At 62.3% G+C, this 56,724-nt stretch carries 51 protein-coding genes (1 of these 51 only partly in view); 16 read left to right on the forward strand and 35 right to left on the reverse strand.

Features of this window, described 5'->3' with window-relative positions; translation table 11 throughout:
• Positions 1–811 precede the first annotated feature (811 nt).
• The 3 genes from nadE to AC3A5O_RS24825 form a co-directional block, all read right to left on the reverse strand.
• Entirely contained in the window at positions 812–1,639 is an 828-nt protein-coding gene (gene nadE, locus AC3A5O_RS24815; RefSeq protein ID WP_487753855.1) for an NAD(+) synthase, read from the reverse strand.
• 4 nt (positions 1,640–1,643) lie between these two features.
• Positions 1,644–2,870: a nicotinate phosphoribosyltransferase gene (pncB, locus tag AC3A5O_RS24820; RefSeq protein WP_122567288.1), complete on the reverse strand. Its 1,227-nt coding sequence runs from the start codon at positions 2,868–2,870 to the stop codon at positions 1,644–1,646.
• A 274-nt stretch (positions 2,871–3,144) separates the two neighbouring features.
• Positions 3,145–4,053 carry a LysR family transcriptional regulator gene (locus AC3A5O_RS24825; RefSeq protein WP_305469483.1) on the reverse strand — a complete coding sequence of 303 codons (909 nt, stop codon included), beginning with the start codon at positions 4,051–4,053 and terminating at the stop codon, positions 3,145–3,147.
• Positions 4,054–4,233: 180 nt separating this feature from the next.
• Between AC3A5O_RS24825 and amaB the strand changes: the two genes are divergently transcribed.
• From amaB to AC3A5O_RS24865, 8 genes are all read left to right on the forward strand, one after another.
• Positions 4,234–5,724 (forward strand): L-piperidine-6-carboxylate dehydrogenase, encoded by a 1,491-nt coding sequence (amaB, locus tag AC3A5O_RS24830; protein ID WP_305482489.1) that lies wholly within the window; start codon positions 4,234–4,236, stop codon positions 5,722–5,724.
• Between the two features lie 152 nt (positions 5,725–5,876).
• Complete coding sequence (amaA, locus tag AC3A5O_RS24835) at positions 5,877–7,160, forward strand: L-pipecolate oxidase (RefSeq protein WP_487753856.1); 1,284 nt, start codon at positions 5,877–5,879, stop codon at positions 7,158–7,160.
• 370 nt (positions 7,161–7,530) lie between these two features.
• A complete protein-coding gene (locus tag AC3A5O_RS24840) occupies positions 7,531–8,664 on the forward strand; it encodes a branched-chain amino acid ABC transporter substrate-binding protein (RefSeq protein WP_122567284.1) in 1,134 nt (377 codons plus the stop codon).
• 223 nt (positions 8,665–8,887) lie between these two features.
• Positions 8,888–9,802, forward strand: coding sequence for an ABC transporter permease subunit (locus tag AC3A5O_RS24845; RefSeq protein ID WP_046064350.1), 915 nt, complete (start codon positions 8,888–8,890; stop codon positions 9,800–9,802).
• 3 nt (positions 9,803–9,805) lie between these two features.
• Entirely contained in the window at positions 9,806–11,089 is a 1,284-nt protein-coding gene (gene livM / locus AC3A5O_RS24850; protein ID WP_122567283.1) for a high-affinity branched-chain amino acid ABC transporter permease LivM, read from the forward strand.
• The gene (locus AC3A5O_RS24855; RefSeq protein WP_122567282.1) at positions 11,086–11,958 is read left to right on the forward strand and encodes an ABC transporter ATP-binding protein; all 873 of its coding nucleotides are present in this window, start codon (positions 11,086–11,088) and stop codon (positions 11,956–11,958) included. The genes livM and AC3A5O_RS24855 overlap by 4 nt, the downstream gene beginning before the upstream one ends.
• Complete coding sequence (locus tag AC3A5O_RS24860; protein WP_122567281.1) at positions 11,955–12,671, forward strand: ABC transporter ATP-binding protein; 717 nt, start codon at positions 11,955–11,957, stop codon at positions 12,669–12,671. Before AC3A5O_RS24855 ends, AC3A5O_RS24860 begins: the two co-directional genes overlap by 4 nt.
• A gap of 850 nt (positions 12,672–13,521) precedes the next feature.
• On the forward strand, positions 13,522–14,286 hold the full coding sequence (locus AC3A5O_RS24865) for an SDR family oxidoreductase (protein ID WP_095963256.1): 765 nt from the start codon (positions 13,522–13,524) through the stop codon (positions 14,284–14,286).
• Between the two features lie 159 nt (positions 14,287–14,445).
• Here the strand turns inward: AC3A5O_RS24865 and AC3A5O_RS24870 are convergent, their stop codons facing one another.
• From AC3A5O_RS24870 to AC3A5O_RS24900, 7 genes are all read right to left on the reverse strand, one after another.
• Positions 14,446–15,579 (reverse strand): AGE family epimerase/isomerase, encoded by a 1,134-nt coding sequence (locus AC3A5O_RS24870; RefSeq protein ID WP_305491616.1) that lies wholly within the window; start codon positions 15,577–15,579, stop codon positions 14,446–14,448.
• Positions 15,580–15,854: 275 nt separating this feature from the next.
• Positions 15,855–16,427: a HupE/UreJ family protein gene (locus AC3A5O_RS24875; protein WP_305482492.1), complete on the reverse strand. Its 573-nt coding sequence runs from the start codon at positions 16,425–16,427 to the stop codon at positions 15,855–15,857.
• A 31-nt stretch (positions 16,428–16,458) separates the two neighbouring features.
• Entirely contained in the window at positions 16,459–17,073 is a 615-nt protein-coding gene (gene ureG, locus AC3A5O_RS24880; RefSeq protein ID WP_060739393.1) for an urease accessory protein UreG, read from the reverse strand.
• Between the two features lie 9 nt (positions 17,074–17,082).
• Positions 17,083–17,772, reverse strand: coding sequence for an urease accessory protein UreF (locus AC3A5O_RS24885; protein ID WP_305491617.1), 690 nt, complete (start codon positions 17,770–17,772; stop codon positions 17,083–17,085).
• Positions 17,769–18,269 carry an urease accessory protein UreE gene (gene ureE, locus AC3A5O_RS24890; protein ID WP_060739391.1) on the reverse strand — a complete coding sequence of 167 codons (501 nt, stop codon included), beginning with the start codon at positions 18,267–18,269 and terminating at the stop codon, positions 17,769–17,771. Before ureE ends, AC3A5O_RS24885 begins: the two co-directional genes overlap by 4 nt.
• 274 nt (positions 18,270–18,543) lie before the next feature.
• Positions 18,544–19,176 carry a TetR family transcriptional regulator gene (locus AC3A5O_RS24895; RefSeq protein WP_122567276.1) on the reverse strand — a complete coding sequence of 211 codons (633 nt, stop codon included), beginning with the start codon at positions 19,174–19,176 and terminating at the stop codon, positions 18,544–18,546.
• Positions 19,177–19,334: 158 nt separating this feature from the next.
• Positions 19,335–19,790 carry a hypothetical protein gene (locus AC3A5O_RS24900; RefSeq protein WP_487753857.1) on the reverse strand — a complete coding sequence of 152 codons (456 nt, stop codon included), beginning with the start codon at positions 19,788–19,790 and terminating at the stop codon, positions 19,335–19,337.
• A gap of 377 nt (positions 19,791–20,167) precedes the next feature.
• On the opposite strand from AC3A5O_RS24900, the gene AC3A5O_RS24905 reads away from it, so the two are divergent.
• Positions 20,168–22,243: an AsmA family protein gene (locus AC3A5O_RS24905; RefSeq protein ID WP_487753858.1), complete on the forward strand. Its 2,076-nt coding sequence runs from the start codon at positions 20,168–20,170 to the stop codon at positions 22,241–22,243.
• Between the two features lie 117 nt (positions 22,244–22,360).
• On the opposite strand, the gene AC3A5O_RS24910 is transcribed toward AC3A5O_RS24905, so the two are convergent.
• Entirely contained in the window at positions 22,361–22,891 is a 531-nt protein-coding gene (locus AC3A5O_RS24910; RefSeq protein WP_060739387.1) for a ferritin-like domain-containing protein, read from the reverse strand.
• Between the two features lie 57 nt (positions 22,892–22,948).
• Positions 22,949–23,890: a LysR substrate-binding domain-containing protein gene (locus tag AC3A5O_RS24915; RefSeq protein ID WP_122567273.1), complete on the reverse strand. Its 942-nt coding sequence runs from the start codon at positions 23,888–23,890 to the stop codon at positions 22,949–22,951.
• A 136-nt stretch (positions 23,891–24,026) separates the two neighbouring features.
• On the opposite strand from AC3A5O_RS24915, the gene AC3A5O_RS24920 reads away from it, so the two are divergent.
• The 4 genes from AC3A5O_RS24920 (at position 24,027) to AC3A5O_RS24935 (ending at position 27,398) form a co-directional block, all read left to right on the forward strand.
• Positions 24,027–24,665: an FMN-dependent NADH-azoreductase gene (locus tag AC3A5O_RS24920; RefSeq protein ID WP_122567272.1), complete on the forward strand. Its 639-nt coding sequence runs from the start codon at positions 24,027–24,029 to the stop codon at positions 24,663–24,665.
• A gap of 119 nt (positions 24,666–24,784) precedes the next feature.
• Positions 24,785–25,675, forward strand: coding sequence for a lipase family alpha/beta hydrolase (locus AC3A5O_RS24925; RefSeq protein WP_487753859.1), 891 nt, complete (start codon positions 24,785–24,787; stop codon positions 25,673–25,675).
• A gap of 208 nt (positions 25,676–25,883) precedes the next feature.
• Entirely contained in the window at positions 25,884–26,165 is a 282-nt protein-coding gene (locus tag AC3A5O_RS24930; protein ID WP_305491621.1) for a PsiF family protein, read from the forward strand.
• A gap of 219 nt (positions 26,166–26,384) precedes the next feature.
• Positions 26,385–27,398 carry an AI-2E family transporter gene (locus AC3A5O_RS24935; protein ID WP_092171427.1) on the forward strand — a complete coding sequence of 338 codons (1,014 nt, stop codon included), beginning with the start codon at positions 26,385–26,387 and terminating at the stop codon, positions 27,396–27,398.
• Positions 27,399–27,531: 133 nt separating this feature from the next.
• Here AC3A5O_RS24935 and AC3A5O_RS24940 read toward each other — a convergent pair whose 3' ends face one another.
• On the reverse strand, positions 27,532–28,806 hold the full coding sequence (locus AC3A5O_RS24940) for an Hsp70 family protein (RefSeq protein ID WP_305469502.1): 1,275 nt from the start codon (positions 28,804–28,806) through the stop codon (positions 27,532–27,534).
• Positions 28,807–29,100: 294 nt separating this feature from the next.
• Here AC3A5O_RS24940 and AC3A5O_RS24945 point away from each other — a divergent pair, with 294 nt between their 5' ends.
• The 3 genes from AC3A5O_RS24945 to AC3A5O_RS24955 all read left to right on the forward strand — a co-directional run bounded on the left by AC3A5O_RS24945 (position 29,101) and on the right by AC3A5O_RS24955 (position 35,665).
• A complete protein-coding gene (locus AC3A5O_RS24945; RefSeq protein WP_122567268.1) occupies positions 29,101–30,039 on the forward strand; it encodes a DnaJ C-terminal domain-containing protein in 939 nt (312 codons plus the stop codon).
• 178 nt (positions 30,040–30,217) lie between these two features.
• Complete coding sequence (locus tag AC3A5O_RS24950; RefSeq protein WP_305469505.1) at positions 30,218–30,517, forward strand: chaperone modulator CbpM; 300 nt, start codon at positions 30,218–30,220, stop codon at positions 30,515–30,517.
• Between the two features lie 123 nt (positions 30,518–30,640).
• On the forward strand, positions 30,641–35,665 hold the full coding sequence (locus tag AC3A5O_RS24955) for an NEL-type E3 ubiquitin ligase domain-containing protein (RefSeq protein ID WP_487753860.1): 5,025 nt from the start codon (positions 30,641–30,643) through the stop codon (positions 35,663–35,665).
• 159 nt (positions 35,666–35,824) lie between these two features.
• On the opposite strand, the gene ureC is transcribed toward AC3A5O_RS24955, so the two are convergent.
• The 22 genes from ureC to cbiE form a co-directional block, all read right to left on the reverse strand.
• Positions 35,825–37,525 carry an urease subunit alpha gene (ureC, locus tag AC3A5O_RS24960; RefSeq protein ID WP_354338494.1) on the reverse strand — a complete coding sequence of 567 codons (1,701 nt, stop codon included), beginning with the start codon at positions 37,523–37,525 and terminating at the stop codon, positions 35,825–35,827.
• Positions 37,526–37,666: 141 nt separating this feature from the next.
• Entirely contained in the window at positions 37,667–37,972 is a 306-nt protein-coding gene (locus AC3A5O_RS24965; RefSeq protein WP_014336352.1) for an urease subunit beta, read from the reverse strand.
• Positions 37,969–38,502 (reverse strand): GNAT family N-acetyltransferase, encoded by a 534-nt coding sequence (locus tag AC3A5O_RS24970; protein WP_060739380.1) that lies wholly within the window; start codon positions 38,500–38,502, stop codon positions 37,969–37,971. The genes AC3A5O_RS24965 and AC3A5O_RS24970 overlap by 4 nt, the downstream gene beginning before the upstream one ends.
• Positions 38,503–38,509: 7 nt before the next feature.
• Positions 38,510–39,043 carry a GNAT family N-acetyltransferase gene (locus AC3A5O_RS24975; protein ID WP_305491625.1) on the reverse strand — a complete coding sequence of 178 codons (534 nt, stop codon included), beginning with the start codon at positions 39,041–39,043 and terminating at the stop codon, positions 38,510–38,512.
• 9 nt (positions 39,044–39,052) lie between these two features.
• On the reverse strand, positions 39,053–39,355 hold the full coding sequence (locus tag AC3A5O_RS24980) for an urease subunit gamma (protein WP_016967035.1): 303 nt from the start codon (positions 39,353–39,355) through the stop codon (positions 39,053–39,055).
• Between the two features lie 198 nt (positions 39,356–39,553).
• The gene (locus tag AC3A5O_RS24985) at positions 39,554–40,405 is read right to left on the reverse strand and encodes an urease accessory protein UreD (protein ID WP_460080477.1); all 852 of its coding nucleotides are present in this window, start codon (positions 40,403–40,405) and stop codon (positions 39,554–39,556) included.
• A gap of 30 nt (positions 40,406–40,435) precedes the next feature.
• The gene (urtE, locus tag AC3A5O_RS24990) at positions 40,436–41,134 is read right to left on the reverse strand and encodes an urea ABC transporter ATP-binding subunit UrtE (RefSeq protein WP_122567261.1); all 699 of its coding nucleotides are present in this window, start codon (positions 41,132–41,134) and stop codon (positions 40,436–40,438) included.
• 131 nt (positions 41,135–41,265) lie between these two features.
• Positions 41,266–42,126: an urea ABC transporter ATP-binding protein UrtD gene (gene urtD / locus AC3A5O_RS24995; RefSeq protein WP_487753861.1), complete on the reverse strand. Its 861-nt coding sequence runs from the start codon at positions 42,124–42,126 to the stop codon at positions 41,266–41,268.
• Positions 42,123–43,202, reverse strand: coding sequence for an urea ABC transporter permease subunit UrtC (gene urtC, locus AC3A5O_RS25000; RefSeq protein WP_305491627.1), 1,080 nt, complete (start codon positions 43,200–43,202; stop codon positions 42,123–42,125). The genes urtD and urtC overlap by 4 nt, the downstream gene beginning before the upstream one ends.
• A complete protein-coding gene (gene urtB / locus AC3A5O_RS25005; protein ID WP_487753862.1) occupies positions 43,202–44,704 on the reverse strand; it encodes an urea ABC transporter permease subunit UrtB in 1,503 nt (500 codons plus the stop codon). Before urtB ends, urtC begins: the two co-directional genes overlap by 1 nt.
• Positions 44,705–44,864: 160 nt before the next feature.
• Positions 44,865–46,130 carry an urea ABC transporter substrate-binding protein gene (urtA, locus tag AC3A5O_RS25010; protein ID WP_487753863.1) on the reverse strand — a complete coding sequence of 422 codons (1,266 nt, stop codon included), beginning with the start codon at positions 46,128–46,130 and terminating at the stop codon, positions 44,865–44,867.
• Between the two features lie 330 nt (positions 46,131–46,460).
• The gene (locus AC3A5O_RS25015) at positions 46,461–47,471 is read right to left on the reverse strand and encodes a FecCD family ABC transporter permease (protein WP_305469519.1); all 1,011 of its coding nucleotides are present in this window, start codon (positions 47,469–47,471) and stop codon (positions 46,461–46,463) included.
• Positions 47,468–48,415 carry an ABC transporter substrate-binding protein gene (locus AC3A5O_RS25020; RefSeq protein WP_305469521.1) on the reverse strand — a complete coding sequence of 316 codons (948 nt, stop codon included), beginning with the start codon at positions 48,413–48,415 and terminating at the stop codon, positions 47,468–47,470. Before AC3A5O_RS25020 ends, AC3A5O_RS25015 begins: the two co-directional genes overlap by 4 nt.
• Entirely contained in the window at positions 48,412–49,200 is a 789-nt protein-coding gene (locus AC3A5O_RS25025) for an ABC transporter ATP-binding protein (protein ID WP_122567255.1), read from the reverse strand. The genes AC3A5O_RS25020 and AC3A5O_RS25025 overlap by 4 nt, the downstream gene beginning before the upstream one ends.
• Before the next feature lie 200 nt (positions 49,201–49,400).
• Positions 49,401–50,780, reverse strand: coding sequence for a PepSY-associated TM helix domain-containing protein (locus AC3A5O_RS25030; protein WP_487753864.1), 1,380 nt, complete (start codon positions 50,778–50,780; stop codon positions 49,401–49,403).
• Positions 50,781–50,943: 163 nt separating this feature from the next.
• Entirely contained in the window at positions 50,944–53,070 is a 2,127-nt protein-coding gene (locus AC3A5O_RS25035) for a TonB-dependent copper receptor (RefSeq protein WP_487753865.1), read from the reverse strand.
• A gap of 84 nt (positions 53,071–53,154) precedes the next feature.
• A complete protein-coding gene (locus AC3A5O_RS25040) occupies positions 53,155–53,541 on the reverse strand; it encodes a DUF2946 domain-containing protein (RefSeq protein ID WP_305471143.1) in 387 nt (128 codons plus the stop codon).
• A 57-nt stretch (positions 53,542–53,598) separates the two neighbouring features.
• The gene (locus AC3A5O_RS25045) at positions 53,599–54,078 is read right to left on the reverse strand and encodes a copper chaperone PCu(A)C (protein ID WP_122567251.1); all 480 of its coding nucleotides are present in this window, start codon (positions 54,076–54,078) and stop codon (positions 53,599–53,601) included.
• Between the two features lie 46 nt (positions 54,079–54,124).
• Positions 54,125–54,523 (reverse strand): DUF2946 domain-containing protein, encoded by a 399-nt coding sequence (locus AC3A5O_RS25050; RefSeq protein WP_487753866.1) that lies wholly within the window; start codon positions 54,521–54,523, stop codon positions 54,125–54,127.
• A 329-nt stretch (positions 54,524–54,852) separates the two neighbouring features.
• Complete coding sequence (locus AC3A5O_RS25055) at positions 54,853–55,590, reverse strand: cobalt-precorrin-6A reductase (protein WP_487753867.1); 738 nt, start codon at positions 55,588–55,590, stop codon at positions 54,853–54,855.
• Positions 55,587–56,684, reverse strand: a complete 1,098-nt coding sequence (locus AC3A5O_RS25060; protein WP_487753868.1) for a cobalt-precorrin-5B (C(1))-methyltransferase — start codon at positions 56,682–56,684, stop codon at positions 55,587–55,589. Before AC3A5O_RS25060 ends, AC3A5O_RS25055 begins: the two co-directional genes overlap by 4 nt.
• Positions 56,677–56,724, reverse strand: the 3' portion of a protein-coding gene (cbiE, locus tag AC3A5O_RS25065; protein WP_460080449.1) for a precorrin-6y C5,15-methyltransferase (decarboxylating) subunit CbiE. The gene runs 1,164 nt beyond the window's last position; only the last 48 of its 1,212 coding nucleotides appear in the window; the start codon falls outside the window, past its right edge; it ends in the stop codon at positions 56,677–56,679. Before cbiE ends, AC3A5O_RS25060 begins: the two co-directional genes overlap by 8 nt.

The following is a 56,724-nucleotide window of genomic DNA, read 5'->3' on the forward strand; positions in this document are numbered from 1 at the left end:
GGCCGCCGCGAAGGGCCATCCATGGCCCAGCGCGGCTATCCCGGCATCCATGCCGGGATGCCCACTGCGCAATACCTTCGTTCAGCCATCGTGGTTAACGGGGCGCCCGAGATCAACGTCCACCGCGAGGCGGCCTGAGAGCCGACCTGGCTCTTGGTGGGACCGCGTTTTTTCCTGTGGGATGAGTGTGGGAGCGAGCTTGCTTGCGATGGCGGTGGTTCAGTCACAGGGATGTTGGGTTTGCTGGCCTCATCGCGAGCAAGCTCGCTCCCACAGGTGATCTTGGGTGCTCATAAGTCTTGTGTTCACCACAGGCCCATTGTGGGAGCGAGCTTGCTCGCGATAGCGGTGGTTCAGCTAAATAGATGCTGGGATATGTCCCGCTCTTGCTCTTGCTCTTGCTCTTGCTCTTGCTCTTGCTCTTGCTCTTGCTCTTGCTCTTGCTCTTGCTCTTGCTCTTGCTCTTGCTTTGGCTCTTGATCTTGATCTGGGCGCCCCGTTAAACCACGCTGGCCGAACGCAGGCATTGCGCAGTGGGCATCCCGGCATGGATGCCGGGATAGCCGCGCTGGGCCATGGATGGCCCTTCGCGGCGGGCCCACGGAGCAATGCCGGAGTGAGGGCACACCGAGCCTAGGCGAGGTGCCGAGTGGTGGGGCAAAGCGCTTTTGGTTACTTTTGGCGCTCTTCCAAAAGTGACCCGCTGTAAGAGCGGAACCGCCAGCCGCCGTTACAAAAAAAACGGATATACACACCAACCCACGCCTCTCGGCTATCGCGAGCTTACCGCTTACCGCTTACCGCTTACCGCTTACGGCGCATACGGCATCACCCGCTTGTGCTCAGTCTTACGATAGGTCTCACAAATGATCCTGGCCGCCTCTTCGCGAACCGGTTGGCCGTGCAGGAAAGCATCGATCTCGGCATAGGTCACACCGTGGGAAGCTTCGTCCGGCTTGCCTGGCGACAGGTCTTCAAGATCGGCGGTGGGGACTTTTTCCACCAGCGATTCCGGTGCGCCAAAGTCACGGGCGATGGCCCGGACCTGGTTTTTCACCAGGCCGCTCAACGGCGCCAGGTCGCAGGCGCCGTCACCGAACTTGGTGAAAAAACCCATGACCGCTTCGGCCGCATGGTCGGTGCCGATCACCAGGCCCTGCTCGGCCCCAGCGATGGTGTATTGCGCCAGCATGCGCATCCGCGCCTTGGTATTGCCCAGCACGAAATCCCGCGAGACCACCGCCTTGCCTTCGAACGCCGCGACTTGCTCGGCCAAGGCCTTGACCGCCGGGCCAATATTGACGGTATGGCGCTCGTCCGGGTCGATGAAGTCCAAGCAGGCCTGTGCTTCATGCTCGTCGAACTGGGTTTCGTACGGCAGGCGCACAGCGATGAACCTATAGGCCGCGTTACCGGTTTTCTCCCGCAGTTCGCGCACGGCACGCTGGGCCAGCAGCCCGGCGGTCAGCGAGTCGACGCCACCGCTGATGCCCAGCACGAGGGACTTGAGCCCGGAATTGACCAGGCAATCCTGGATAAAGCTCACTCGCCGGGCGATTTCGGCCTTGAGGGCGGCGTCATCGGCGAACGGTGGCTGGACCTTGAGCTGTTCAGCAATCTCACGCTGTACGGCTTGCATGAATTCACTCCTTGCTTGATGTGTCAGAAAGGGCGGCAGGTACTTGGAAAACGTGTCGCATGTAGGCGACGAAATTCGGGTCCTTGCAGTGGGTCTTGCCGGGCTCGTCTGAAATCTTGGCCACGGGTTGCCCGTCACAGCTGATCATTTTAAGCACGATGCTCATGGGCTCGACACCCGGGATGTCGCAGGTCAGGTTGGTGCCAATACCGAAGCTGACATTAATGCGACCACGCAACGCCCGAAAAATCTCCAGGCATTTGGGCAATGTCAGGCTATCGGAGAACACCAGGGTCTTGCTCATCGGGTCGATGCCGAGCTTGTGGTAGTGGGCAATGGCCTTTTCGGCCCAGATCACCGGGTCACCGGAGTCATGGCGCAAACCGTCGAACAGCTTGGCGAAGAACAGATCGAAATCCTTGAGGAAGGCGTCCATGGTGATGCAGTCGGTGAGGGCGATCCCCAGCAGGCCCCGGTACTCGCGCACCCAGCAATCGAGGGCGGCGATCTGGCTGTCGATCAGTCGCGGACCCAGTTGCTGGTGGGCCATGATCCACTCGTGGGCCATGGTGCCCAGGGGTTTCATGTCCAGTTCCCGAGACAGGTGCACATTGCTGGTGCCGACGAAACGCCCGGGGAAATCATGCTTGAGCACGTTGACCACTTCTTCCTGGACGCGGAAGGAAAACCGCCGACGGGTGCCGAAATCCGCGACTTGCAATTCGGACAGCTCATCGGCGCTGGCGTTGGCGCTCAGCCAGTCGAACTTGCGATACAACTGCTCGCGGGCCTGCTCCAGGACGATTTCGCGGTAGCGATAGCGGTTGCGCACTTCGCTGACGATGGCCAGCAGCGGCACCTCGAACAGAATCACATGCAGCCACGGCCCGCGCAGGCGGATGAACAGCTCACCGTTGTCGATACCGGTGTGCACGTAGCGCAGGTTGAAGCGAAACAGCCCCAGGAACCGCAGGAAGTCCGGCTTGAGGAAGCTGATGCGCTCCAGGAAACCCAACTGGTCGGCGCTCAGGTTCAGTTCCGCCAGGCGCTCGATCTGGAAGCGGATCTCCGCCAGGTACGGACGCAGGTCTTCGCTGTTGCGGCAACGAAACTCCCACTCGACTTCGACGTTGGGGTAGTTGTGCAGCACCGCCTGCATCATCGTCAGTTTGTAGAAGTCGGTGTCGAGCAGGTTCTGCACGATACGATCGGCAAATACGCTCTCGCTCATAGGGTTCTCCAGACAGGCCGCGGCAGTGGGCAGTGAGGTTCGGCGGTTTTTAGTGAACGGCTAGTGGCGCATATCATTCATGATGATTGCCAGTTTTTTTTGGTCACCGGGTCTTTTTCGGCAAAGAGAGCTATCTGTGGCGAGGGGATTTAGCGAAACGTCGCACCGCCCCGCTGTGGGAGCAAGGCTTGCCCGCGATACAGGCGACTCGGTTTCCGGGAAACCGTGGCGGATTCTTCGCGGGCAAGCCTTGCTCCCACAGGTTCGCGTCGGGTTATGCCGGTATATCCGGGCTGTCGATCTGCTCCAGCATCCACTCCACAAAAAGCCGCACCTTGGGCACTTCCGCCGAATGTTCCGGGTAGGCCAGGTAATAGGCGCTGGTGCTAGGCATCGCGTGGGGCCAGGGGATGACCAGTTTGCCGTCGGCCAGTTCTTCTTCCACCAGAAACCGTGGCAGCAAGGCGACGCCGCAGCCGACCTGGGCGGCCCGGATGCACATGTAGAAGGTTTCGAAACGCGGCCCGTGGTAGCTGTGTTCGGTGTGGTAGCCCTGGCTGTCGAACCAGTCGTGCCAGGCCTGGGGCCGCGAAGCGTTTTGCAGCAGCACCAGCTCGGCCAATTGGGTCGGGTCGGTGAAGGGTTGCTCAGGCAGGCTGCCGGGGGCGCAGACTGGCACCAGCTCTTCGTCGAACAATCTCAGGGATTCGGTGCCAGGGCGTGAACCCTGGCCGAAGTAGAACGCCAAGTCGCTGCGCCCCTGCTGCAAGTCGTCGGCTTCCTGCTCGCTGCACAGGTCCAGATGAATTTTCGGATGGCGCAGGCGCCAACCCTTCAGGCGGGGCACCAGCCAGCGGGCGCCGAACGTTGGAGGCGTGGAGACACGCAGCACTTCGGTATCGCCGCCGTAGGAACGCAGGTAGTGGGTGGACATCTCCACCTGGGTGAGGATTTTTCGCACTTCCCCCAAGTACAACTCTCCGGCCGGTGTCAGCTGCAAGCGACGGCGCACGCGCCGGAACAGCAGGTGCTGCAACAACTCCTCAAGCTGGGCGACTTGTTTACTGACGGCGCTCTGGGTCAGATGGAGCTCTTCGGCGGCACGGGTAAAGCTCAGGTGGCGGGTCACGGCTTCGAAGCACTGGAGTGCGGTGATCGACGGCAAATAGCGCTTATTGAGCATGACGAGGGCCTTTTTCTTGTTGCTCTATAAATCGAGACAGGGGCAGCATGAATAAACGGAATGATATCTCGCTTAATGGTCGTTTGTTGGCAAGACTCGAGCCAGCTAAAACTAGAGGCCTGAGTAGACGGTAATTGTCCGTCTGCCAATCCTTCATCGCTCGTTTAGAGGAGTTACCCCATGGTTGCTGCATTGCTTGATCGTCTGGGCGTCAATCCGGCCCTGTACCAGGGCGGCACACAGCCGGTGCATTCGCCTATCGATGGCAGTCGCATCGGTGCCGTGAACTGGGAAGGCGCCGCTGAAGTCGAGCAGCAGGTCAGCCGTGCCGAACACGCCTTTGACCTGTGGCGCCAAGTACCGGCCCCGCGTCGCGGCGAGCTGGTGCGTCAATTCGGCGACCTGCTGCGTGAATACAAGGCCGATCTTGGCGAGCTGGTGTCGTGGGAAGCTGGCAAGATCACCCAGGAAGGCCTGGGTGAAGTGCAAGAGATGATCGACATCTGCGACTTCGCCGTCGGCCTGTCCCGCCAGCTGTACGGCCTGACCATCGCCTCCGAGCGCCCGGGCCACCACATGCGTGAGTCCTGGCATCCGTTGGGCGTGGTCGGGGTGATCAGTGCCTTCAACTTCCCCGTCGCGGTCTGGGCCTGGAACACCACGCTGGCCCTGGTCTGCGGCAACTCGGTGATCTGGAAGCCCTCGGAAAAGACCCCGCTCACCGCCCTGGCGTGCCAGGCGCTGTTCGAACGCGTGCTGAAGAACTTCAGCGACGCACCGCCGTACCTGAGCCAGGTGATCATCGGCGGTCGCGATGCCGGTGAAGCCCTGGTGGATGACCCGCGCGTGGCCTTGATCAGCGCCACCGGCAGCACTCGCATGGGCCGTGAGGTGGCACCGAAAGTCGCCGCGCGTTTCGCCCGCAGCATTCTCGAACTGGGCGGTAACAACGCCATGATCCTGGCGCCGAGCGCCGACCTGGACATGGCCGTGCGCGCCATCCTGTTCAGCGCCGTCGGCACCGCCGGTCAGCGTTGCACCACTCTGCGCCGGCTGATCGCCCATGAGTCGGTGAAGGAAGAAATCGTCACCCGCCTCAAGGCCGCTTATTCGAAAGTGCGCATCGGCCATCCGTTGGAAGGCAACCTGGTCGGGCCACTGATCGACAAGCACAGCTTCGACGGTATGCAGGACGCGCTGGAGCAGGCCTTGAGCGAAGGCGGTAAGGTGTTTGGCGGTAAACGTCAGTTGGAAGACCAGTTCCCGAATGCCTATTACGTCTCGCCAGCCATCGTCGAGATGCCCGAGCAGAGTGATGTGGTGCGCCACGAAACCTTCGCACCGATCCTGTACGTGGTTGGCTACAAGGACTTTGCCGAGGCCTTGCACTTGAACAATGCCGTGCCCCAGGGCCTGTCGTCCTGCATCTTCACCACCGATGTGCGTGAAGCCGAGCAGTTCATGTCGGCGGTGGGCAGCGACTGCGGCATCGCCAACGTCAACATCGGCCCGAGCGGCGCGGAAATCGGCGGCGCATTCGGTGGAGAAAAAGAAACCGGCGGCGGTCGCGAATCCGGCTCCGACGCCTGGCGCGGCTACATGCGGCGCCAGACCAACACCGTGAACTACTCACTGGAGTTGCCGTTGGCCCAGGGGATTACCTTCGACTGAGGTCGAGCCAACGAAAATCCCCTGTGGGAGCGAGCTTGCTCGCGATGGCGGCGGCACATTCAATAAGATGTGACTGACAGACCGCTATCGCGAGCAAGCTCGCTCCCACACTGAATAGTGTGATGGTTGGGTTTCTTTTTCGGAGTCTGGCAATGCCGTTACGCGAAGAATGTCTGTGGGAAAAACTGACGCCGCAAAGGCCTGAAAACACTGCCCTCACCGGCGAAATCACGGTCGATGTCTGTGTGATCGGTGCAGGGTTCACCGGGCTGTCGGCGGCGGTGCACTTGCTTGAGCAAGGTAAGCGCGTGGCTGTGCTGGAAGCCCATCGGGCCGGGCAGGGTGGATCGGGGCGCAACGTCGGCCTGGTGAACGCCGGGCTGTGGATCCCGCCGGATGACATCGAGGCCGGATTCGGCGAGGCGGTGGGCAGCCAGCTCAACCGCATGCTGGGCGCCGCACCGGCCCTGGTGTTCAGCCTCATCGATAAATACAACATTGATTGCCAGTTGCGCCGCGAAGGCACCTTGCACATGGCCCATAACGCCCGGGGCGAGGCCGACCTACGCAGTCGCGAAGCACAATGGAAACGCCGTGGCGCCCCGGTGGAGTTGCTCACCGGCCAGGCCTGTGCCGAGGCCACCGGCACGGCGAAAATCGCCGCGGCATTGCTCGACCGCCGTGCCGGCACGCTCAATCCGATGGCCTACACCAGCGGGCTGGCCAAGGCCGCCACGGACCTGGGCGGCCAGTTGTTCGACCACTCGCCGGTGACGCGCCTGGAACGCCAAGGCCAGCGCTGGTCGGTGCAGACCGCCCAGGGTTCGGTGCTGACCGAGCAGGTGGTGATTGCCTCCAATGCCTACACCGAGGGTGACTGGACCGAACTGCGGCGCAATTTTTTCCCCGGTTATTACTATCAGGTCGCTTCCGTCCCGCTGACCGACGAGGCCGCCCAACGCATTCTGCCGGGCGGGCAGGGTTCGTGGGATACCCGCCAGGTGTTGAGCAGCATCCGCCGGGACAAGGACGGCCGTTTGCTGCTGGGCAGCCTGGGCAACGGCAACCGCAAGCCGACCTGGTTTCTCAAGGCTTGGGCCGACCGGGTGCAGCAACACTATTTTCCTTATCTCAAACCGGTGGAGTGGGAGTGCACCTGGACCGGTTGCATCGCCTTCACCCCCGATCATTTGATGCGCCTGTTCGAACCCGCTCCGGGGCTGGTGGCCGTGACCGGCTACAACGGCCGGGGCGTGACCACCGGCACGGTGGTGGGCAAGGCGTTCGCCGATTACCTGTGTCACGGCAATGCCCAGGCCCTGCCGATCCCGTTCGCGCCCATGCAGTCGTTGGCCGGGGTGGGATTGCGCAGCTGCCTGTATGAGGCGGGCTTTTCGCTGTATCACGCGGGCCAGTGCCTGCGGATCGTCATTTGAGTGTTGAAAATTGTTGCTGGAAGCCGCGTTTTCCGGCGTAGCGTCTAGCCTGTTATGGTGCGGGTTGTAGCAGTCGCGCACCGACAGTGTGCAGTTCGGTGACGTGGGTTGTTACACAGTGGTTGCACGTCGTTTCGTGCGATGGTTGCAATGATGGCTCATGGAGGGTTTCACCTATTTAGATAAAAGGTTGCACCTCACGCGGTTTAGACGGTTGCACGCCCCATGAAAAAGGGCCCGAAACAGTCGAAATAACAATAAAGCAGCGACTTTTTTCAGAATAAAAAACCGATGGCACGGCCCTTGCTCTGAGCTTCTCAGTGAAATGAAGTCGCAGTGCCAACTAAAAAAAACCTTGGAGCACCACCTCATGTCCCAGACGTTTTACAAGAAAGGTTTCCTGGCCCTCGCAGTGGCAGCTGCACTGGGTGTTTCTGCGTTTGCTCAAGCTGATGTGAAAATTGGTGTGGCGGGGCCGATGACCGGCGCCAACGCGGCATTTGGCGAGCAGTACATGAAAGGGGCGCAGGCAGCGGCCGATGCGGTCAACGCGGCGGGTGGCGTGAACGGCGAGAAGATCGTACTGGTCAAGGGCGATGACGCCTGCGAACCGAAACAGGCTGTTACCGTGGCCAAGGACCTGACCAACCAGAAAGTGGCGGGCGTGGTCGGTCACTTCTGCTCCTCGTCGACCATTCCGGCCTCCGAGATCTACGACGAAGCAGGCATCATCGCAATCACCCCGGGTTCGACCAACCCGGCTGTTACCGAGCGCGGCCTGAGCGCCATGTTCCGCATGTGCGGGCGTGATGACCAGCAGGGCATCGTCGCCGGCGACTACATTGTCGACGTGCTCAAGGGCAAGAAAGTCGTTGTGCTGCATGACAAGGACACCTACGGCCAGGGCCTGGCGGATGCGACCAAGGCTCAACTGGCCAAGCGCGGCGTGACGCCAGTGCTGTATGAAGGCCTGACCCGTGGTGAAAAAGACTTCAGCACCATCGTCACCAAGATCCGCGGCGCCGGCGCCGACGTCGTCTACTTCGGCGGTCTGCATCCGGAAGCCGGTCCCCTGGTTCGTCAACTGCGTGAGCAAGGCCTCAAAGACGTCAAGTTCATGTCCGACGACGGTATCGTGACCGACGAGCTGGTCACCACCGCTGGCGGCCCGCAATTTGTCGATGGCGTGCTGATGACCTTCGGTGCCGACCCACGCCTGCTGCCAGACAGCAAGGCTGTAGTGGATGCATTCCGTGCCAAGGGCACTGAGCCGGAAGGCTACACCCTGTACGCCTACGCTTCGGTTCAGACCCTCGCGGCGGCCTTTAATGGCGCCAAGAAAAACGATGGCGAAGCTGCGGCCAAGTGGCTCAAGGCTAACCCAGTCAAGACCGTGATGGGCGAGAAGACCTGGGACGCCAAGGGCGACCTGAAAGTCTCCGACTACGTGGTTTACCAGTGGGACAAGGACGGCAAATACCACCAGCTGGAAAAACAGAAGTAAACACGATCGGCTAGATCCCCCGATTCCATGTGGGGCGTGCCTGCTCGCGATGGCGGACTGACAGGCGACATCTTCGTTGAATGTCCGTCCGCTCTCGCTGGCAGGCCAGCGTCCACAAGGGTTGTAGTGTTCTGACTGACATTGCTCCGACGTAAATCTGTATTTTCCTTAGAAGAACCGCACACTCAAGGGTGTGCAGGTTCTCACTGCGTGAGATTGCGTTATGGATGGTATTTTCCTGCAGCAACTGGTCAACGGCCTGACCCTCGGGTCGGTCTATGGCCTGATCGCCATCGGCTACACAATGGTCTATGGCATCATCGGCATGATCAACTTCGCCCATGGCGAGGTTTACATGATCTCTGCGTACCTCGCGGCGATCAGTCTGGCTCTGCTGGCATACTTCGGTATTGAATCCTTTCCCCTGCTGATGCTCGGTACGCTGATCTTCACCATCGTCGTCACGGCGGTGTATGGCTGGGTCATCGAACGTGTCGCCTACAAACCCCTGCGTAACTCTACCCGCCTGGCACCGCTGATCAGCGCCATCGGTATTTCGCTGATCCTGCAAAACTATGCACAGATCGCCCAGGGTGCGAAGCAACAAGGCGTCCCAACCCTGCTGACGGGGGCTTGGCGCGTCGAAGTCGGCACAGGATTCGTGCAACTGACTTACACCAAGGTTTTCATTCTGATCGCAGCGTTTGCGGGGATGGCCCTGCTGACCTACATCATCAAGTACACCAAGCTGGGCCGCATGTGCCGCGCGACCCAGCAAGACCGCAAGATGGCCTCGATCCTGGGGATCAATACCGACCGCGTGATTTCCTACGTATTCATCATCGGTGCCGCGATGGCGGCCCTGGCCGGCGTGCTGATCACCATGAACTACGGCACGTTCGACTTCTATGCCGGATTCATCATTGGCATCAAGGCATTCACCGCAGCGGTCCTCGGCGGGATCGGCTCATTGCCGGGGGCGATGCTCGGCGGGATCATTCTCGGGATCTCCGAGTCGCTGTTCTCGGGCCTGGTCAACTCGGACTACAAAGACGTCTTCAGCTTCTCGCTGCTCGTTCTCGTTCTGGTCTTTCGGCCCCAAGGCCTGCTCGGCCGTCCTCTTGTGTCGAAGGTGTAAGCGATGTCTTCAACCACTAAAAAAACCATTGATCTCAAAAGAAGCCTGGTTGACGCGATTCTTGCCGGTCTGGTCGCCCTGATTGTGTTCGGCCCGATTGTCGGCGTAGTCCTGGACGGCTACGGCTTCAACATGGAAACGACTCGGGTGGCTTGGATTGTCGCCATCGTCATGGCTGGCCGCTTTGCCCTGGGCCTGTTCCTGCAAACGCCCAAGGGCCTGGAAATTCTTGAAGGCTTCGAAAGCACTGGCTCCGGGGTTCATGTACTGCCACCTGACTACAAGACCCGATTGCGCTGGATCATCCCGCTGGTGATTGTCATCGCCGTGGTGTTCCCGTTTTTCTCCAACTCGTACCTGCTGGGCGTAGTCATCCTTGGGCTGATCTACGTACTGCTCGGCTTGGGGTTGAACATCGTGGTGGGCCTGGCGGGTCTGCTTGACCTCGGTTATGTGGCGTTCTACGCCATCGGTGCCTATGGACTGGCTCTCGGGTATCAATACTTGGGGCTGGGTTTCTGGACAGTGCTGCCATTGGCCGCGATCACGGCGGGGCTGGCCGGCTGCATCCTCGGTTTCCCGGTATTGCGCCTGCACGGTGACTACCTGGCAATCGTGACCCTGGGCTTTGGTGAAATCATCCGGCTGGTCCTCAATAACTGGCTGTCCCTGACCGGCGGCCCGAATGGCATGCCGGCACCACTGCCAACCTTCTTCGGCCTGGAGCTCGGTAAAAGAGCGAAGGACGGCGGCATACCTTTCCATGAGTTTTTCGGCATCGCCTACAACCCGGACGTGAAGTATTACTTCATCTACGCGGTGTTGTTCCTCGTCGTGCTGGCCGTGCTGTACATCAAGCATCGCTTGACCCGCATGCCGGTCGGTCGTGCCTGGGAAGCCCTGCGTGAAGATGAAATCGCCTGCCGCTCAATGGGCCTGAACCACGTTCTGGTCAAACTCTCGGCATTCACCATCGGCGCCTCGACGGCCGGCTTGGCCGGGGTGTTCTTCGCCACTTACCAAGGCTTCGTCAACCCGACATCGTTCACCTTCTTCGAATCGGCCCTGATCCTCGCCATTGTGGTGCTGGGTGGCATGGGCTCGACCATTGGCGTGGTGATTGCGGCCTTCGTGCTGACCGTGGCCCCGGAACTGCTGCGCGGCTTCGCGGAGTATCGGGTGCTGCTGTTCGGCATACTGATGGTGTTGATGATGATCTGGCGCCCTCGCGGGCTGATCCGCATCAGCCGCACAGGTGTGACGCCGCGTAAAGGAGTAGCGCCATGAGCGAAGTCGTACTCTCCGTCGAAAACCTGATGATGCAATTTGGTGGGATCAAGGCCCTCAACGACGTCAGCCTGCAAGTCAAACGCAACTCGATCTTCGCCCTGATCGGCCCCAACGGTGCGGGCAAGACTACGGTGTTCAACTGCCTGACCGGGTTCTACAAGGCCACGGGTGGCAAGATCGAACTCAATGTGCGCGGCGAGCGGACCAACGTCATCAAGCTGCTGGGCGAAGCATTTCGCCCGACGGACTTCGTGTCGCCGAAATCCTTCGCCAGCCGGATGTACTACAAGATGTTCGGTGGCACCCATCTGGTGAACCGCGCTGGCCTGGCGCGTACTTTCCAGAACATTCGCCTGTTCAAGGAAATGTCGGTGTTGGAAAACCTGCTAGTGGCTCAGCATATGTGGGTCAATCGCAGTTTGGTGGCGGGCATCCTCAACACCAAGGGCTACCGCAAGGCTGAAAGCGATGCCCTGGACCATGCCTTCTACTGGCTGGAAGTGGTGGACTTGGTGGATTGTGCCAACCGCCTCGCCGGGGAGCTTTCCTACGGCCAGCAACGGCGTCTGGAAATTGCCCGGGCCATGTGCACCCGACCGCAGATCATCTGTCTCGACGAACCGGCCGCCGGCCTCAACCCTCAGGAAACCGAAGCGCTGAGCGCGATGATCCGGCTGCTGCGCGACGAGCACGATCTGACCGTAGTGCTGATCGAACACGACATGGGCATGGTAATGAGCATTTCCGACCACATCGTGGTGCTGGACCACGGCACCGTGATCGCCGAGGGCGGTCCTGAGGCGATTCGCAACGATCCGAAAGTGATTGCGGCCTACCTGGGTGCCGACGAAGAGGAGCTGGTATGAGTGGACCTATCCTCGAGCTCAAGGAATTGGACGTGTTCTACGGGCCGATCCAGGCCTTGAAAAAAGTCTCGCTGCACATTGGTGAAGGGGAAACCGTGAGCCTGATCGGCTCCAACGGTGCCGGCAAGTCCACGCTGCTGATGTCGATTTTCGGCCAGCCGCGAGCGGCGGGTGGGCAGATCATTTACCAGGGCGTGGACATCACCCACAAGTCGTCCCATTACATTGCGTCCCACGGTATTGCGCAGTCGCCGGAAGGGCGGCGGGTGTTCCCTGACATGACCGTCGAGGAAAACCTGCTGATGGGCACCATTCCCATCGGTGACAAGTACGCCAGCGAAGACATGCAACGCATGTTCGAGCTGTTCCCACGGCTCAAGGAGCGGCGCAACCAGCGGGCCATGACCATGTCCGGCGGCGAGCAGCAAATGCTCGCCATCGCCCGGGCATTGATGAGCCGGCCGAAGTTGTTGCTGCTCGATGAACCGAGCCTGGGACTGGCGCCGATCGTGGTGAAACAGATCTTCGCCACCTTGCGTGAACTGGCCTCCACCGGGATGACCATTTTCCTGGTGGAACAGAACGCCAACCACGCCCTCAAGCTGTCGGACCGGGCCTATGTGATGGTCAACGGCGAAATCCGCCTGACCGGCACCGGCAAGGAACTGCTCGCCAACGAGGAGGTACGCAACGCGTACCTGGGCGGGCATTGAAGCGACTGCGGCAATGAAAAAACCGGCGAGGAATCGCCGGTTTTTTTATCTCTCCAAACCACCACTTTCCCCCTTGTGGGAGCGAGCTTGCTCGCGATAGCGGCGGTTCAGTCAACATCAATGTCGGCTGATCCACCGCTATCGCGAGCAAGCTCGCTCCCACAGGGATTTGTACCGTTTTCAGAATTGTGGACAACAATCCTGAGCCCCTGCGAAACCGCGACATAAAGTCGCCGCAAACAGTTGTTTTGTCACGGTTTTGACTTGTCCCCGTTTGCTGTGGAACTGGCTGTGGGTAACGTGGGAGTAGCTGGCTGAAAGCCTTTGAATACGTGGCTTGCAGGGTTGTGATCGTTTTTTGATCAGGCATTTTTGGTCAAGCGGGAGCGGCTGTTGTCAACACTTTTATGAGCACGGGAATGGGCTCGAAAGACGGTGGGCAAGCCTGTGGATAAGTCTGTGACTAAACTCTGGAAAGACTGCGCTGAGCGCCGTCGTTACTGGCTTGGAGCCATCGCCCATCGCGCACTGGCTTATAGCAGATAACTCGCGCTGCACAACCTCGCTTGCAGGGTCAAGCGAAAAAATTTTCCAAATACCCCGCAAAGCCTTATGCACAGCGGCTTGTGGGGTTTGCACTTGCCCCCGATTACTGTGGACGTGCCTGTGGATAAGGTGCGCGCAACCGGCTGCGGGCCTTGTTGGGCAAGGCCTGGCGGGAATTGGTTGTTTTATGAGCAGCTGTGGGCCAAAAGCTCATGCGCAAGCCTTGCCCCTGGTGTGCCAGGCCGGGCATGCTGTGGACCGATTTCCATTCAATGGCTTTTGAAGTTCAAACAAGGAGAACACGATGTCTGACACCCTGTTTATCACCGGCGCAACGTCTGGTTTTGGTGAGGCCTGTGCCCGTCGTTTTGCCGAGGCCGGTTGGAAACTGGTGCTGACCGGTCGTCGTGAAGAACGCCTCAATGCTCTCTGCGCGGAGTTGTCAAAGCAGACCGAGGTCCATGGCCTGGTCCTTGACGTGCGTGATCGCAAGGCCATGGAAGAGGCCATCGCCAACCTGCCGCCGTCCTTCGCCAAGTTGCGCGGGCTGATCAACAACGCCGGCCTGGCCCTGGGCGTCGACCCGGCACCCAAGTGCGACCTCGATGACTGGGACACCATGGTCGACACCAATGTGAAAGGGCTGCTCTACAGCACCCGCCTGCTGTTGCCACGCCTGATCGCCCATGGCCGTGGGGCCGGAATCGTCAACCTGGGTTCCATCGCTGGCAACTACCCGTATCCGGGCAGCCATGTGTATGGCGCGAGCAAGGCGTTCGTCAAACAGTTCTCCCTGAACCTGCGTTGCGACCTGCAAGGCACGGGCGTGCGGGTGAGCAACATCGAGCCGGGCCTGTGCGAGAGCGAGTTCTCCCTGGTGCGCTTCGGTGGCGATCAGGAGCGCTACAACGCGACCTACGCCGGGGCCGAGCCGATCCAGCCACAGGACATCGCCGATACGATTTTCTGGGTGCTCAACACGCCGGCACACATCAACATCAACAGCCTGGAGCTGATGCCGGTGAGCCAGACCTGGGCTGGTTTCGCCATTGAGCGCAACAAAACATAAGACCGCGCTATCGTTCATCGCGGGCAAGCCTTGCTCCCACAGGTTTTGATTCATTTCTGGGAAGTAGGGCTGTTCCCACAGGCTTGATCTATCCCTGGGGGAGCAGGGCTGCTCAAATCCCTGTGGGAGCAAGGCTTGCCCGCGATAGCGGTTTGCCAATCAGCCTAGATAATCGGCCAGCCCGCGATAGCAGGTCAGCAGGTGATACGGCGTGGTGGACGGCATGTCCCGGCGGCTTACCCTGCCGTCGGCGTCCAGGCATTCGTTCCAGCCCTTGGCATGCAGGAAATGCTGCTGCAGCGCCTGCAATTGACGCAGCAACACGCCCTGGTGACCTGGGCGCAATGTGAGTGCCCGCAAGTACTCCGCTTGAGCCCAGATGCGTTGGGTGACATCGCGTGGGCCGGCCTGTGGTTCCAGGGCCAGCATCGCGCAAACGGCGCCGGAGTTCGGATCGACGCCGCGTTGTTCGGTATGGCTGAAGCTGCGCTGCAGGGCGGTGTGCAACTTGCCGTTGCGCAACAGGGGCGATGAGGCCAGCAAGTAATACCATTCGAACTGGTGACCCGGCTCGAACCAGTTATCCACAGCCTTGAGCGGTTTTTCCATCATGACCCGTTGCTGCGGTTCGATGAAATGCTTGGCCATGCCGTCGCACAGGCTCAACAATGCCTGACGGACGTTGGCGTCGTCGCGGACCGAGAGGGTGGCGAGGAAGGCTTCGGCCAGGTGCATCAAGGGGTTCTGCAACGGGCCGGAGCCGGTCGTCGACCAATCGCGCTTGAGGCTGGCTTCGTAGAGACCGTCGGTGTTGGCAAAGCGCTGGGCGATGACCTCCAGGCTGGCGTTGAGCACCGACTCCACCAGCGGTTCGCGGACCTTGCCCCAGTAATGGGCGCAGGCGAACAGGATAAAGGCGTGGGTGTAGAGGTCTTTGCCGGTGTCCAGCGGCGCGCCCTGGGGGTCGATGCTGTAGAACCAGCCGCCGTGTTCGGCATCGTGGAAATGACGCTGTAGCGAGCGGAACAGGGCACTGGCCCGATCCTCGGCCTGGGGCACTTCGCCAATCAGGCTGGCGAACACATACAACTGCCGCGCACAGGCCATGGCGCGGTAGCGCTGGGGCGGCAGTGGTGCATGTCCGGCATCCAGTGATTCATAGGGCAGCGCCAGTTCGGCATTCCAGCCCGGGCCTTGCCACATTGGCACGATCACGTCGTGAAAATGCTGACGCACTGTTGCGAACAGGGCGGTCAATTCAGGCTGGGGAGCGGGGCGGGAAGCATCAGGCATGGGCGGACGTCGTCACGGCTGGGGGCGATTGCGCGACATGGTAGCAGAGTGACCGACTCCAGAGAGATGGCGCCTGCAAGTCCGTCATCGCGAGCAAGCTCGCTCCCACAGGGGCCGGTGTACCTCGATCAAGGTGTGAAGCAGGCTCGCTCCCACAGGGGCCGGTGTACCTCGATCAAGGTGTGAAGCAGGCTGGCTCCCACGGGGCCGGTGTACCCCGATCAAACTGTGGGAGCGAGCTTGCTCGCGATAGCGGCCAGGCAGGCGCTAGAGAATCAACTCGCCAACAACCACACCCCAGCTCCCGCCGAAGCAGCCCCAACCAACCTGACCAATGGCGCCGCCGCCCGCGGCAATACCCGCACCAGCGCAAAACCTGCGCCATGCAGCGCCGCCGTGGCCGCGACGAAACCTGCCGCATAGGCCCACGGGCTCGACATGTCTGGCAGTTCCAAGCCATGGGCCACGCCATGGAACAGCGCGAACAGCGCGGTTGCACCGACCGCCAGGCTCAACGGCGGACGCACCGCCAGTGCCACCGCCAGGCCCAGGGCGAGCACCGAGGCAGCGATCCCGCTTTCCAGCGCCGGCAGCTCCAGGCCTTCAAAGCCCAGCAGGCCGCCGAGCAGCATCGTACCGACGAAGGTGCATGGCAGTGCCCAACGCGCGGCGCCTTGTTGTTGCGCGGCCCACAGGCCGACCGCCAGCATCGCCAGCAAATGGTCGAGCCCGCCGATGGGGTGGCCGAGGCCGGCGATCAGGCCATTGTCGCCATGGCCGGGGTGGGCGAAGGCCAGGGCCGGGGTCAGCAGCAGGGCGAGGGCGCCGAGGATGCGTTTGAACGTCATGGATAAGCTTCCTTGTTGTCAGTCGGAAAAATCAGGCGGCGCTCAGCAGGCCCTGGCGCTCGATGAAGGCGATGATGTCGTCCAGCCCCTGGCCGGTCTTCTGGTTGCTGAACACGAAAGGCTTGCCGTTGCGCATCCGCCGGGTGTCGCTGTCCATCATCTCCAGGGACGCGCCCACCAGGGGGGCCAAGTCGATTTTGTTGATGACCAGCAGGTCGGATTTGCAAATACCCGGCCCGCCCTTGCGCGGCAGCTTGTCGCCGGCCGAGACGTCGATCACATAGATCGTCAGGTCCGACAGCTCCGGGCTGAAGGTCGCCGACAGGTTGTCGCCGCCCGATTCCACCAGGATCAGATCCAGGCCCGGGAAGCGCCGGTTCAACTGGTCCACCGCCTCAAGGTTGATCGAGGCATCTTCGCGAATCGCCGTGTGCGGGCAGCCGCCGGTCTCCACGCCGATGATCCGCTCGGGCGCCAGGGCTTCGTTGCGCACCAGGAAATCGGCGTCTTCGCGGGTGTAGATGTCGTTGGTGACTACCGCCAGGTTGTAGCGTTCACGTAGAGCCAGGCACAGGGCCAGGGTCAGGGCGGTCTTGCCGGAACCCACCGGACCGCCGATACCGACGCGCAGAGGTTGTGTATTCATGTGTGTCTCCTAGGAACGGAACAGGCGGCTGTACTGGCGCTCATGGGCCATGCACGCCAGGGACAGGCCAAACGCGGCGCTGCCGTAATGATCGGGGTCGATGTTCGAGGCGTTGTGCTGAGCCTGCTGCAACAGTGGCAACAGTTCGCTGGTCAGGCGCTGGGCTGCTTGCTGGCCCAGGGGCAGGGTTTTCATCAGCACCGCCAGTTGGTTTTCCAGCCAACTCCACAGCCAGGCGGCGAGGGCGTCCTGGGGGGCGATCTGCCAGGCGCGGGCGGCCAGGGCCCAGCCCAGTGCCAGATGCGGCTCGCTGCGCTGTTCAAGACTGAGCTGTTCAAGAAAGCCGCGCGCGGCACGGTCAAGCTCCGGCAGACCGACGAGCAATTGCTGCAACGAGTAGCCCATCTGCCGGCTCTCCTGATACAGCTCACGGGTTTCCCGGCTGGCGCGGTGCTCTTGGCAACGTTGCAGCAGCGCGTCCCAATCGTCAGCGGCGGCTGCGGTGCAGTGTGCCAGCAGCAAGGGCGCTTCGAAGCGTGCCAGGTTCAGCAGCAATTGATCGCTGATCCAGCGCCGTGCGTCATCGGGGTTTTTCACTTGGCCATTGTCCACCGCCATCTCCAGCCCCTGGGAATAGCTGTAGCCGCCAATCGGCAACTGCGGGCTGGCTAGGCGCAGCAGCGCCCAGGCCGGATTCATGTGCGCACGCCAAACTGATGCAGGCGCGGCGCGTAGTTGAAGTCTTCGTCGCCATGCCGGGAGTGATGATGGCCGCCGCCATAGGCGCCGTGTTCCGGCTGGAACGGGGCCTCGATGGATTCGACGCTGGCGCCCAGTTGCTCGAGCATCGCCTTGAGCACGTAATCGTCCAGCAGGCGCAGCCAGCCATCGCCGACTTGCAGGGCCACGTGGCGATTGCCCAGGTGGTAGGCGGCGCGGGTCAGTTCGAAGGCGTTGGCGCAGGTGACGTGCAGCAATTGTTCGGCACGGGCGCAGACGCGCACGATGCGCCCGTCTTCGGCCTGCAGGCATTCGCCGTCGTACAGCGGCGGCTGGCCTCGCTCCAGGAACAACCCCACGTCTTCACCTTCGGCACTGAAACAGCGCAGACGGCTTTTGCTGCGGGCGTCGAAGGTCAGGTGCAGCTCGGCGTCCCAGCGCGGTTGAGTGTCGATTCTGCGGTGAATCACCAGCATCGGAGTGCTTCCAGCAATGAACAGTGCTGTGTTTAGAGCAAGGGGCTTGCCAATCGAAGGAGGTGTAGGAAATAGCGGGTATGGCGTTTCAGGATGGGGCGGAATGCGTGCCATATCGGTGCGTGTCGAGATATGGCGCACCATTTTGCGACAGGCACAAAAAAGAACTGTGGGAGCGAGCTTGCTCGCGATAGCAGCGGATCAGCCACTATCAATGCCACTGACAGACCGCTATCGCGAGCAAGCTCGCTCCCACAGTGAGTACATTCGGGGTTTATTCGGTACTGCCCAGCCCTTGCCAATGCTTGAGGCCAATAAAGATGAACCGCAGTTGCTGGGTAATCTTCGCCTGGGGCGTTAGGTGCTCGGGGAGGGCTTGGGCGGGTGGGTCGATGATGTCCGGCAGGGTGGCAAACACGCTTTTGACGATGAGATCGGCCATCACGCCCAGGGCGGCCAGGTCCAGGTGCTGCAGCTTGGGCATCAAGGCCAGGTCGGCGGCCAGGTCCGAGCTGATATCTTCGCGCAATTGGGCGATGGCCTGGCGCACCGGCAGCGAGCCGCCATATTGCTCGCGGGCCAGGAACAGGAATTGGGATCGGTTGACCTGCACCACATCGAGAAAGATCCGCACCGACGCATCGATAATGCCGCCCATGACGAACTCGTTGTGGCGGACCAGGCGGATGGTTTCGCGGAAGGTCTGGCCGACTTCGCTGACCAATGCCAGGCCCAGTTGGTCCATGTCCTCGAAGTGCCGGTAGAACCCGGTGGGCACGATGCCCGCCGTCCTGGCGACTTCCCGCAGGCTCAGGCTGCCGAATCCCCGGCCGCATTCCATCAAATGACGGGCTGCGTCCATCAGGGCAATTCGAGTCTGTTGTTTCTGTTCGGCGCGGGGCAGCATCACAAGGCTGACTTCTGATTCACGGGAGCGATGCACTCTAGCAAATCGGCTTTGCCGACGTCGAACGGTAGAGAGGGATCGGGCGGGGGAAACGAGGGGGCTTGGAAAGTCAAAAGCCCGATTGGGGAAATCGGGCTTTTTTCTGGGCCAGCATGGGCTCAGCTCACTGTGCTGTTGCGTTCGATCACACGGTCACCACCGCCTTCGGCCACGGTATCGCCCATTTTGGTGCGGGAAGAACCGTCTTCGGCGAGGGTCTGGCCTGGAGTGCGGTCGGAGCCGTCAGCTGCCAAGGTCTGGCCTGGAGTGCGGTCGGAACCGTCGGCTGCCAAGGTCTGGCCTGGAGTGCGGTCGGAACCGTCAGCTGCCAAGGTCTGGCCTGGGGTGCGGTCGGAACCATCAGCTGCAACGGTATCGCTTTGTTTGGTGCGGTCATAACCGTCCTCGACCAGGCCTTTTTGTTCCAGGCGATCGCGACCACCTTCGGCAACAGTCTGGCTGTAGACAGAGTGGTTGTCCTTGACCTGTGGCGTGGCTTGTTCGGACGCTGGCAGTGCGAAGGCAGTAGAGGCCAGCAGTGAAAGGGACAGGCTCATCAGTAATTGGCGTTTCATGATCGTTGCTCCTTGGGAGGGCGATAAAGTGGGTACGAGGGCAATGCTACTCTCGATAAGTCGATATAAAAGTTCATAAACGCAATGGTAATAATCAACGGAATTGATTGTTCGAAGCGAAGGCTCTAGAACGGGGGTTTCAGGGGTGCGCTTTTGCACCGTGGTGGGTATTTTGTACCCATCGCTGCCTCGTAAATGTGCGGGCGCGGTAACAGTTTGTTGGCTGATCGGTCAGGAACCTGGCGTTTTTTTGTGCCGCTCATCGGCACCTGTTGGCGGTTTTACCAGTCCAACCCTTCATGGCGAACCGACTGCAGGTTCGTGTTTTCAGAGGCGTCGCGGTTGCGGACGCTGATTTGTCATCAGGAGCCTCGTGCATGACGCGCACCTCGAAAATCCTCGCCTGGAGCTTTGCCAGCCTTGTTGTCCTGCTGGCGGTGCTGGTCCTGGTCATTGCCTTCTTCGACTGGAACCGCATCAAGCCTGCGCTCAATGCCAAGGTTTCCGAGGAATTGCATCGCCCCTTCGCCATCAACGGCAACCTGGCGGTGGTCTGGCAGCGCGAGCCGGCAGAAGGTGGCTGGCGTGCCTGGTTGCCGTGGCCCCATGTGGTGGCCGAAGACTTGAGCCTGGGTAACCCGGACTGGTCGAAAACCCCGCAAATGGCCACGCTCAAGCGTGTCGAACTGCGCGTTTCGCCCTTGGCCTTGCTGGCCCGGCGAGTGGCGATTCCGCGCATCGACCTGACGGAGCCCAACGCCAACCTGCAACGCCTGGCGGACGGTCGCGCCAATTGGACCTTCCAATTCGATCCAAAAGACCCGGACGCCGAGCCGTCCAGCTGGGTGGTGGACATCGGCGCCATCGGCTTCGACAAGGGGCACGTCACCCTGGACGACCAGACGCTCAAGACCCGACTCGACCTGTTGATCGATCCGTTGGGCAAACCCATTCCGTTCAGCGATATCGTCGGCGACAAGGCCGCGAAAAAAGCCCAGGACCAAGGCGCGACGCCGCAGGACTACGCGTTCGCCTTCAAGGTCAACGGGCAGTATCACGGGCAAAACCTGACCGGCTCCGGCAAGGTCGGTGGCTTGCTGGCCTTGCAGGATGCGTCCCGACCCTTTCCGCTCCAGGCCCAGGCGAAGATCGGCGACACCCGCGTCGAACTGGCCGGCACCCTCACCGACCCGCTGAACCTCGGGGCCCTGGACTTGCGCCTGAAACTGGCCGGCAACAGCCTCGCCAATCTCTACCCGCTGACCGGCGTGACCCTGCCGGATTCACCCCCTTACGCCACCGACGGACGCTTGATTGCCAAGCTGCATGAGCCGGGTGGGGCACTGTTTCGCTATGAGGCATTCAACGGCAAGATCGGCGATAGCGATATCCATGGCGACCTGGCCTATGTCGCCAGCCAGCCGCGGCCGAAACTCAGTGGTGCGCTGGTTTCCAATCAACTGCTGTTCAGCGACCTGGCGCCGCTGATCGGTGCGGACTCCAATGCCGAGCAAAAGGCCCGGGGCGGCGCGAGCAAGCAGCCGACCGGCAAGGTCTTGCCCGTGGAAGAGTTTCGCACCGAGCGCTGGAGTGTGATGGACGCCGATGTGGAGTTCACCGGCAAGCGAATCGTCCACAGCGAGCAACTGCCTTTCACCGATCTGTATACCCATCTGGTGCTCAACGATGGGCAGTTGAGCCTTGAGCCCCTGCGCTTCGGCGTGGCCGGTGGCCGGCTCGATGCGCAGATCCGCCTTAACGGGCGCACCCGACCCCTTGAAGGCCAGGCGAAGCTGACGGCGCGAGGGTTCAAGCTCAAGCAACTGTTCCCGGGTTTCGAGCCGATGAAAACCAGCTTCGGCGAGCTCAACGGCGATGCTGACATCACCGGGCGCGGCAATTCGGTGGCGGCGTTGCTGGGCACCTCCAACGGCACCCTGAAAATGCTCATCAACGATGGTGCCATCAGTCGGGAATTGATGGAGCTGGCGGGACTGAACGTCGGCAACTATGTGGTGGGGAAAATCTTTGGCGACAAGGAAGTGAAGATCAACTGCGCGGCGGCGGATTTCGACATCAAGACGGGCCTGGCGACCACGCGTCTGTTCGTGTTCGACACCGAGAACGCGATCATCTACATCGACGGCACGGCGAACATGGCGACCGAACAGTTGGACCTGACCGTCACCCCTGAGTCCAAAGGCTGGCGCCTGATTTCCCTGCGCTCGCCGTTGTACGTGCGCGGCCCGTTCGCCAAGCCCGCCGCGGGGGTCAAGGCCGTGCCCCTGATGCTGCGCGGTGCCGGGATGGTGGCGTTGGGCGTGATCGCCGCGCCGGCGGCCGGGTTGCTGGCGCTGGTGGCGCCCAGCGGCGGTGAGCCGAACCAGTGTGCGCCGCTGTTGGAGCAGATGAAGGCGGGCAAGGCGCCGGTGACGGTCAAGCCTACCCGGTAGCCGGATTGTGCGGTGAGGCGACTGGCCTCATCGCGAGCAAGCTCGCTCCCACAGGGGATTTGCAGCGCTCGGCCCCTTGTGGGAGCGAGCTTGCTCGCGATGGGGACCTAAAGGCTCTTACAGATCGGCCAGGATATCGGCCATATCATCAGCATGCTCTTCTTCCTGGGCCAGGATGTCTTCGAAGATGCGCCGGGTGGTCGGGTCTTTTTCGCCGATGTACTGGATGATTTCCCGGTAGCTGTCGATGGCGATCCGTTCGGCCACCAGGTCCTCGTACACCATTTCCTTGAGGGTGTTGCCTGCGACGTACTGGGCGTGGGAATTGCGGGTCAACAGGTCGGGGTTGAACTCCGGCTCACCGCCCAACTGCACGATGCGCTCGGCGAGTTTGTCGGCGTGTTCGGCTTCCTGGTTCGCGTGCTCGAGAAACTCACTGGCCGCCACGCTGGCCTTGAGGCCGGAGGCCATGAAGTAGTGACGCTTGTAGCGCAGCACGCAGACCAGCTCGGTGGCCAGCGCTTCGTTGAGCAGGCGGATGACTTCCTGCCGATCGGCGCCGTAGCCTTCGGTCACTGCGCCGTTCTGCACGTTCTGCCGTGCCCGTTCGCGCAGGGTGGTTACATCGGATAAGTGCATGTCGCTCATCTCGTTCTCCTGGAGGCTGATCCGGTTGAGGCGTCACGCTCTGCTGGCGCGATCACTTTAAATCTGAGTGACGCGGTCCTGAAAAAGTTTTACCGAATTTTTCAGCGCATAACCGGACAGCCGCGCTTCCTCCCCCAGCCACTGGAAGAAGGCCCGTACCGGTGGATGGCGTTCGCGGCCCGGGACGCACAGGGCGCTGTAGCCGGCGCCGCTCACCTGGACGTCCGGGCGATAGCCCACCAACAAGCCGCTGGCGATGCTTTCCGATGCCAGGATATTGCTCGCCAACACCAGGCCCTGCCCGGCAATCGCCGCTTGCAAGGCGTAATGCTCCTCGTCGTACTCGCGCATGCACGGCTGCCGGGTGAGCCAGGTTTCCCCGGCCTGGGCACACCAGGCGTCCCAACCGTGGGCGTACAGCTTGGAGTTGTGCCAGCGCACGCTGATCAGCGTTGGTGGCTGCCGGGTCGCCAGGGCCACCTGCTCAGGCGAACCGTAGACCCCGAAGCTTTCATCGAACAGGCACATGCCGTACAGGTTCGGGTAGGCGTCCAGGCTGTAGCGCACCACCAGGTCGACGCTGGCGTCCTGATGCAGGTCGATCACCTCGCAATGGGTGTCCAGGCGCACGTTGATGTTCGGGTGACGTGCATAAAAGCGCCCCAGGCGAGGCACCAGCCACAGGGCGGCAAACGCGGCGGTGGTGGACAGGGTCAGGTGGGTGGTACTGCGTTGCGGGCGCAGGGTGTCGACGCTTTGCGCCACTTCCAGCAAGGCTCCGTGCAGGCTATGGAACAAGCGTTGCCCGCCTTCGGTGAGGCGCACCTGGCGTGGCAGGCGTTCGAACAGCATCAGCCCCAGCCAGCTCTCCAAGGATCGAATCTGGTGGGAGACCGCCGTCGGCGTCACCGATAACTCCGCCGCGGCCGCCTTGAAACTGAGCAGCCGCGCGGCGGATTCGAAGGCGCGCAGAGCGTTGAGCGGCAGGTTGGCGAACATTTTAATTCTCCTGGAACGCAATGGATGAAATTAACTCATCCAGATTAACTAACGCTCATTTGTCTGTAAGCAGCTCTGAACTTCAAGCTGCAAGGCACAAGCAATGTTGATTGTAGCCGCATAAAAGGAGATTCAGATGAGCAAGATTCTTGTGGTGCATGGCAGTCCCCGTGGCGAGCGTTCCCATTCCCGGCGCCTGGCCGAGGCCTTTGTCTCGGCGTGGCAGGTCGCCCACCCGCAACCCCAAGTGACCCGTCGCGAAGTCGGACGCACGGTCATTGCGCCGGTCAACGAAGCCTTTATCGCCGCGGCGTTCTACCCCGAGCCTCAGGCTCGACCGTTGATCATGCAAGCGGACCTGGCCCTGAGCGATGCCTTGGTCGCGGAGCTGCAAGCCCATGATCGACTGGTGATCTCCGCGCCCATGCACAATTTCAGCGTGCCCAGCGGTGTGAAGGCCTGGATCGACCAGATCGTGCGCATCGGGCTGACGTTCAACCACAGCCTGGACAACGGCGTGTCGCACTACGAGCCGCTGGTGCTGGGCAAGAAGGCGCTGATCGTGACCAGCCGTGGCGATTTCGGTTTCGGGCCGGGCGGACCGCTGGAGAGCATGAACCACGCCGACACGCTGTTGCGCACTGTATTGGGGTTCATCGGCATCACTGATGTGACGGTGGTGGCGGCCGAAGGCGAAGAGTCGGCCGAGCGCAGCTTTGCGTTGTCCTGTGCCGAGGCCGAGGAGCGCTTGCTGGCACTGGCACGGTCTTTCTGAGAAGGGCTGCGGCGCAGCCCAGCGGGAGCAAGCTCCCTCGCCACGGATTCGTACGGGTGTCATAGACTGGTCATCATCGGTACCGATGCTGATCACCTCTTGATCACAAGGATGTCGCCATGTCGCAACGCTGCGCCACTCGTTACCCGCTGGTGCTGGTCCCGGGCATGTTCGGGTTCATACGCCTGGTGCTGTATCCGTACTGGTATGGGATCGTCTCGGCGTTGCGTCGCGGTGGGGCCGTGGTGGTGGCGGTGAAGGTTTCGCCGTTGCATTCGTCCGAGGTGCGCGGCGAGCAATTGCTGGCACTGATCGACGACATACTGCGGCAAACCGGTGCGCAGAAGGTCAACCTGATTGGCCACAGCCAGGGCAGCCTCACCGCCCGCTATGCGGCCGCCAAACGCCCGGACCTGGTGGCGTCGGTCACGTCGGTGGCCGGCCCCAACCATGGCTCCGAACTGGCCGATTACCTCCAGGCCCACTACCCGGCCGACAGCGCCAAGGGACGTGTGCTCAGTGTCGCGCTGCGCTTGATCAACGCCCTGATGAGCCTGCTGGACATCGGCTATCGCGGGCCAAAGCTGCCGGTCAACCTCAATGCCTCCCATGCCTCCCTGACCACCGCCGGAGTGACGCTGTTCAATCAACGTTATCCACAGGGCCTGCCGGTCACCTGGGGCGGGCGGGGGCCGGAAGAGGTCAATGGCGTGCGCTATTACTCCTGGTCCGGCACCTTGCAGCCGGGCAAGACCGATAAAGGGCGCAACCTGTTCGACGGCACCAACCGCACTTGCCGTCTATTTGCCCGCACCTTTGTCAGGGAAGCGGGGCAGTGCGACGGTTTGGTCGGGCGCTACAGCTCACACCTGGGCATGGTTATCGGCGATGACTATCCGCTGGATCACTTCGACATCGTCAATCAGTCGCTAGGGCTGGTGGGCAAGGGGGCCGAGCCGATCCGGTTGTTTGTCGAGCATGCCGAGCGGTTGAAGGCCGCGGGGATGTAACCCGTTGGACCGCGTTATCGTTCATCGCGAGCAAGCTCGCTCCCACAGTGGATTTGCAGTGCTCGGTCCATTGTGGGAGCGAGCTTGCTCGCGATGGCGTCAGCCAGGGCGCCGCCGGTTTACCACTGAACACAGATGAAGGTGTAACAGGCTTTGTCTACACTGCACCTCATCGCCGCACCCTCGTGCGGCAGCGAGGAGAAACACCATGAAGATGCTTCGTGTGCCTTTGTTGATGATCGGTTTGCTGCTGTGTTCCCAGGGCTTCGCCGCGACGGTGCAGCAGACCAAGATGACCACCTGCAACGCCGACGCCACCGCCAAGGCGCTCAAGGGCGACGAGCGCAAGGCGTTCATGAGCACCTGCCTCAAGGCTGCACCGAGCACCCCGCAAGAGCGCATGAAGAGCTGCAACGCCACGGCCACCGAGCAGGCGCTGAAGGGTGATGCCCGCAAGGCGTTCATGAGTGAGTGCCTGAAGAAGAAATAAGTGTTGAATCCATGGGCCCTATCGCGAGCAAGCTCGCTCCCACAGTGGATCTGTATTGCCCGGTCCAGGGTGGGAGCGAGCTTGCCCGCGATGGGGCCGGCGCAAAAGTTACAAAAAACCCCTGAACTGCGACCAAGGTCGGCCGACACAATCCCTAGTGCTGCCAGCGGATCGCTGGCAGACTGCCGATCCTTTCACGCCGTTTTGTCCTGAGGCTGTATGCCAACGTTTTCTCAGCGTCATGTGTTGTTGGTGATCAGTTGGGTGATCATTTTTGGTGGGTTGTTGCTGGTGCTCCCGCTGCGCCTGTTGCCGAGCCTGCTGGCCGGGCTGTTGGTGTTCGAGCTGGTCAACATGCTCACCCCGCAGTTGCAGCGCCTGATCGAAGGTCGCCGCGCCCGCTGGCTGGCGGTGGCGTTACTGGGCACGCTGGTGGTCAGTGTGCTGACGCTGATCTTCGCCGGCGCCTTCAGTTTCCTGCTCCATGAGGCGGAAAACCCCGGGGCCTCCCTGGACAAGTTCATGGCGGTGGTCGATCGCGCCCGTGGGCAATTGCCGCCGTTCATCGACGCCTACCTGCCGGCCAGCGCCGCCGAGTTCCGGGTGGCGATCGGTGACTGGGTGAGCAAGCACCTGAGCGACCTGCAACTGGTGGGCAAGGACGCGGCCCACATGTTCGTGACGCTGCTGATCGGCATGGTGCTGGGGGCCATCGTTGCCCTGCAGCGCATTCCCGACCTGACCAAGCGCAAGCCCCTGGCCGCCGCGCTGTTCGATCGCCTGAACCTGCTGGTCAAGGCGTTTCGCAACATCGTCTTCGCTCAAATCAAGATTTCCCTGCTCAACACCTTCTTCACCGGGATTTTCCTCGCGGTGGTGCTGCCGCTGTTCGGCATTCATCTCCCGTTGACCAAGACCCTGATCGTGATGACCTTCCTGCTGGGGCTGCTGCCGGTCATCGGCAACCTGATGTCCAACACGCTGATCACCATCGTTGCCCTGTCGTTGTCGATCTGGGTGGCGGTGGCGGCGCTGGGTTACCTGATCGTGATCCACAAGCTCGAGTACTTTCTCAATGCCCGCATCGTCGGTGGGCAGATCAGCGCCAAGTCCTGGGAACTGCTCATGGCAATGCTGGTGTTCGAAGCCGCGTTCGGCCTGCCGGGGGTGGTGGCGGGGCCGATTTATTATGCGTATCTCAAGAGTGAGTTGAAGCAGGTGGGGATGGTCTGATTCGATAGTGATGGTGACTGATCTGGCGCCATCGCGAGCAAGCTCGCTCCCACAGTTGAGCGCATTCCTTCTGAAGGAACTCGGTTAACTGTGGGAGCGAGCTTGCTCGCGATTCACGCGCCTCGGTCCTGGATCAGACCTGGCTCCCATAGCGCTTCATCGCCTCAATCGCCAACCCACTGCCAATACTGCCGAAGATATTGCCTTCCACATGCCGCGCCTGGGGCAGCATCGCCGAGACGCTGTTGCGCAATGCCGGAATGCCGCTGGAACCGCCGGTGAAGAACACCGTGTCGACCTGATCGACCCGCACGTTGGCATCGTTGAGCAACTGCGTGACGCTGCCGCGCACCCGCTCCAGCAAGCCGTCGATGGCCGTTTCGAACAGGGCCCGGCTCAGATCCACGCTCAGGCCGGGCTCGATGCGGTCCAGGAGCAAATGACGCTGGTCGGTGTGGGTCAGCGCGATCTTGGTTTCTTCCACTTCCATCGCCAGCCAATGCCCGGCGCGCTGTTCGATCAGCTTGAACAGCCGATCGATGCCGCCGGTGTCTTCGATGTCGTAGCGCATGCTGCCCAAGGCCAGGGTGGACTTTTGCGAGTACACCGCGTTGATGGTGTGCCAGGTCGCCAGGTTCATGTGGTGGCTGGTGGGCATGTAGGCACCGCTTTTCATGCGGCTGCCGTAACCGAACAGTGGCATCAGGCCGGCCAGGGAGAGTTGCTTGTCGAAATCGGTTCCGCCGATGTGCACGCCACCGGTGGCGAGGATGTCGGCGTGGCGGTTGTCGTGGGTGCGACGCTCAGGGGACAGGCGCACCAGGGAGAAGTCCGAGGTACCGCCGCCGATGTCGACGATCAGCACCAGCTCTTCTTTCTCGATGGTCGATTCATAATCGAAGGCCGCCGCGATGGGCTCGTACTGGAACGAAACCTCCTTGAAGCCGATGGCGCGGGCCACGTCCACCAGGGTGTTTTCCGCTTCCTGGTCGGCCATTTCATCGTCATCGACGAAAAACACCGGGCGCCCCAGTACCACTTCTTCGAATTCCCGACCGGCGGTGGCTTCGGCACGTTGCTTCAACTGGCCGATGAACAGCCCCAGCAGATCCTTGAACGGCATCGCCGTGCCCAACACGCTAGTGTCGTGCTTGATCAGCTTGGAGCCCAGCAGGCTCTTGAGCGAGCGCATCAACCGGCCTTCGTAGCCTTCCAGGTATTCGTGCAAGGCCAGGCGGCCATACACCGGGCGGCGTTCCTCCAGATTGAAAAAGACCACCGAGGGCAGGGTGATCTTGTCGTCCTCCAGCGCGATCAACGTTTCCATGCCGGGGCGCAGCCAGCCGACGGTGGAGTTGGACGTGCCAAAGTCGATACCGCAGGCACGGGCCGGGGATGCGTTTTTCATGTCTTTCAGGTTCCAGTTGAAAAAACGGCCGCGCAGTGTATGTCAGTGCGGCGCGGATTCGAAGGCCGGTTATCTGCTAATTCTCGAACGCAGGCCTTGAAAGACACTCTTATACCCCCAAACTTGCAGGCATAGCCTGGCAGCCACAGGGCGGACACAAGAACCGCCACCCGCTGCCGATAAACTTCTGACGTGCCGCCCGGTCCCAATCTTGAGGTCGGTCAACCCGCTGTCCGGTCATCCGGGCATGCTGTGCGTGGCGGTGCGACATCGATAACGGATGGTGATGCTTAGATGGACTTCAAAGACTATTACAAGATCCTGGGTGTTGAGCCAACGGCGGACGACAGCACGATCAAGGCTGCCTACCGCAAGCTGGCGCGCAAGTACCACCCGGATGTGAGCAAGGAAAAGGACGCCGAGACCAAGTTCAAGGACGTCTCCGAAGCCTATGAAGCGCTGAAAAGCGCCGACAAGCGCGCCGAGTACGACGACTTGCGCCGCTACGGCCAACATGGCCAGCCGTTCCAGGGCCCGCCGGGTTGGCAGAGCCGTGGCGGTTTTGGCGGCCAGGACACGGGGGATTTCTCGGACTTCTTCAGTTCGATTTTCGGTAATCGCGGCCCGGGTTTCGGCGGCGGACAGTCAGGTCGCAGCGCCGGCCGTCGAGGGCAAGACGTGGAAATGGAATTACCGATCTTCCTGGAAGAAACCCTGTCGAACGAGTCGAAGAAAGTCACGTTCCAGGTGCCGCAATACAACGCGGCCGGCCAGCACGTGAGCAACACCAGCAAGAGCCTGAACGTGAAGATCCCGCTGGGCGTGACCGACGGCGAACGCATTCGCCTCAAGGGCCAGGGCGCGCCGGGTGTCGGTGGCGGCGCCAACGGCGACTTGTACCTGACCATTCGTTTCGCCCCGCACCCCAAATTCGACGTCGAAGGCCAGGACCTGATCATCACCTTGCCCCTGGCCCCGTGGGAATTGGCGCTGGGCACCGAAGTGGCGGTGCCGACCCTTACCGGCAAGATCAACCTCAAGGTTCCGGCCGGCAGCCAGAACGGCCAGCGCATGCGCGCCAAGGGCCACGGCCTGCGCAACAAGGCCGGCGAGCGCGGCTACCTGTTCGTGCAACTCAAGGCCGTGATGCCCAAGGCTAGCGACGAAGCGGTCAAGGCGCTGTGGGCGGAACTGGCGAAGAAAGCGGCATTCGATCCGCGGGAGAACTTCTGACCTCATTACATGTGGGAGCAAGGCTTGCCCGCGATGAATGCAACTCGATTTCCCAGGAATTGAGACACCTCTGTCGCGAGCAAGCTTTGCTCCCACAGATCCCCTCGCCACAGGTGTCCGTGTTCACATGGGCAGGCGGGACTAGACTCGACAGTTGAAGCATTGGGAGAAGCAGACCATGAACAACCCGATCATTGAACTGAACCTGCTGGAATTCTGTGAAGCCGCCGCATTGGCCGATGTCCATGTGATCGAAATCGTCGAGCATGGCATCCTCGAACCCCACGGCGCGGCCCCGACGGATTGGCGGTTTACCGATTACGAGCTGGCCCTGGCCAAGCGTGCCGCGAAGCTGCGGCACGACCTGGACCTGGAGTGGGAAGGCGTCGCCCTGGCGCTGGACCTGCTGGAGGAAGTTCAAGAACTGCGAGCCGAGAACCGTCGGCTACGTCAGCAACTGGGCCGCTGGGTGGACTGACAGGACTGCCGAGCGCATCAGTGCCTGGACAGGCAAAAACCTGAAAAAGCGATAAATAGATACCGCACTCATCGCTGACACACGGGATAGGCTCGGGTTTTCCAACGTCAAGGATGACCCGATATGCCAGGCTTCACCCCCCGTTTCGCCATTCCCCAGGGCGAGCATTTCGACCTGCTCAAAGCCCGTATTCCCGGCTGGTACAGCGGGGCCATCGTGCAACGCCAGCAGGAACTGAGCGATCATGAACTGACGCTTCCGCACTGGTATGCGAAAGCCTCCCCCGATCTCTGGAATAGCCTCAAGGACAGTCATTCCCGCTACCGCGAGCGCCTGAACCAGGTCGACAACCGACTGGGCAATATCCAGGATATTCGCGCCTTCGCCGAACCCTTGCTCGAGCAGGCGATCCTGGATGAATTCGGCTTCGCGCTGAACGTCAACGAGGTGTATTTCGTCCGCAAGTACGGGCGCAAGACCCGCGATGATTTTTTTGGGGCACTGGTCCTGGACAGCGAGGGCGGCCATTTCGATCGCTACGAATACCGTGGCACGTCATTGCTGGAGGCGGCGCTGGCCAATTTCGCGCCAGAGGAAGCGCGCAAACCCGCCTGTGCCGATTGCAACCTCATCACCGCGGTGCGCCCGTTCCTGGGCGGCGCTGTGGTGCCCTCCACCGACGCCGTTCGCGCAGGGGCACTGTCGATTGCCCCTGAAGCCTTCGCCAAGTTGTGTCGCACGTTGGATCTGGGGCGCCAGTATCAGGAGCACATCAACGCTGTCCTGCGGCCCGACGACAGCAAGACGTACAACCCGCTGGATCATTCGCTGGAGGAGTATCACCGGCAGGGCTTGGCACTGAGCATCCAGATCGCTAGGGCCAAGGCCGACATCAGCCCGACGGTCTACCAGATGTTGCAGCAGGTGGCCGAGGGGGCCAGCGACGTCACCCTCGATGGCCAGGCCGTGAGATTCACTTCCCTGAAAGTGTTCGACATCGAACTGGCCGGTCCACTGTTGATTGGCCCCGATCTTGAAAACAGTCGCCGGGTGGTGCCGGTCGTGGCCTACCTTCCGGGCGATCCCGAGCATCCTCTGAAAGCCTACGCCTCCAGCGCCGACTTCATGGCCGAACTGCGGCGACGCTTGCACAGTGGCGCCTACCGCCGCTTCTTCAGCCGTTTCGTGCCGCTGCGTCAGCAAGGGGCGTTTTTTCGGCAGTTCAAGCACCTCTATCAAATCTCCCCGACGGCCGATGACCAGGCCGATTTCCCACTCAAATCGTCGTTGCGCAACCTGCCCATGGGCACGGAGCCGATTCCCGGCGACCTGTGGGGCTCGCTGCGCCTGCGGCAAATCGAGAAGATCCAGGCCGACGCACGCGCGGTGGCCGTGCCTACCGGTGTTGAAGACAAAAAAGCACGCCTGGCGCGCCTGGACAGTTACCTGGACGCGGTGGTCGATGTGTTCAACCTGGCGGCGTTCGTCGTGCCAGGGCTGGGGCCACTGATGTTGACGGTCGGGGCCGTGCAGATGTTCAACGAGGCGTTCGAAGGCATCGAAGCGTTCGAGCGTGGGGAGACCCGGGAAATGTGGGCGCATTTCTCCAGCGTGGCCCTCAATACGGCCTTCGTCGCCACCGGTGCGGCGGTACTGCCGCACATTCGATGGTCGAGCACGGTGGATCAGTTGGAGGCGGTTCAATTGGCCAATGGCGAGTCGCGCCTGTGGCGCCCCGACCTGAGCGTTTACCAGAGTGAGCTGCAGCCTCCCGCGGCCTCAAGCCCGGATAGCCAGGGCCTGTATCGGGTCGAGAATCAGCAGGTCTTGCCGCTGGGTGAGCAACGTTTTGAAGTGCAACAGGATCCGCAAACCCTCCGCTATCGCATTCGTCATCCTTCCCGTCCGCAGGCCTACCAGCCCGAGCTGACGCACAACGGCAGCGGTGCCTGGCACCACGAACTGGAACAACCGCGTACTTGGGAAGGCCCGACACTGATGAGGCGTCTGGGCCATGGCGTCAAGGATTTCAGCGATGCCGAACTGGAGCAGATCCGCCTCGCCAGCGCGACCCCGCAGGACGTGCTGCGACGGTTGCATGTCGAGGGCGAGCCGGTGCCGGCGTTGCTGACCGACACGCTGGGTCGCTTCGACCTCTGCCGACAAATCGACACGTTCATCGGACAACTGCAAAGCGAGGAGCCGCCGGGCCATGACCTGGCCGAGCCGATGTTGCACCTGCTGACCCAATACGGCCCGTGGCCAAGAGGGTTGAAACTGAAGATCGTCGACGGCGCCGGCCGGACGCGCTGGGAATACGTCCGGCCCTCGGAAGGCGAGACGCCGGTTCGTGAGGCCAGCCTGACCGAGGCCAAGGTCCGCACGCCTGCGCTGTTGAAAAACCTGATCGAAGCGGTGGATGCCGCAGGCGTCGATCTGTTGGCCACGGCGAGCCCGCCGATTGCGAAAGCCCACATGGACGCTCGCGTCCGGCACCTGCGCCAGGCACTCGCCGAAACGGCAGTGAATGAAAAGGTGCAGTTGCTCAACGATTACTACGCCCTGGGCGAGACGCGAGGTGACCCCCGTGTGGCGCTGATCAAGTCCCGCTTTCCTTCGGTTCCAGCCACGGCGATCGAGCAGGTCATCACCTTGGCCGGCACCGAAGAGCTGCAGCAAATGGCCGCCTGGGATTTCGCCGATGCGAATCAGACCAAACCCATCCCTCTGCGCATCGCCGAAGAGCTGCGCCACTTCCAGCGTGTGGTGCGTCTGAACCGCGCCTACGAAGGCCTGCATCAGGACGCCTTGGTCACGGCGGACACGCCTCGACTGGTGTTGGCTACCCTGGAAACCTTGCCCGGCTGGAGCGGCACGCTGCGCATCGAATTGCGCGAGGCCGTTGTGTCCGGCACCTTGATCGACAGCATCGGGCCGCAAAATGCGGCGCAGACCAAGGTCGTGGTCAGGGATGATGAGCGCTACCAGGCCTTTGACGACAACGGCAATGAACTGAGCCATTGGGGCAGCCTCTTCGATGCCTTGCAGCATGCCCTGCCGGATGCCGAACGCCGGGCCATGGCTCGACCTTCGATTCATCACGGCGACCTGTTGAAAGAGGCGGTCGGCGCTTCGCCGGTGGACCGGGATGCGCTGGCGCGCCGCTTGAAGATGCCCGCACTCAAGCCCGCCTTTAAATCGCCGATGCGCCTGGCTTCGGGCCAAGTCGGTTATCCCTTGGGTGGACTACGGGATTGGTTGGGCCTGGGCCGAACGGCGGAAAGCCGGGTGCTGGAGCTGTACCCGAGTTACACGGCGGCACAAACCGATGCGCTGTTGCGAGCTCTGGGCGACGGCGCGGTGAGGGAGCTCCAGCGACGTAGCGTCGAGCTGAAAATGCTGCGCCGGGATCTGGACCGTTGGGTCGCTACCCTCGGCTGGCGTGACGTGGGTAATCACCCGACTGTAGTACCGCAGACGATCAGGCAGGTGATGGCCGAACAAATCGAGCGATGCTGGCGGCGTCAGACCCGGCTCGTTGTGGCAGCGGATCTGCGCACGATCGGCTATGAGCTTGATTTGAGCGGATTGGACATCGGGGCACTGCCGGAACTGACGGCCGACTTCAGTCATGTAGGGGTGCTCAAGCTGCGTGACATGGGCTTGACGCTGCATCACTGCGAAAGCTTCCTCAGCGGATTTTCCTCCATTCGCCGGTTGGACCTGTCCAGGAACCGGTTGATCGATATTCCCAGGGCCTTGGAGGGGATGAGGGACTTGGAGACGCTGCAACTGGAGGCGAACCGGATCGGCCTGACACCGCGTAGCGTTGACATCCTGCAAGGCCTTACTCGCTTGAGAAGCCTCGACCTGGACAACAACCCGCTGGGGCGCCTACCGGACTTCAGCAGGTTGCCTGACCTGGAGCGATTGAACCTGAAAAATACCGGGATCACTGCCTGGCCCACCGGCCTGCGCGACCAGCCGCTGGAGCTGATTGATTTGCGCGACAACGGCTTGACCCAGGTGCCGGATCACCTGCTCGACCCGCCCGCCGAGCGTGCCCATGCCACGGCACGCCTCAATCGCGTGACGCTGTTGCAGGGCAACCCGTTGAGCGAGGTGGTCCAACAGCGTTTGCGTGATTATTGGGTGACGGTCTTGCAGACGCGTCCTGAATGGGCAGTCCTGCGTTTGCCCGAGGCGTTTGGGTTTTCAGCGTCGGTCGGGCCGTCGAATATGCAGCAATGGCTGCTCAACCTGCCTGCGGGCCAACTGGCGGACAAAAGAGCTGTGTGGCAAAGCCTGGCGGATGAACCGCAATCGGGAGAGTTTTTTGAGTTATTGCATCGGTTGGCTAAATCTTATCAGAGCCTGAAAGATTATCCGGACCTCCAGGCCCGCGTCTGGCAGATGCTCGACGCGATGGGGCGTTCCACCGAGCTGCGTGATGAACTGTTCGACCTGGCTGGCCAACCGGCCTGTGAAGATCGCGCAGCCTTGTCGTTCAGCTACCTGGAAATCCGCTTGATGATCCACAACGCCAGGGCCTTGGCGGTTGGAACGGATGAAGCGGCAACGCTCTTCCAGCTGGCCAAGGGGCTGTTTCGCCTCGATGAGGTGGAGCGTATTGCCCTGCAGGACATCCAGCGGCGCCGTGACGCGATCAATGCCCGCACCGACCTGACCAACGATCAAAAGATCGAGAACCTGGCGCTGATCGAAGAGGTCGAGGTCCGTCTGGCTTACCGGGCGGGGCTCAAGGATCGACTGGGGTTACCGGGGCAACCCGCGGGCGGGGTTTTTCTCACGCTGGGAGATGTCAGCCCCGACATGCTCGACGCCGCCGCCAATCAGGTCCTGGAACTGGACGATTCACCCCAGCAGTTTCAATCGCTGGTGGGTCGGGATTTCTGGATCGATTATTTGAAGCAGCAGCATGGGGCTGCCTTCCAGGCGCTGAATGACACCCTCATCGCCAACCAGATTGAGCTGGATGAAGCGAAGGCCGCCGGCACTTTGGAGGAAGCCGACTACGTCAGCCAGTCCGAGGCGCTGGGCCTGCAGCACAAGATCAAGGAAGCGGAGCTGGTCCAGGCGTTGACGCGAACCGAGCTGGAAGCGCTGCCGGAAAGTACCGATCTGTAGGGTGAGCCAGTCCCGTCATCTCAGACAGGCATAAAACCCGTGGCGAGGGAGCTTGCTCCCGCTGGGGTGCGAAGCAGCCCTCGCTTTTTTTGCGGTTGCTGCGCAACCGAGCGGGAGCAAGCTCCCTCGCCACAAGAACTGCACAAGAACTGCGCGGGTTCAAAACAGGAAATAACGCTGCGCCATCGGCAGCACTTCGGCCGGTTCGCACCACAGCAACACGCCGTCGGCCTTGACCTGGTAGGTCTGCGGATCGACGTCGATGTTCGGCAAGTAGTCGTTGTGAATCAGGTCGGTCTTCTGCACATCACGGCAGCCTTTGACCACGGCGATTCTTTTCTTCAGCCCCAACCGCTCCGGCAATCCGGCCTCGGCGGCGGCCTGGCTGATGAAGGTCAGGCTGGTGGCATGCCGCGAGCCGCCGAAGCTTGCGAACATCGGTCGGTAGTGCACCGGCTGCGGCGTCGGGATCGAGGCGTTGGCGTCGCCCATCAGGCTGGCGGCAATCGCTCCGCCCTTGAGGATCAACGTCGGCTTGACGCCGAAGAACGCCGGGCGCCACAGCACCAGGTCGGCCCACTTGCCCACTTCGATGGAACCCACTTCATGGCTGATGCCATGGGTGATCGCCGGGTTGATGGTGTACTTGGCGATGTAGCGCTTGATGCGGAAGTTGTCGTTGCCTTCGCCGTCACCGGGCAGGGCGCCGCGTTGCTTCTTCATCTTGTCGGCGGTCTGCCAGGTGCGCGTGATGACTTCGCCGACGCGGCCCATGGCCTGGCTGTCGGAGCTGATCATCGAGAAGGCGCCGAGGTCGTGGAGAATGTCTTCGGCGGCGATGGTCTCGCGGCGGATGCGGCTTTCGGCGAAGGCCACGTCTTCGGCAATGCTCGGGTCCAGGTGATGGCAGACCATCAGCATGTCCAGGTGCTCGTCGATGGTGTTGCGGGTGAACGGTCGGGTCGGGTTGGTGGAGCTGGGCAACACATTGGCGAAGCCGCAAGCCTTGATGATGTCCGGCGCATGCCCGCCACCGGCACCTTCGGTGTGGTAGGTGTGGATGGTGCGGCCCTTGAACGCGGCGAGAGTGGTTTCGACAAAACCGGACTCGTTGAGGGTGTCGGTGTGGATCGCCACCTGCACGTCGTACTGGTCGGCCACGCTCAGGCAGTTGTCGATGGCCGCGGGCGTGGTGCCCCAGTCTTCGTGCAGCTTCAGGCCGATGGCCCCGGCCTTGACCTGCTCGATCAACGGTTCCGGCAGGCTGGCGTTGCCCTTGCCGGTGAAGCCGATGTTCATCGGGAAGGCATCGGCGGCCTGGAGCATGCGCGCCAGGTGCCACGGCCCGGAGGTGCACGTGGTGGCGTTGGTCCCGGTGGCCGGGCCGGTGCCGCCGCCGATCATGGTGGTGACGCCGCTCATCAGCGCTTCTTCGATCTGCTGCGGGCAGATGAAGTGAATGTGGGTGTCGATGCCGCCGGCGGTGAGGATCATACCTTCGCCGGCGATCACTTCGGTGCTGGCGCCGATGGCGATGGTCACGTCAGGCTGGATGTCCGGGTTACCGGCCTTGCCGATGGCCGCGATGCGCCCGTCCTTGAGGCCGACATCGGCCTTGACGATGCCCCAATGATCGATAATCAGCGCGTTGGTGATCAAGGTGTCGACGACCTCGGCGGCCAGCAACTGGCTCTGGCCCATGCCATCGCGAATCACCTTGCCGCCGCCGAATTTCACTTCTTCGCCGTAGGTGGTGAAGTCCTTTTCCACTTCGATCCACAACTCGGTGTCGGCCAGGCGGACCTTGTCACCGACGGTGGGGCCGAACATGTCGGCGTAGGCTTGGCGGGAGATTTTCATGTGCTTGCCTTGAGATTCAATTGAGTTTTGAAACCGTTCGCTGCGCTCACTCATCGCGAGCAAGCTCGCTCCCACATTTGATCGCGTTTCCCTGTGGGAGCGAGCTTGCTCGCGATGAGGTCAGTGCAGGCACCCTATGACTTACAGGTCGCCCATCACCCGCCCGGCAAACCCGAACACCCGGCGATGCCCGGCCAAGTCCACCAGTTCCACCTCGCGGCTCTGGCCCGGTTCGAAGCGCACCGCGGTGCCGGCCGGGATGTTCAGGCGCATGCCTCGGCTGGCGGCGCGGTCGAAGGTCAAGGCGTCGTTGGTCTCGAAAAAGTGATAGTGCGAACCGACCTGGATCGGCCGGTCGCCGCTGTTGGCGACGTTCAGCGTGAGCGTGCGGCGGCCGACGTTGAGTTCGATGTCGCCGGGCTGGACCTGGTATTGCCCTGGAATCATTGCGGTTGCCCCAAAATCTTGTAGTAAATGGCGGTCGGGGTGTAGGTCCCGTCCGGGCTCTGGCAGTAGTCGGGCAGTTCACCGACGCGGGTGTAGCCCATGGCGCGGTAGAACGCCTCGGCCTCGGAACCGGCCTCGGTGTCGAGGTACAACAAACCCCGCTTGTGCTGGCGGGCGCCGAGCTCCAGGGCGCTCATCAATTGCTGGCCCAGCCCCCGACGGCGGGCCTCGCCGCGCACCAGCAGCTTCTGCACTTCGGCACGGTTGAGGCCGTTGGGTTTCTGGCACAGGGCAAGCTGGACGCTGGCCTGCACCTGTTCATCCTTGACCACCACCCACAGCAACAGGTGGCCCTGGTTGAGGCTGGCCTGGACTTCGTCGAAATAGGCGCGGGCCTGGACGGCATCGAGATCGGCCATGAACCCCACGCTGGCGCCGTAGCCGACGGCGTCGAGCAACAGATCGATCAAGCCCTGGCGATAATGCGCAAAGCTTTCGGCGTGGACTCGACGCAACTGGGCAGCGTTCATTGGCTTTTCACTCCTTGTTGACGGCGGGCGGTAGCGCCCCGAGGTTGAGGTTCAACTGCATGAAGGTCAGGTCCAGCCAGCGGCCGAACTTGGTCCCCACCTCGGGCATCTGCCCGGTGATCACGAAACCGGCCCGCTCGTGCAGGCGAATCGAGGCCGCGTTGCCGCTTTCGATGGCGGCGACCATGACGTGTTTATCGCAGGCCCTGGCGCGCTCGATCAGCGCGCTCATCAACAACGGGCCAAGGCCATTGCCGCGCTGGTCGCTGCGTACATACACCGAATGCTCCACGGTGTGGCGGAAGCCGTCGAACGGTCGCCAGTCGCCGAACGAAGCGTAGCCGAGCACGTTGTCTTCGGCGTCGACGGCCACCAGCACCGGGTAGCCCTGGGTTTGCCGGGCGCTGAACCACGCCTGGCGGTTGCCCAGGTCAACGGCTTGTTCGTTCCAGATCGCCGTGGTGTTGAGCACGGCATCGTTGTAGATATCGCGGATCGCCGGCAGGTCGACGGCATGGGCGTCACGAACGTGGGCAGTCATGGCGTGGCCTCAGGCGATGGGTTGGTGGACGGTGACCAGTTTGGTGCCGTCGGGAAACGTCGCCTCGACCTGGATCTCCGGGATCATTTCCGGGATGCCTTCCATCACCTGCTCGCGGCTCAGCAGCGTGGTGCCGTAATGCATCAGGTCGGCGACGGTCTGGCCGTCACGGGCGCCTTCCAGCAACGCGGCGGAAATGTAGGCCATGGCCTCCGGGTAGTTGAGCTTCAAGCCACGAGCCAAGCGTCGTTCGGCGACGAGGCCGGCGGTGAAGATCAGCAGCTTGTCTTTTTCGCGTGGGGTCAGGTCCATGTGCAATCCATAAGGGCAGATAAAAAATTCGGGCTGTAAACACAGCTACCTGTTGGAGCAACGCCTGTGGGAGCAAAGCTTGCTCGCGATGAACGATAACGCGGTCCTTCCGGTCGACCGAGGCGCTGCCATCGCGAGCAAGCTTTGCTCCCACAGAAAGTCATTGCTTCCACACCATTGCTCCTACAGGAACGCAATTCAGGTACTCCAGATTCTCGGTGGCACAGCTTCTCGACCGAGCAACGCCGGGCGCAAAAGCCGCCACAATTCAATCAACCACCCCCGCGCCAGCAACGCCTCGCTCGCCAGGCAGCGGGCCACGACCAGGCCGGGCAATTGGGTCAGGTCGCCGCGCACGGCATGGCCCAGTGATCGGCAGTGTTCCAGCAATTGGCTGTCGATCTCGCCGGTCACCAGCAACGTGGCAAACACCGGATCACCGCCTAGCCCGATGGGTGAGTCGAGCAGCCCATCACCGCCCACAATGCGCTGGCGCTCGTGCCACAGCAACTGGCCATCGCGGCGAATGTCCAGTCGCGATTGAAAGTGCCCCAGGTCGAACCGCTCGCCGCTGGCCGGTCGGCCGAGGGCAACCATGTCCCAGTAGAGCAGGCGCCCGTCGCCCTGCAGGTCGATGCTCGTGCTGAGTTCGGCCTGGGCCGCGCTGAAGACGATGGTTTCCTGGGGCAGCCATTCCAGGGTCGCGCCGGGGGCTACGCTCAGGGTCAGTTGTTGGTACGCCGGCCCCGCGGCGCGGTACCACTTGGCCGCGCCTGGGCTGGTCAACTGCACCCAGGCGCCAGGGCCAACGTGGGCCGAGATGTCCAACCGGTCACCGCCGGCAATCCCGCCGGGCGGGTGGACGATGATGTGCTGGCACACCTCGGGGCCTTCGGCGTACAGGTGCTTCTGCACCCGCAACGGGCCTTTGTGGCGGCGCTGTACCGGACGTGTGCAATCGCCGAAGCGGGCGTAACCCAAGTCCAGCTCGGCTTGCCAGCTGGGGGTGAACAGGGCCGAAGGCGCCAATGAACAGACAGGTAGATTCATGATTTTCTGATTATCGTCGGGACGCTAAGACTAGATCGTAACCAGCCCGCGCACACCCTCGGCTTCCATGTTTTCTCCGCGCCCCTGCTGCACAATCTCGCCCCGGGACATCACCAGGTACTGATCGGCCAGCTCGGCGGCGAAGTCGTAGAACTGCTCCACCAGCAGAATCGCCATGTCGCCCCGGGCCGCCAGCTTCTTGATCACCACGCCGATCTCCTTGATCACCGAGGGCTGGATGCCTTCGGTGGGCTCGTCGAGAATCAGCAGGCGTGGCCGGCTGGCCAGGGCCCGGCCAATGGCGAGCTGCTGTTGCTGGCCGCCGGACAGATCCCCACCACGGCGCTGTTTCATCTGCAGCAGCACCGGGAACAATTCGTAGATGAATGCCGGCACTTCCTTGGCTTCGGCGCCGGGAAAGCGCGACAGGCCCATCAGCAGGTTTTCTTCAACCGTCAGCCGGCCGAAAATTTCCCGGCCCTGGGGTACGTAGGCAATGCCAGCGTGCACCCGTTGGTGCGGCTTGAAGGTGGTGATGGGCTTGCCTTCCCAGCTCACCGCACCTTCCTTGGCCGGCAACAGGCCCATCAGGCATTTGAGCAGGGTGGTCTTGCCCACGCCGTTGCGCCCCAACAGGCACGTCACCTCGCCGACCTTGGCGTCGAACGACAAGCCGCGCAGGATGTGGCTACCGCCGTAGTATTGGTGCAGTTTGTCGACTTGCAGCATCTTCAGATCTCCTCGAACCCCTTGTGGGAGCGAGCTTGCTCGCGATAGCGGTGGGTCAGCTTGCTTATTTGTTGAATGTGTCGCCGCCATCGCGAGCCAGCTCGCTCCCACAGAGAGCAGTGTTTGCCGGACTACCGACCGAGATACACCTCGATCACCCGCTCATTGTCCTGCACCTGTTCCAGCGACCCTTCAGCCAGCACGCTGCCCTGGTGCAGCACGGTGACGTGGTCGGCGATCGCGCCGACGAAGCCCATGTCGTGTTCCACCACCATCAGCGAATGCTTGCCCGCCAGGGATTTGAACAGCTCGGCGGTGAACTCGGTCTCGGCGTCGGTCATGCCTGCCACCGGTTCGTCGAGCAGCAACAGTTGCGGGTCCTGCACCAGCAGCATGCCGATCTCCAGGAACTGCTTCTGCCCGTGGGACAGCAGCCCGGCGGCGCGGTTGACTGACGTGCTGAGGCGAATGGTTTCCAGCACTTCGTTGATCCGGTCGTGTTGCTCGCCAGTCAGTTTTGCCCGCAGGCTGGCCCACACTGATTTATCGGTCTTGAGCGCCAGTTCCAGGTTTTCGAACACGCTCAGGGCTTCGAACACCGTCGGCTTCTGGAACTTGCGCCCGATGCCGGCCTGGGCGATCTGCACTTCACTCATGCTGGTCAAGTCCAGGGTTTCGCCGAACCAGGCGTTGCCGTGGCTGGGGCGGGTCTTGCCGGTGATCACATCCATCAGGGTGGTCTTGCCGGCGCCGTTGGGGCCGATGATGCAGCGTAATTCGCCGACGCCGATGTACAGGTTCAAATCGTTCAAGGCCTTGAAACCGTCGAAGCTGACGCTGATGTCTTCCAGGGTCAGGATCGTGCCGTGACGGGTGTTCAGGCCAACGCCGGCCGCCTGGCCGAGGCCGATGGCGTCGCGGCTGCTGCCTTGGTCTTTGTTGGGTTCGAGGATAGGTTCGAGCATGAAATCAGCCGTCGGTGTGATTCTCATTGTTCGCCTCTCTTCTTCAGCAAGCCGATCACGCCTTTAGGCAGATACAGCGTCACGACGATGAACAGCGCGCCAAGGAAGAACAGCCAATACTCGGGAAACGCCACGGTGAACCAGCTCTTCATGCCATTGACTACCCCGGCGCCCAACAACGGCCCGATCAGCGTGCCGCGCCCGCCAAGGGCGACCCACACAGCAGCCTCGATGGAGTTGGTCGGCGACATCTCGCTGGGGTTAATGATGCCCACCTGCGGCACGTACAACGCCCCGGCCAGGCCGCACAACACCGCGCTCAACACCCAGACGAACAGCTTGAAGCCACGGGGATCGTAGCCGCAGAACATCAGACGGTTTTCCGCGTCGCGCAGGGCGGTCAGCACACGGCCGAACTTGCTGCGGGCCAGGCGCCAACCAATGAACAGGCTCGCCACCAGCAACAACACCGTGGCGAAAAACAGCACCGCCCGGGTGCCCGGTTCGGTGATGCCAAAGCCCAGGATCGAACGGAAATTGGTGAAGCCGTTGTTGCCGCCAAACCCGGTTTCGTTGCGGAAAAACAGGAGCATCCCGGCGAAGGTCAGGGCCTGGGTCATGATCGAGAAATACACGCCCTTGATCCGCGAACGGAAGGCGAAGAAGCCGAACACCAGCGCCAGTAAGCCCGGCGCCAGCACCACCAGGCACATCGCCCAGAGGAAACTGTCGGTGCCGGCCCAGTACCAGGGCAACTCGGCCCACGACAAGAAGGTCATGAACGCCGGCAAGCCATCGCCGGCGGCCTGGCGCATCAGGTACATGCCCATGGCGTAACCGCCCAGGGCGAAGAACAAGCCGTGGCCGAGAGAGAGCAAACCGGCATAACCCCAGACCAGGTCCAGTGCCAGGGCGACGATGGCGTAGCAGAGAATCTTGCCCACCAGGGTCAAGGTGTAGGCGGAGACGTGCAACGGATTGTCCGCCGCCAACAGCGACAGCAACGGCAGGCTCAGCAGCACGGCCAGGATCAGCGCGCCGACGGCGAGGGTAACTTTAGGGCCGGCCTTTTGCGTGGCCGTGAGCATCAGGGGCTGGTTCATCAGTCGATTACCCGTCCTTTGAGCGCGAAGAGGCCTTGCGGACGCTTCTGGATGAACAGAATGATCAGCGCGAGGATCAGGATCTTGCCGAGCACGGCGCCGATCTGCGGTTCGAGGATCTTATTGGCGATGCCCAGGCCGAACGCGGCGAACACACTGCCGGCCAACTGGCCGACACCACCGAGCACCACCACCAGGAACGAGTCGATGATGTAGCTCTGGCCCAGGTCCGGGCCGACGTTGCCGATCTGGCTCAAGGCGACGCCACCGAGCCCGGCGATGCCCGAGCCGAGGCCGAAGGCGAGCATGTCGACCCGGCCGGTGGGCACGCCGCAGCAAGCGGCCATGTTGCGATTCTGGGTCACGGCTCGGACGTTCAGGCCCAGGCGTGTCTTGTTCAGCAGCAGCCAGGTCAACACCACCACGAACAAGGCGAAGGCGATGATCACGATGCGGTTGTACGGCAGCACCAGGTTCGGTAACACCTGGATCCCGCCCGAGAGCCAGGCCGGGTTGGCGACTTCGACGTTCTGCGCGCCGAACACCAGGCGCACCAGTTGGATCAGCATCAGGCTGATGCCCCAGGTGGCGAGCAGGGTTTCCAGCGGCCGCCCGTAGAGGTGGCGGATCACCGTGCGCTCCAGGGCCATGCCGATGGCCGCGGTGATGAAAAACGCCACCGGCAAGGCGATCAGCGGATAGAACTCGATAGCGTTCGGGGCGAAGCGCTGGAACAGCAGCTGCACCACATACGTGGAGTACGCACCGAGCATGAGCATCTCGCCGTGGGCCATGTTGATCACCCCCAGCAGGCCGAAAGTGATCGCCAGGCCGAGGGCGGCGAGCAGCAGGATCGAGCCCAGGGACATGCCGCTGAAGGCCTGGCCCAGCAATTCGCCGATCAGAAGTTTGCGCTTGACCTGGCCGAGGCTGGTTTCAGCGGCGGTGCGCACGGCGGCATCGGTTTCGACGCCGGGTTCAAGCAGACCTTCGAGGCGGGTGCGGGCCAGTGGATCGCCGGTTTCCCCCAGCAGGCGGACGGCGGCCAGGCGCACGTTCGGGTTGGTGTCCACCAGTTGCAGGTTCGCCAGGGCCAGGCTCAGGGCGGCGTGTACGTCTTCGTCCTGCTCGCCGGCCAGTTGCCGATCGAGAAACGCCAGTTGCGCGGGACGGGCACTTTTTTGCAGTTGCTGCGCGGCCGCCAGGCGTACGTGGGCATCGACGGCGAGCAGTTGATGGCTGGCCAGGGCGGTTTCGATCAGCCCGCGCAAGCGGTTGTTCAGGCGCAGGGTTTTTGGCTGGCTGTCGACAGTCAACTGGCCTTGTTGCAAGGCGTTGATCAGCTCGACGCGCTCAGGCTCCGGCTGCGCGGCCCAGGCTTCCAGGAGCTTGGCCTGCTGGGTCGGGTTGGCGGCGACGAAGTCTTCGGCGTCGCCGGCATGGGCCTCCAGTGGCAACAGCAGCACCAGGGCGAGGATGAGGCGGTAAAGGGCGGTGGGCATAGAGAGTCGCCTTGCGCGGACAATGTGGGAGCGAGCTTGCTCGCGATGGCGGTGGGTCAGTCACATCAGTGTTGAACATGGGGCCGCTATCGCGAGCAAGCTCGCTCCCACAGGGATTTGTGTCGGCCCGAGCGTCGTGCTCGGGCCGACACCCATGGGCTCAGTTGCTCTTCACCGCATAGTCAGGCTTCTTGTCGTTGCCGGCGATGAAGGGGCTCCACGGTTGCGCGCGGATCGGGCCCTCGGTCTGCCAGACCACGTTGAACTGACCGTCGGCCTGGATCTCGCCGATCATCACCGGCTTGTGCAGGTGGTGGTTGGTCTTGTCCATGGTCAGGGTGTAGCCCGACGGTGCGGCGAAGGTCTGGCCGGCCAGGGCTTCGCGGACGTTGTCGACGTCGGTGGACTTGGCTTTTTCCACCGCTTGCGCCCACATGTGGATACCAACGTACGTGGCCTCCATCGGGTCGTTGGTCACGGCTTTATCCGCGCCTGGCAGGTTCTTGGCCTTGGCGTAGGCTTTCCAGGAATCGACGAATTTCTTGTTCGCCGGGTTATCCACGGATTCGAAGTAGTTCCACGCCGCGAGGTTGCCTACCAGTGGCTTGGTGTCGATGCCGCGCAGTTCCTCTTCGCCCACCGAGAACGCCACGACCGGTACGTCGGTGGCTTTCAGGCCCTGGTTCGCCAGTTCCTTATAGAAGGGCACGTTGGAGTCGCCGTTGACGGTGGAAATGACTGCGGTCTTGCCACCAGCCGAGAACTTTTTGATGTTGGCCACGATGGTCTGGTAATCGCTGTGGCCGAACGGGGTGTAGACCTCTTCGATGTCCTTGTCCGCCACCCCTTTGGAGTGCAGGAACGAACGCAGGATCTTATTGGTGGTGCGCGGGTAGACGTAGTCGGTGCCCAGCAGGAAGTAACGCTTGGCGCTGCCGCCTTCTTCGCTCATCAAGTATTCCACCGCTGGAATCGCCTGCTGGTTTGGCGCCGCGCCGGTGTAGAACACGTTCGGCGACATCTCTTCGCCTTCGTATTGCACCGGGTAGAACAGCAGCCCATTGAGCTCTTCGAACACCGGCAACACCGATTTACGCGACACCGAGGTCCAGCAGCCGAACACCACGGCGACCTTGTCCTGGGTCAGCAACTGCCGGCCCTTTTCGGCGAACAGCGGCCAGTTCGACGCCGGGTCCACGACCACTGCTTCAAGCTTCTTGCCGTTCACACCACCCTTGGCGTTGATCTCATCGATGGTCATCAGCGCCATGTCCTTGAGGGACGTTTCGGAGATCGCCATGGTGCCGGACAGCGAATGCAGGATGCCGACCTTGATGGTCTCGGCGGCCTGGACGGTCCAGGCCATGCCCATCGCGGCAATGCTTGCCGAGAGTGTAAAAGCCTTGATCAAGCTACGACGCTTCATTGTGCGATCTCCGTGGTCTTTGTGTTTTTCTGGATGGCAGATGCAAACGCTGAAGGCGCTTTTGCAAGGGGTGTGCCCGGTTGGGGGAAGGCGTTGAAACGCGGGGTTGGCGGGGTATGCGTGCGCGCGGACGCACCATGAGTGAACGCATTGCGGGGGCTGGTGCGAGGAGGTGCGCCACATTGGGGCGAGAGAGTTGCAAGTCCTCTGTGGGAGCGAGCTTGCTCGCGATGGCGGTGTGTCAGTCACTTCTAATCTGAGTGATCTACCGCTATCGCGAGCAAGCTCGCTCCCACAGGTTGGCTTTGTGATTCAGGAAAAGAGGATGGCTCAGCGGCGGCGCATCAGGCCGATGAAAAACAGCCCACCGATAGCCGCTGTAGCGACCCCGATCGGCAAGTCCTCCGGCGCGATCAACGTCCGTGCCGCCACATCCACCCACACCAGGAACAGGCTGCCAAGCAGCACACAGGCCGGCAGCAATCGCCGATGCTCGGCACCCACCAGGCGCCGGGCAATGTGCGGCACCATCAGCCCGACAAAACCAATCGAGCCACTGATGGACACCAGCACGCCGGTCATCAGCGAGGCGATCAAGAAGATCCACAACCGCACCTTCGCCGCATTCAGGCCCAGGGTCACGGCGGTCTGTTCGCCGGCCATCAACGCGTTCAGCGGCCGGGCCATGCCCAGCAGCAGAACCAATCCCAGCAACACACTGGCGGCTGGCACCGCGAGCAACTCCCAACGGGCCAGGCCCAGGCCACCGAGCATCCAGAACATCACCGCCGAACTGGCGCGATGATCACCGAGGAACAACAGCAGATTGGCCGCCGCCATCATCACGAAGGACACCGCCACGCCGCACAGCAACAGGCGATCACTTTCCAGACGACCCTGGCGGGCAGCGATGGCCAACACCAGCAGCATGCTCAGCAATGCACCGATGAAGGCGGCCAAGGGCAGGGTCAACAGGCCGATGATTTCCCCGACATGCAACACCACGATCACCGCTCCCAGGGTCGCGCCGGAGGTGACGCCCAGCAGGTGCGGATCGGCCAGCGGGTTGCGCGTGACCGCTTGCAGCACCGCGCCGATCAACGCCAGCCCGGCGCCTACCAAGGCACCGAGCAACAGCCGAGGGACGCGGATCAGCCAGACGATATGCTCCTGGCCGGGCGTCCAATGCACCTCGCCCACACCGAAGGCCTTGTACAGCAGCAGGTCCCAGACCACGGCCACCGGCACCCGCGCCGGCCCGAAACCCAGGGACACCACGCACGACACCAGCAGCAGTGCGCCGAGGACGATCAGCAGGGCACCGTAGCGACGACCGTTCATTGGCCGTGGAAACCCCGAGCCAGGGTTTGCACTGCCAGCACGTTATCGATGCCCGGCGTGGCTTGCACGTAGGGGATCACAATGAAGCGCCGCTGCTGGATCGCCTCCACCGATTGCAGGGCCGGGTTGTCTAGCAAGAACTGCTGCTTCTGCTCGGCGCTGACTTCGCCGTAGTCGACGATCACGATGACCTGCGGGTTGCGCTCGACCACGTTCTCCCAGTTCACCCGGGTCCAACTGGTTTCCACGTCGTCGAGAATATTGCGCCCGCCGGCCGCGTCGATCAGGGCCTGGGGCATGCCCAGGCGGCCGGAGGTCATGGCGCGGTCTTCGCCGCTGTCATACAGGAACACCCGCGGTTGTTGGGCGGGCAAGTGCTTGCGCACGTCGGCCACCTGGGCCTGCATCGTGGCGATCAGCGCGTTGGCGCGATCCTGCACGTCGAAGATCTTGCCGAGGTTGCGCAGGTCGTTGTAGGTGTCCTCCAGGGAGGCCGCCGGACGCTTCATCACGAACGCGCAGGATTCGGTCAACTCGTAGACATTGATGCCCAGCGGTTGCAGGGTCTGCGGGGTCAGGTCGCCACCCACGCGCATGCCGTAGTCCCAACCGGCGAAGAAAAAATCGACGTTGGCATTGAGCAGGGTTTCCACCGAGGGGTATTTGGCGGCCAGCTCCGGCAGGCCATCGAGGATCTTCGCCATCTCGGGCGTCACCGATTTCCAGCCACTGATGCCGCTGTAGCCGACCATGCGTGGCTTGAGGCCCAGGGCGAGCATCATCTGGGTCATGTTGATGTCATGGCTGACGGCGTGCCGAGGGGCTTCGTTGAACACCACCTGGCGGTTGCAGCTTTGGATCGTCAACGGGTAGTGGGTGGCTTCGGCCAGGGCATGGGCACTGCCCAGCAGCAGGGGCAGCAACAACAGGGAACGCAAGGTCATGGTTGGGTTATCCAGGTGATTCGTGGGTAGCCGGACAGCGGATGTTCATCCACCAGGGCCTCGACGCCAAACACCGCGCGCAGCAGCTCGGCGGTGAGGACGTCCTTGGGCGTGCCGCTGGCAACGATGCGCCCGTGTTCGATCACGTACAGGCGGTCGCAGAAGGCGGCGGCCAGGTTCAGGTCGTGGAGGCTGGCGAGGGTGCCGATGCCCAGACCCTTGATCAGTTGCAGCAATTGCAATTGATAGTGAGGGTCGAGGTGATTGGTCGGCTCGTCGAGGATCAGCAACTGCGGCTGCTGGGCCAGGGCCCGGGCAAGGATCACCCGTTGCTTCTCACCGCCCGAGAGCGTGGCGAATGCATGGTCGCCAAAGCCTGCGAGTCCGGCCGATTCCAGGGCCTGGAGCACCAACCGGCGGTCGTCGTGATTGTCGCTGTCGAACAAGCCTTTATGGGGCGTGCGGCCCATGGCGACCACTTCTTCTACCGTCAGGCCGAAGGCGTCGGGAAACTCTTGCAGCACCACGGCGATGCGTTGGGCGCACCAGCGAGAGGACTGTTTCCAGACGTTGTGATGTTCGAGTTTTACCTCGCCACTTTCCGGCCGGCTGAAGCGATAGGCGCAGCGCAACAGGCTGGTCTTGCCGCTGCCGTTGGGCCCGATCAACCCGACAAACTCCCCGGGCGTCACCTGCAACGTGGCGTCACGCAGCTGGAACTGGTGATGACAGTGGCCATGGCCCAGGGGTGTCCAGGCGAGATGAGAGAGGGTTAGCGAGGTCATGCATCTACTCAAATCATGGGTGGCGCAAGCATCCCTTGTGGGAGCGAGCTTGCTCGCGATAGCGGTGGTTCAGCTTGCATCTTTGTTGAAGTGCTGCCGCCATCGCGAGCAAGCTCGCTCCCACAGGGGAGGGTGTTCTGTGTTTGAAAGGCGGGCACGATTGTAGAGGTTTCGCACCGCCTTCCGTTAACGCACTGTCTTCAGCTTGAAGATGAAGCCGCCTCAGGCTGGCGATTGAACCGGGTAACAAGCCGGTCCAACAGCCACACCACCACCAGCGAAGCCCCCACCAACGGGAACACCAGCGCCAGGGCCAGCATGATGAACACCCCGGTTTTCCAGGTCGGCAGATCGTGGCGCAGCGGCGGCACGCCGAACTTGCCCTGGGGCCGGCGCTTCCACCAGATCACCAGGCCACTCACGGCGCTGAGCAGGATCATCAGGCAAACCAGCAGCACGAGGATCTGGTTCACCGGGCCGAACATCTTGCCTTCGTGCAGCATCACGCCGGTTTCGGTGGCGCGGGCCACGACGCTGTAGTGCTCCCAGCGCACATCGGCCAGGACCTTGCCGGTGTACTGGTCCACGTGCAGGGTGGCGTCATTGCGTGGGTCATCGGCGAACACGGCGACGGTGAACACGCCGCTGGCAGTGGTCGGCAACGTGATGCTGTAGCCGGGCGTGACCTGGCGCTCGGTGGCGATATCCTGCACCGCTTGCAGGCTGACGGTCGGGGCGGCGGGGCCTTCGTGCATGCCGCCGTGGCCCATGTGTTCGGCATGGTCGCCGGACATCGGCATCGGCGTGTTTTCCATGGCCCACGGCACGGTTTGGCGGTGGGCATTGTTGAGGCTGCCGGCCTCGACGTCGGACTTGGGCACGTCATTCCACATCGCCGCCGGGAAGCGGTTCCAGAGGTCGGCGTATTGCTTGCCCCAGAAGCCGGTCCAGGTCATGCCGCTGAGCAGCATCACCAGCAGGAAGGCCGCGCCCCAGAAACCGACGACGACATGCAAGTCACGCCAGAACAACCGACCGCGCGCGCTCCAGCGCGGCCACAGCACACCGGCCGATGATTGACCGCGCGGCCACCACAGGTACAGGCCGGAGACCACCAGCACCACGCCCCAGCCGGCGGCCATTTCCACCAGCCGATCCCCGACGGTGCCGATCAGCAACTCGCCATGGATCGCCCGGGCCATGGCTTGCAGGTTGTTTTTCGCATCTTGATCGCCGAGCACATCGCCGTGGTACGGGTCGATGAACACATTCAGTTCCCGGCCCTTGTCGATCACCACGAACTGCGCGCTGCGCTCGGCGTTGACCGGTGGCAGGTACTGTTTGACCTGGCCCTCGGGGTAGGCCTGGCGGACCTGCTTGAGCAGGTCGTCCGCCGCCAGGGTGTGATGCCCGGCCTGTACGTTCAACAGGCTGCCGTACATCAGTGGGTCGAGTTGCGGCTTGAACAGGTAGATGATGCCGGTCAGGGCCAGCATCACCATGAACGGCGCCACGAACAGCCCGGCATAGAAATGCCAGCGCCAGGCCAGGTTGTAGAAATTCGGTTTCGGTTGGCTCATTGCAAAGCGCTCCGCAGGGCTAATTGGGTTGTTATGTTTTTCGGTTGCTGCGCAACCGATCGCGGGCAAGCCTTGCTCCCACAGTCTTTGTCATTGCTGTGGGCCCCGTTGTGTTCCCTCAGCAATGGAGTACTTGTGGGAGCAAGGCTTGCCCGCGATGCTTTTAGAAACTCATGTCCACCTTGGTCCAGAGCGTGCGCCCCGGTTCGTTGATGGCCTGGGGATCGCTCGCCGGGTAGCCGAACCCGGCGTTGCCGGCCAGGTTCAAGTGCTCGGCGTAGGCTTTGCCAAACAGATTGTCGACACCGCTGCTGACCTTCCAGTGTTGATTGATGCGGTAGGCGCCGTTGAGGGAAAAGACCCCGAAGCCCGAGCTTTTACCGTAGTCCTTGCCGACCACGTTGCCCTTGTTCTCATCGACCCGGTGTTGCGCCGCCACCACCCGCCACAGGGCCCCGGCGCTCCAGCGGTCTTCGCTGTAGGTCAGGCCCAGGCGTGCGTCCAGTGGCGGCATTTGCGCCAGGGCGCTGCCGTCGCTGCTGTTCTTGCCCCAGGCATAGGCCAGGGTGGCGTCGGCTTTCCAGCGCTCGCTCAGCTTGTAGGCCGCACCCAATTCACCGCCCATGATCCGCGCATCGATGTTCTCGGCTCGGGAGGTGGTACCCATCATTCCGGGGGTGTAGTCGAACAGGATGTAGTCGCGCACCTGCCCGACATAACCCGAAGCCCAGGCTTCGAGAGTGTCGGTCTTGTACTGCAGGCCGAAGTCGAGCTGGGTGGTTTTCTCCGGCTTGATCGCGTCGAAGGCATTCAACGAGCCGCTGGGGCCGACGTTCGCCGAAAACAGCTCCCAATAGTCCGGGAAGCGTTGCGCGTGACCGACGCCTGCGTAGAGGGTAGTGGGGCTGTCGTCCAGGTCGTGTTCGTAACGGACGAAACCGCTGGGCAGTGTGTCGGCGCGAGTGTCGTCGGCGGTGGGGTTGGGGCGAGCGGACATGCCGGAACCGATGCTCTGGCGGTAATCCTTGGCCGAGGCGCGGTCGAGCCGGGCGCCAGTGATCACCCGGTCGCGGTCGGCGGCGTACCAGGTCAGTTCGCCGAACACCCCGTAATTGTGGAAGTCGGCGTCCTTGGTGTACGGCAGGTCCTTATAGGTATCCACGCCCATGCTGCTGCGTTGGCGATGCTCGTTGGTCTGGGCGTCCAGGCCGCTGATCAATTGCACATCGGCCCAGCGCCAAGTGGCCTTGACGCGGGCGCCGAGGGTGCGACGGTCCACGTTGGAGGCCATGGGCCCGGCCATCATTCCGGTGCCGGACGGCGTGCGCAGCGTGTAGTTGTCCATCACGTGGTCGGCGTAGTTGTAGTAGACCTGGGCCTCGATCTTGTCCAGCACCTCGCCGATGTTCGAGTGCTCGAACCGCAGCCCGAGGCTTTCGCGCTTGAACTGCGAGCCGTCCATGCCGCGCCCGGCGTAGCGCGCTTCACCGTCGCCCTTGCCGGCGGTCAATTCCAGCAGGGTGTCGGCATCCGGTGTCCAGCCGAGGGTGACATCGCCATTCCACTTGTCATAGCGCGATGGCACGGTGTCGTTGTTGCCGTCGCGGTAATCGTCCGAATGGGCGGTGTTGCCGATCACCCGTACGTAACCCAGCGGGCCACCGGCGGCGGCATCCACCACTTTGTCGAAACGGCCGTTGGAGCCGGCCAGCACGCTGGCGTTGACCCGGGTGCCCAGCTCGCCGAACTGCTCCGGCTCGCGCTCGAACAGCACGGTCCCGGCCGATGCGCCGGGGCCCCAGAGTACGGTTTGCGGGCCTTTGATGACGGTGAGCTTGTCGTAGGTTTCCGGCGAGATGTAGGACGTCGGCGCGTCCATCCGGCCCGGGCAAGCACCCAGCAGCATGCTGCCGTTGGTGAGGATGTTCAGCCGCGAGCCAAACATGCCGCGCAACACCGGGTCGCCATTGGTGCCGCCGTTGCGCACCAGGGCGAAGCCGGGAATGGTCTTGAGGTAGTCGCCACCATCACTGGCCGGTACCGGTTGGCGCGGATCCTTGGGGTTGGTGACGACGGTCAGGGGCGAGCTGGGGGCGATGGCGGTGATGACCGTCGGGCTCAGTTCTTCGACCTGATGGTCGTGATGTTCGTGCTCATCGGCCAGCACGAGTGGGGTGAGTAGCAGGCCGCACAGTGCGGCGATGGTTTGGCGCAAACGAACCCGTGGCTCGTTCAGGGGGCAGCGAACCTGGGCAGAGCCCAACGCGATGCCAGCAGAAAACCTGGACATGATGATTCCATCGAACAGACATAAACGACACGGTCGGGCAGCCTGAGGCTGTCTTGTGCGACCGGGGTGAGGTAAGTGTCGGGCTTACGCGTCGAGGGGCGGGGCGCGGGTGCGGGCACCCGGGAAGAGCGCTGGCCGGGCATGGCCCAGGCGTGGGGAAGGGCTGGTGTAGGTGTTGGTGTGAGGTGTGTCGAAGACGGCGAAGGTGTGGCCGCCGGGTAGCGCCGGGCAGTTAAACAGCAGGCTGCAATAACCGCATTTCTCCCAAAGCGCATGATGCTCGCTGCTCTGGGGCGGGCAATGTTCGGCTGCCGGCGCTTCGTGCGCCGTCATGTCCATGCTCATCTCCATGTTCATGCTCACAGGCATGGACATGCGCTGATCCATCGGCATCGACTGGGAAATCAGCGGACCGATAAAGATCATCAGCATGGCGAACAGGCTGATCCAGCTGCCGCGTGTCAGGCTCATGGGCTGACGGCGGGGCATGGACAGTCTGGCGCGAAGAGATTGCACGGGCGGCTACGTCTACTGGGCGTGCACGTGTGTCTTGGTGCCGTCGGGCGCTTTTTTCTGCACCGCAACGTCGACCGTGACATCCCCGGCTTTTTCGAAATGCAGGGTCATGGGGAAACGTTTGCCATCGATGAGCAGGCTGCGGTCTGTCAGCTCCAGCAGCATCACGTGATACGCCATCGGCGCGAAGGTGACGGTCGCCCCGGGGGCGATCTCGACGACGGGCACCGGTTGCATCTTCATCAGGTCGTTTTGCATCACATGCTCATGGAGCTCGGCCTTGCCGGCGATGGGCGATTCGACGCTGAGCAGTTTGTCCGCCGTCTTGCCGCTGTTGTGGATGACGAAATACGCGGCCACGGTCGGCGCATTGGGCGGCAACTCTTGAGACCATGGGTGGGCGATTTCAAGATCGCCTGCCTTGTACTGGTGAGCTTGGGCGAAACCGACGGGAAGCAGCAGGGCAGCCGCCAGGATAAGTCTGTTCAACATGGCAATTCTCCGGAACGATTCAGGGCGCAGTTTTATGCGGGAAGAATCAGGCCAGAGGCGAGGCGCGGGGATTGAGGCTGGGCCATTGCTGGCGCGGCGTGGGGCTGTCGAGCTTCGAGTGGACAGCACTGCGATGGGCCAACTGTGCATCCAGATACAACTGCGGGGCATGACCGGCGAGCGCCACCAGCGGCGCTGAGCCTGAGCAGCACCAGCAATGCTGCATCGTCGAGTGATTGTCCTGCTTTGGCGTGCCCTGCTCGAACGTACCCAAGGACACCGCGACCATTTTCGTGCCGCTGGACGAGCAGAAACTGCCCCACAGCAGTTGCTCGGCTGGCGAGTTGGCCGTCGCGCCAGCGCTGTTGGAAAGCGGCATGGCAAGCATGTTGAACAGCACTGCGAAGCAGGCGATCCAGGCAAATGCAAGCCGTTGTCGGGACATGGGGCAATCCGCTCGGTTGGGCGATCAGGTGGCGGTATTTAGCCTGATCGGGGTTGAGAAGTAAAAAAGCCACGTGCGGTGTAGGGTCGCAGGGTTGGTGTTAACAGTAGCAATAGATTTTCAAGTAGGCGCCCAGTATCCCATCACCGTTATCTTCTTCGAAACAGGCAACCCGATAAGCGACCATTTCCTCATGTGTATTGAGATAGGTGGCAGCGTCGAAGCGCGTGAATTTTTCGACCATGGCTGGCCCCTCATCGGGAGACCTCTTTGGGGCTGCTGCGCAGCCCAGCGGGAGCAAGCTCCCTCGCCACGGTGCGGCTGTACGATCAGGCCAACTGTTGCAGCCCCTGCAACACCTCATCCACCGTCCCAAACTCCCGATCCACCTCTGGCAACACCGGCCGCTTCAACACCAACACCGGCACCCCTCGCTCCCTTGCCACGTCCAGTTTCGGTTCAGTAGCCGTGCTGCCGCTGTTCTTGCTCACCAGTACGTCGATCCGCCGTCGCTCGAACAGTTCACGCTCGCTCTCGATGTGAAACGGCCCACGGGCCCCAATCACTTCGCAGCGTTCGTTACCGGGGTAAACGTCCAGGGCGCGCAGGGTCCAGAATTGCTCTGGCGGAATTTCATGCAGATGTTGCAGCGGCTCACGACCGAGGGTGAACAGCGGGCGGTGGAAGGGTTGCAGGGCCTGGATCAGTTCGCTCCAGTCGGCCACTTCGCGCCAGTCATCGCCGGCCCGGGGTTGCCAGGCCGGACGGCGCAGCGCCCAGCAGGGAATGCCACAGGCACGGGCCGCGTGGGCGGCGTTGTGGCTGATCTGGGCGGCGTAGGGGTGGGTGACGTCTAGCAGCAGGTCGATACCTTCGGCGCGGATGAATTGCGCCAGCCCTTCGGCGCCGCCGTAGCCGCCGACGCGCACCTGGCAGGTCAGGTCCGTGGGGATGCGACCGATGCCGGCCAGGCTGTAGATGTGTCGGGGCCCGAGGGTGCGGGCGATAGCCAGGGCTTCTGTGACGCCACCGAGCAGCAGGATGCGTTTCGTGACAACGCTCTTCATGATAAAGCTCCGGCGTGGCCGACGATCCCACCCTGACGGTCGATGGCGAAGACTTCGACCTGGACCTGGGCCGGCACCACACTGCGGGCGAAGGCCAGCGCGTGCTCGCACACCGCGTCGCCAAGGGCGATGCCGGCGGCGCTGGCCATGGCCAGGGCTTGTTGGCTGGTGTTGGCTGCTCGGATGCCCTGCTGCAACACCTCATCGGCACCGATGGCGGCGGCCCATTCGGCCAGTTGTGGCAGGTCGATGCTCGAGTGGCGGCTGTGCAGGTCCATGTGGCCGGCGGCGAGTTTGCTGATCTTGCCAAAGCCGCCGCAGAGGCTGAGTTTTTCCACCGGCACCTTGCGCAGATGTTTGAGCACGGCGCCGACGAAGTCGCCCATTTCGATCAGGGCGATTTCCGGCAGGTTGTAGACCCGGCGCATGGTGTCTTCGCTGGCATTGCCGGTGCAGGCGGCGATGTGCAGGTAGCCGTTGGTTTTCGCCACGTCGATGCCTTGATGAATCGAGGCAATGTAGGCCGCGCAGGAGAACGGCCGGACGATGCCGCTGGTGCCGAGGATTGACAGGCCGCCGAGGATGCCCAGTCGCGGGTTCATGGTTTTCAGCGCCAGGGCTTCGCCGTCCTGAACATTGATCGTGACTTCGAAACCACCGGCATAAGCGCTTTCCTCGGCCAGACGGCCCAGGTGATCGTTGATCATTTTGCGTGGCACCGGGTTGATCGCCGGCTCGCCGACGCCCAGCACCAACCCCGGTCGCGTCACCGTGCCCACGCCGCGACCGGCGACGAAACGCACGCCGGGTTCGGCGATCAAGCGCACCTGGGAAAACAGCAGGGCGCCGTGGGTCACGTCCGGGTCATCGCCGGCGTCCTTGATCGTCCCGGCCTCGGCGCCTTGCTCGGTCAGTCGGCAGAACTCCAGGCGCATCTGTACTTGCTTGCCCTTGGGCAGCACGATTTCCACGGCGTCGGCTTCGGTGCCGCGCAGCAGCAAGCGGGCTGCCGCCAGACTGGTGGCCGTGGCGCAACTGCCGGTGGTCAAGCCGCTGCGCAGGGGGGCGGGTTGTTCGGCGGTTTCGTCACGCATCGAGAGGTTTCGTCAGGTCCAGCAAGGTAATCGGCAAGGC

The sequence above is a fragment of the Pseudomonas sp. Soil_N_39 genome (assembly GCF_057655955.1).

Excerpts from the sequence above, each read along its gene's own strand:
- AC3A5O_RS24925 (WP_487753859.1), top strand. The coding sequence starts at position 24,785 with ATGTCGCAACGCTGCGCCACTCGTTACCCGCTGGTGCTGGTCCCGGGC.
- AC3A5O_RS25020 (WP_305469521.1), bottom strand. The coding sequence starts at position 48,415 with ATGACCTTGCGTTCCCTGTTGTTGCTGCCCCTGCTGCTGGGCAGTGCC.
- AC3A5O_RS24865 (WP_095963256.1), top strand. The coding sequence starts at position 13,522 with ATGTCTGACACCCTGTTTATCACCGGCGCAACGTCTGGTTTTGGTGAG.
- AC3A5O_RS25045 (WP_122567251.1), bottom strand. The coding sequence starts at position 54,078 with ATGTTGAACAGACTTATCCTGGCGGCTGCCCTGCTGCTTCCCGTCGGT.
- ureC (WP_354338494.1), bottom strand. The coding sequence starts at position 37,525 with ATGAAAATCTCCCGCCAAGCCTACGCCGACATGTTCGGCCCCACCGTC.
- urtB (WP_487753862.1), bottom strand. The coding sequence starts at position 44,704 with ATGCCCACCGCCCTTTACCGCCTCATCCTCGCCCTGGTGCTGCTGTTG.
- AC3A5O_RS25060 (WP_487753868.1), bottom strand. The coding sequence starts at position 56,684 with ATGCGTGACGAAACCGCCGAACAACCCGCCCCCCTGCGCAGCGGCTTG.
- AC3A5O_RS24845 (WP_046064350.1), top strand. The coding sequence starts at position 8,888 with ATGGATGGTATTTTCCTGCAGCAACTGGTCAACGGCCTGACCCTCGGG.
- amaB (WP_305482489.1), top strand. The coding sequence starts at position 4,234 with ATGGTTGCTGCATTGCTTGATCGTCTGGGCGTCAATCCGGCCCTGTAC.
- AC3A5O_RS24970 (WP_060739380.1), bottom strand. The coding sequence starts at position 38,502 with ATGAACGCTGCCCAGTTGCGTCGAGTCCACGCCGAAAGCTTTGCGCAT.
- AC3A5O_RS24910 (WP_060739387.1), bottom strand. The coding sequence starts at position 22,891 with ATGAGCGACATGCACTTATCCGATGTAACCACCCTGCGCGAACGGGCA.
- AC3A5O_RS24915 (WP_122567273.1), bottom strand. The coding sequence starts at position 23,890 with ATGTTCGCCAACCTGCCGCTCAACGCTCTGCGCGCCTTCGAATCCGCC.
- AC3A5O_RS25025 (WP_122567255.1), bottom strand. The coding sequence starts at position 49,200 with ATGACCTCGCTAACCCTCTCTCATCTCGCCTGGACACCCCTGGGCCAT.
- urtA (WP_487753863.1), bottom strand. The coding sequence starts at position 46,130 with ATGAAGCGTCGTAGCTTGATCAAGGCTTTTACACTCTCGGCAAGCATT.
- ureE (WP_060739391.1), bottom strand. The coding sequence starts at position 18,269 with ATGCTGGTGATTCACCGCAGAATCGACACTCAACCGCGCTGGGACGCC.
- amaA (WP_487753856.1), top strand. The coding sequence starts at position 5,877 with ATGCCGTTACGCGAAGAATGTCTGTGGGAAAAACTGACGCCGCAAAGG.
- AC3A5O_RS24900 (WP_487753857.1), bottom strand. The coding sequence starts at position 19,790 with ATGAAACGCCAATTACTGATGAGCCTGTCCCTTTCACTGCTGGCCTCT.
- AC3A5O_RS25050 (WP_487753866.1), bottom strand. The coding sequence starts at position 54,523 with ATGTCCCGACAACGGCTTGCATTTGCCTGGATCGCCTGCTTCGCAGTG.
- AC3A5O_RS24920 (WP_122567272.1), top strand. The coding sequence starts at position 24,027 with ATGAGCAAGATTCTTGTGGTGCATGGCAGTCCCCGTGGCGAGCGTTCC.
- ureG (WP_060739393.1), bottom strand. The coding sequence starts at position 17,073 with ATGAATACACAACCTCTGCGCGTCGGTATCGGCGGTCCGGTGGGTTCC.
- AC3A5O_RS25015 (WP_305469519.1), bottom strand. The coding sequence starts at position 47,471 with ATGAACGGTCGTCGCTACGGTGCCCTGCTGATCGTCCTCGGCGCACTG.
- AC3A5O_RS25055 (WP_487753867.1), bottom strand. The coding sequence starts at position 55,590 with ATGAAGAGCGTTGTCACGAAACGCATCCTGCTGCTCGGTGGCGTCACA.
- AC3A5O_RS24985 (WP_460080477.1), bottom strand. The coding sequence starts at position 40,405 with ATGAATCTACCTGTCTGTTCATTGGCGCCTTCGGCCCTGTTCACCCCC.
- AC3A5O_RS25030 (WP_487753864.1), bottom strand. The coding sequence starts at position 50,780 with ATGAGCCAACCGAAACCGAATTTCTACAACCTGGCCTGGCGCTGGCAT.
- AC3A5O_RS24875 (WP_305482492.1), bottom strand. The coding sequence starts at position 16,427 with ATGACGTTCAAACGCATCCTCGGCGCCCTCGCCCTGCTGCTGACCCCG.
- AC3A5O_RS24950 (WP_305469505.1), top strand. The coding sequence starts at position 30,218 with ATGAACAACCCGATCATTGAACTGAACCTGCTGGAATTCTGTGAAGCC.
- AC3A5O_RS24945 (WP_122567268.1), top strand. The coding sequence starts at position 29,101 with ATGGACTTCAAAGACTATTACAAGATCCTGGGTGTTGAGCCAACGGCG.
- AC3A5O_RS24885 (WP_305491617.1), bottom strand. The coding sequence starts at position 17,772 with ATGAATCCGGCCTGGGCGCTGCTGCGCCTAGCCAGCCCGCAGTTGCCG.
- AC3A5O_RS25040 (WP_305471143.1), bottom strand. The coding sequence starts at position 53,541 with ATGAGCCTGACACGCGGCAGCTGGATCAGCCTGTTCGCCATGCTGATG.
- livM (WP_122567283.1), top strand. The coding sequence starts at position 9,806 with ATGTCTTCAACCACTAAAAAAACCATTGATCTCAAAAGAAGCCTGGTT.
- urtC (WP_305491627.1), bottom strand. The coding sequence starts at position 43,202 with ATGAACCAGCCCCTGATGCTCACGGCCACGCAAAAGGCCGGCCCTAAA.
- AC3A5O_RS25035 (WP_487753865.1), bottom strand. The coding sequence starts at position 53,070 with ATGTCCAGGTTTTCTGCTGGCATCGCGTTGGGCTCTGCCCAGGTTCGC.
- AC3A5O_RS24870 (WP_305491616.1), bottom strand. The coding sequence starts at position 15,579 with ATGCCTGATGCTTCCCGCCCCGCTCCCCAGCCTGAATTGACCGCCCTG.
- AC3A5O_RS24935 (WP_092171427.1), top strand. The coding sequence starts at position 26,385 with ATGCCAACGTTTTCTCAGCGTCATGTGTTGTTGGTGATCAGTTGGGTG.
- nadE (WP_487753855.1), bottom strand. The coding sequence starts at position 1,639 with ATGCAAGCCGTACAGCGTGAGATTGCTGAACAGCTCAAGGTCCAGCCA.
- AC3A5O_RS24965 (WP_014336352.1), bottom strand. The coding sequence starts at position 37,972 with ATGATTCCAGGGCAATACCAGGTCCAGCCCGGCGACATCGAACTCAAC.
- AC3A5O_RS24860 (WP_122567281.1), top strand. The coding sequence starts at position 11,955 with ATGAGTGGACCTATCCTCGAGCTCAAGGAATTGGACGTGTTCTACGGG.
- pncB (WP_122567288.1), bottom strand. The coding sequence starts at position 2,870 with ATGAGCGAGAGCGTATTTGCCGATCGTATCGTGCAGAACCTGCTCGAC.
- AC3A5O_RS24895 (WP_122567276.1), bottom strand. The coding sequence starts at position 19,176 with ATGCTGCCCCGCGCCGAACAGAAACAACAGACTCGAATTGCCCTGATG.
- urtD (WP_487753861.1), bottom strand. The coding sequence starts at position 42,126 with ATGAGAATCACACCGACGGCTGATTTCATGCTCGAACCTATCCTCGAA.
- urtE (WP_122567261.1), bottom strand. The coding sequence starts at position 41,134 with ATGCTGCAAGTCGACAAACTGCACCAATACTACGGCGGTAGCCACATC.
- AC3A5O_RS24975 (WP_305491625.1), bottom strand. The coding sequence starts at position 39,043 with ATGACTGCCCACGTTCGTGACGCCCATGCCGTCGACCTGCCGGCGATC.
- AC3A5O_RS24905 (WP_487753858.1), top strand. The coding sequence starts at position 20,168 with ATGACGCGCACCTCGAAAATCCTCGCCTGGAGCTTTGCCAGCCTTGTT.
- AC3A5O_RS24930 (WP_305491621.1), top strand. The coding sequence starts at position 25,884 with ATGAAGATGCTTCGTGTGCCTTTGTTGATGATCGGTTTGCTGCTGTGT.
- AC3A5O_RS24955 (WP_487753860.1), top strand. The coding sequence starts at position 30,641 with ATGCCAGGCTTCACCCCCCGTTTCGCCATTCCCCAGGGCGAGCATTTC.
- AC3A5O_RS24840 (WP_122567284.1), top strand. The coding sequence starts at position 7,531 with ATGTCCCAGACGTTTTACAAGAAAGGTTTCCTGGCCCTCGCAGTGGCA.
- AC3A5O_RS24980 (WP_016967035.1), bottom strand. The coding sequence starts at position 39,355 with ATGGACCTGACCCCACGCGAAAAAGACAAGCTGCTGATCTTCACCGCC.
- AC3A5O_RS24940 (WP_305469502.1), bottom strand. The coding sequence starts at position 28,806 with ATGAAAAACGCATCCCCGGCCCGTGCCTGCGGTATCGACTTTGGCACG.
- AC3A5O_RS24825 (WP_305469483.1), bottom strand. The coding sequence starts at position 4,053 with ATGCTCAATAAGCGCTATTTGCCGTCGATCACCGCACTCCAGTGCTTC.
- AC3A5O_RS24855 (WP_122567282.1), top strand. The coding sequence starts at position 11,086 with ATGAGCGAAGTCGTACTCTCCGTCGAAAACCTGATGATGCAATTTGGT.